This is a genomic window from Sphingomonas sp. Ant20 (genome assembly GCF_000783375.1).
Taxonomy (GTDB): domain Bacteria; phylum Pseudomonadota; class Alphaproteobacteria; order Sphingomonadales; family Sphingomonadaceae; genus Sphingomonas; species Sphingomonas aerolata.
This window is the reverse complement of record NZ_JRVI01000008.1, coordinates 115343-160343: the sequence shown is the minus strand read 5'-3', so window position 1 is coordinate 160343 and position 45001 is coordinate 115343. Positions and strand designations below refer to the sequence as shown.

The window sequence follows — 45001 nt, the reverse complement described above, 5'->3', positions numbered from 1 at the left end:
CGCGGTCGACCGCGCGCTCGGCCGCGTCGGGACCGAACAGGCGGGCGGCGTCCGTCGCTACGGCTTTCCACGATCGGACCTTAACGTGACGCTTGACGCGTTGCCGTGAAGCCCGCCTTGGCGCTGGGCTCCTGGGCGGCGTTCCAGCCGATGGGTGATCAGGTGATGGTCATGGGCGACCTGGTTCTCACTCATGCGGAAGTGAACCCGGTGATGAGCCGACTGTTGGCGAGCGGGTTCACGATCACGGCGCTCCACAACCACCTGCTCCGTTCCGCGCCGGCGACGATGTATATGCACATCGGCGGCCATGGCGACCCGGTGAAGCTCGCGACCGCGCTTCGCGAAGCGCTCGCCGCCAGCCGAACCCCTCTCGCGGCCCCGTCCAGGGACTCGCAGCCACCTTCGGCCGGCGCGGGCTCGTCATCACCGATCGCGCTCGACACCGCGGCGCTCGACCAGGTGATGGGGATCAAGGGCAAGCCGAACGGCGGTGTATATCAGTTCAGCTTTCCGCGCGCCGAGAAGCTGACCGACGGCGGGATGCCCGCGCCCGCCTCGATGGGGACGGCGACCGCGATCAACTTCCAGCCGACCGGCTCCGGGCGGGCGGCGATCACGGGTGATTTTGTGCTGACCGCGGCCGAGGTCGACCCGGTGCTCAAGGCGTTGCGCACCAACGGGATCGAGGTGACCGCGCTCCACAATCACATGCTTGATGACCAGCCGCGGCTGTTCTTTATGCACTTCTGGGCGATCGATGACGCGGCGAAGCTTGCGCGCGGACTCCGGGCGGCGCTGGACAAGACCAACGTCGCACGGCCCGGCGCGAGTTGAGCACATGCATGAACAAGAACGAAAATCAGGAGGTGGACCAATGCGAAAGTCAGTCGGCGCGGCTCTGACCGCGATCACGGTGGCGTGTCTTGCTGCGCCGTTGTCGGCGTCCCTCGCGCAGGCCGGGATCAGCACGAACCCTGCTCCTGTCGAAACCAGGGATTATCTCGGTGCCATGCACGCGCTGAGTAGGTACGAGGTCGATGCGAGCCGGCTCGTGCTGACCAGATCCCAATCCCCAAGCTTCACGCTTGTTTGCGCAAACGATGGTCGACCATCACACCCGTATGATGGCGGAGCACGCCAGCGTACTGAGCATGCCCGCCGCCACCGATTCCGGAAGCGCGCTGGTCGGGCCTCTGTCTCAGATGCTGGACACGCTAGAGAACACGCCCCGCGCCGAATTCGACGCGGCGTACAAGCGGGGACAGATCGCGGCGCACGAGGAAGCGTTGAAGGTCCATAACGCCTACGCGACGAAGGGTAGTAACGCGGCGGTGCGGGAGAAGGCTAAAGCGGGCGGGCTCGTGACCCGGAAGCACCTCGATAAAGCGCGGAAGCTGCCCGGAGCCTGAAACAGTTTCGGCCGGCACGCGAGCGCAACTATCCAGTTGGTGAGTCGCTCCGATCGAGAATGATCATATGACCGTCAGGCAGTTGTACGTAGCGATCTTTGCTCGAGCAGCTTCTCACCATCGGAGCGGATCTGACCATCGGGCGTGACATGCCGGTAGAGCGTCTGACGCGTGACGCCGAGCTCGACGCACAGCTCACCCACCTTAGTTTCCGGTTTCCCCATCGCGGCCTGGGCGAGCCGCAATTTGGCGGGCGTCATCTTGAACGGTCGCCCGCCATGTCTGCCGCGGGCGCGTGCCGAGGCAAGGCCCGCTTTGGTGCGTTCGACGATCAGTTCGCGCTCGAATTCGGCGAGTCCGGCGAAGATCGCGAAGATCAGCCGACCATTGGCGGTGGTGGTGTCGATCGACGCGCCTTCCCCCGCCAGCACTTTCAGGCCAACGCCGCGCTTGGTTAGATCGCCGACCGTATTGACTAGGTGGCGCAGGTCGCGCCCGAGCCGGTCGAGTTTCCAGATGACGAGCGTATCGCCTGAGCGGAGCGCCTTGAGCGCGCCCGCTAAACCGGGGCGATCGTCGCGCCGCCCCGAGGCCGTATCCTCGTAGATGTGGTCGGGATCGACCCCGGCGCCGATCAGCGCGTCGCGCTGCAGATCGTGGACCTGGCTGCCGTCCGTTTTCGAGACCCGTGCATAGCCGATGAGCGTTGTCACATATTCGTCCGTCTGCGTGACGGAGCTGCATTGCCCGTCGATCGATCGCCATGATGTCACATAACCCGTCTTGTGGTCTATGCTCCGTGACCAGGGCTGCTTGCCTGTTGCGTGACGAACAGGAAGCCGATGCCGTCCAGGACCATATTGTCGCCCGCGCAACGTAGCGCGATCTTCGATCCCCCTGCCGATCGGGCAACGATCGAACGGCTCTATACGCTCGGCCCCGATGACCTCGGACAGGTGGCGCGGCGCCGGCGCGGGCCGAACCGGCTCGGCTATGCGGTGCAGCTCTGCTACCTGTATCATCCGGGACGGAGCCTGCTGCCGGGTGAGGCGGTGCCTGCGGCTATGCTGTCGCTGCTCGCCGACCAGATCGGTTGCCGAACCGACGACTTCGCCGACTATTCTGCGCGCGCGACGACGCTGCGCGAGCATCGCGCCGAGATCGAAGCTCAACTTGGTCTGCGCGCCTTCGACCGGATCGACGTGCGATCGGTGCTGGCGCTGGGATCGGAGATCGCCACCTCGACCGATCGGGGCGAGGCAATCGTCGCCGGCATGGTCGATCGCCTGCGGCTCGACCGGATCGTGCTACCGGCGGCATCGACGCTGGAACGGCTCGCGCTCATCGTCCGGGCGCAGGCACGCAAGGCGGCGCATGCCGGGCTGATCCGCGACTGCTCGACCGACCAAATAGCGGCGCTCGAACGCCTGATCGTATCCGATGACAATGGTCGCACCCGGCTTGGTTGGATACGCGAGTGGCCGGAAGCACCATCGGCGTCGAACCTGAAAGGCATCGTCGAGCGGCTCGACACGGTGCGCGGCATCGGGATCGTAGCCGACCGGGCGCGACGCATCCATGCCGCCCGCTACGCCGTCATCGCACGGACGGCCGGCATCGTCACCGCGCAGCACCTGCGCCGCCTCGAACGTCCGCGCCGGCTCGCGATGCTGGTCGCCTCCATGATCGAGATGGAGGCGGCGTTGACCGATGCCGCCTTGGTCATGGTCGAGAAGATGGTGGGGGCGCTGTTTCGCCGCGCCGATCGCACACGCTCCGACCGGCTGCTCGGGCAGGCACGGATGCTGAAAGATACCGCCCGCTTCCATGCGCGGCTCGGTCGCCTGCTGATCGAAGCCCGTGCGACCGGACGCGACGCCTTCCACGCGATCGACGACCGGGTGGGCTGGGATCAGCTCGAACGCAGCATCCGCTTCGCCGAGGATCTCACCCGCTCAGCCGACGACGGTCTGGAGGAAGTGATCGAACGCTATCCCGCCCTGCGGCGGTTCGTCCCGACGTTCCTCGCTGCCTTTACTTTCCGCACCGCGAGGTCGGGCGATCCGCTACTCGGCGCGATCGAGGCGCTGCGAACGATGTACCGTGACGGCCGCTCGGTCCTGCCGAAGCGATTGCGACCAGCTTCATCAAGCCTCGCTGGCGCAAGGTCGTACAGCCAACCGAAGGGACGATCGATCGCCGCGCCTATGAGATCGCAGTGATTGTCCACCTGCGCGAACGGCTCGGCTCCGGCAGCATCTGGGTGGACGGCAGTCGCGCCTATCGCACGCTGGACGATTACCTGCTGCCGACCCCTGCGTTCGACACGATGCGAGCCGACGACACCCTGCGCCTAGCCGTACCGTCCGCTTTCGGCGAATGGTATGAGGAGCGCCGCACTCTGCTGACCCGGCGCATGACCGAGGTGGAACGCGCGGCTGCGACGGGTGAACTGATCGATGTGACGATCGAGCGCGGGCAGTTGCTGATTTCACCGATCCGACGAACGCCGTCCGACGATGCCGAGGCGCTGAAGGCCCGGCTCTACGCGATGCTGCCGCGTGTGCGGATTACCGATCTGTTGGTCGAGGTCGCCGCATGGTCGGGTTTCGCCGACCGTTTCGTCCATGCACGCAGCGGCGATCCGGCCTCCGACCAGTCCGCTCTGATGGGTGCTGTCCTCGCTGATGCGACCAATCTCGGGCTGGGCAGGATGGCGGAAAGCTCGCGCGGGTTGACGCTGTCCCGCCTGCGCTGGACGGCGGAATGGCATGTCCGCGATGAAACCTATCTGTCGGCGCTGGCGGCGATCGTCGACTGCCATACCGCGCATCCGCTCGCCCAGGTCTGGGGACCGGGGGACACATCGTCGTCGGACGGGCAGTTCTTCCGCGCCGGCGGTCAGGGCGAGGCCCGCGCCGATCGCAACGCCCGTTATGGCACTGATCCCGGCGTGCTGTTCTACACCCATGTCACCGACCGCTTCACGCCGTTCCACACCAAGGTCATCGCCGCTAATGCCGGCGAAGCCGCGCATGTCCTCGACGGCCTGCTCGACCATGAAAGCGAGTTGGTAATTCGCGAACATGCGACCGATACCGCCGGAGCGGTCGATCATGTCTTCGGCCTGTGCCACTTGCTCGGCTTCCGCTTCGCACCGCGTATTCGCGACCTCAACGAACGCCGCCTGTATAGCCTGTCGTCGCTCGATCCCTGGCCGACGCTGCGTCAACTTGTCGCCGGCCCGGTCAACGTCCGCGCGATCGAAGAGGATTGGGACGAGACGCTTCGCCTCGCCGCCTCGATCCGCGCCGGCACCGTCAGCGCCTCGGTCATGCTGCGCAAGCTGGCGGGTTTTCCGCGTCAAAATCCGGTTGCCCGTGCGCTGCGCGAAATCGGGCGGATCGAGCGTACCTTGTTCATGCTCGACTGGTTCGACGATCCCGAGCAGCGGCGTCGTACCGGCAGCATCCTCAACAAGGGTGAGGCCCGCAACGCGCTCGCCCGCGCCATCTTCTTCAACCGCCTCGGCGAGTTGCGCGACCGCACATTCGAGAACCAGCGCCATCGTGCCTCCGGCCTTACCCTGCTAACCGCGGCCGTCACGCTCTGGAACACCGTCTATCTCGACCGCGCCGTCCGGCATTTGCGCGCCAGCGGTGTCGAGGTGCTGGACGAACTGCTTGCCCATGTCGCGCCACTGGGTTGGGAGCACATCGGCCTCACCGGCGACTATCTGTGGAGCGAGATGGACAAGCCCCGCGAGCGGTTCAGGCCGCTCCGCCTCCATCAGAACAGTCGGGATGCTTAGACCCGATGACTGCGGGAACCTTTGCGGCTCAAATCTGAGATGTTGACGGTGGAGTAGTCAGCAACGGAGGCGAGTCATGTCGAATGTGGCGAAGTATATCGGGCTGGATGTGCACAAGGCGACCATCGCGGTCGCGGTTGCGGAAGGCGGGCCCGGAGGCGAGGTCCGCTTCGTCGGTACCGTAGCCAACGATGACGATGAGGTCAGGAAGCTGGTCAAACGACTGGCAACACCAGGCGCGACGCTGAGCTTCTGCTACGAGGCAGGGCCTTGCGGCTACGGGTTGCAACGGTTGCTGATCAAGCTCGGGCAGCCGTGTATCGTGATCGCACCGTCGATGATGCCGAGACGGCCCGGCGACCATGTGAAGACGGACCGGCGAGACGCGATGACGTTGGCGCGCCTGTTGCGGGCGGGGGAACTGACGGCGATCTGGGTGCCGGATGAGGCACATGAGGCGGTGCGCGATCTAATCCGCGCGCGACGCAGTGCCCAGGAAGATGCGACTGCAGCCAAACAGACTGTCCGTAGCTTCCTCCTTCGGCATGATCGTCGTTTTGAAGGACGGTCTGCATGGACGAAAATGTATTGGCGCTGGCTATCGGAACAGCGCTTTGATTATCCGCATCAACAACTGGCGTTTGAGGAGCTTCAGAAGCGGGTGCTGGAAGCGCAGGCCCGCGTCGTCCGTCTCGAGTCCGCGCTCGGCGAGGCGGTAGCGTCGTGGCATTTCGCCCCATTGGTGCGCGGACTTCAGGCCTTGCGCGGCATCAAACTGGTCAGCGCTGCCACGCTGGTGGCCGAGGTCGGCGACCTTACCCGCTTTGATAATCCCAAGCAGCTGATGGCATATGTCGGCCTCGTGCCCTCCGAGCACTCCAGTGGCGCGCGTACCCATCGCGGTCGCATCACCCGTGCTGGGAATGCGCAGGCACGCACCACGCTCGTCGAGGCAGGCTGGTCGTACCGGCTGCCGGCGCGCGAGGAGCGGCGCTACCGGGAACGCGTCGCCGATCTGCCGGAGGAGGTTCAAGCTATCGGCTGGAAAGCCCAGGTGCGACTGTGTCAGCGTTTCCGTCGATTGTCGGCGACAGGTAAGCCGCAACCGAAGGTGACGACCGCGATCGCGCGCGACTGGTCGCTATGCCTGGGATATCGCACGCCGGATGGCGCCTGCGATGGCCAACTAATTTCGCCTGTGGCGACATAAGAGGAGGCGCCAGCGCATCAGCTGCATAGCCTTGGCCGGCGTGCCGCGGGCACCCGACTGTGATGGGCAATCCACGGTGTACGGTGGGGCAGGTTCGTCCGATGCCCGAGCTTAGACGGAGGATAGGCCCAGCGACGGATACGGGTAGTGCGGTGACCAATCCGCGGATGAGAGCTTGATCAATCGTCGTCGATCAGGAGTCCGCGGCACACCCGCCAAGGTTCAAACAGTCGCTGGCGTTGACGTCAGCGGAGGAGTAAACTCGGCCAACATCTCAGATGGCAGTCATGAGAGCGTACGTTTTCGAACATCCTCTCACCGGTCCCCTAGCTTCCTCCTTCGGCATGATCGTCGTTTTGAAGGACGGTCTGCATGGACGAAAATGTATTGGCGCTGGCTATCGGAACAGCGCTTTGATTATCCGCATCAACAACTGGCGTTTGAGGAGCTTCAGAAGCGGGTGCTGGAAGCGCAGGCCCGCGTCGTCCGTCTCGAGTCCGCGCTCGGCGAGGCGGTAGCGTCGTGGCATTTCGCCCCATTGGTGCGCGGACTTCAGCCTTGCGCGGCATCAAACTGGTCAGCGCTGCCACGCTGGTGGCCGAGGTCGGCGACCTTACCCGCTTTGATAATCCCAAGCAGCTGATGGCATATGTCGGCCTCGTGCCCTCCGAGCACTCCAGTGGCGCGCGTACCCATCGCGGTCGCATCACCCGTGCTGGGAATGCGCAGGCACGCACCACGCTCGTCGAGGCAGGCTGGTCGTACCGGCTGCCGGCGCGCGAGGAGCGGCGCTACCGGGAACGCGTCGCCGATCTGCCGGAGGAGGTTCAAGCTATCGGCTGGAAGCCAGGTGCGACTGTGTCAGCGTTTCCGTCGATTGTCGGCGACAGGTAAGCCGCAACCGAAGGTGACGACCGCGATCGCGCGCGAACTGGTCGGCTATGCCTGGGATATCGCACGCCGGATGGCGCCTGCGATGGCCAACTAATTTCGCCTGTGGCGACAATAAGAGGAGGCGCCAGCGCATCAGCTGCATAGCCTTGGCCGGCGTGCCGCGGGCACCCGACTGTGATGGGCAATCCACGGTGTACGGTGGGGCAGGTTCGTCCGATGCCCGAGCTTAGACGGAGGATAGGCCCAGCGACGGATACGGGTAGTGCGGTGACCAATCCGCGGATGAGAGCTTGATCAATCGTCGTCGATCAGGAGTCCGCGGCACACCCGCCAAGGTTCAAACAGTCGCTGGCGTTGACGTCAGCGGAGGAGTAAACTCGGCCAACATCTCAGATGGCAGTCATGAGAGCGTACGATTTTGACCAACCTCTCACCGGACCCCTGGAAGCGATACAGCCGTGTAATCGTAGAGAGGAATCTTCCGCATCTTTTCCCGTTTACGCGCGAGTTTTTCGGGAACCGGTACATCCGTTAATTTGACATTGCTCCGACTTAGAGCGGTACAAAGCTGCGTCATCATAATCTGCTCATCGAGCAGATTGCCAAGCATGACGGACGCGATTTCATTGTTGCTCATCCCCTCCTCTCGCATACCGTGTAAAACGACCGGCCGGAGTGGCACTAGTGAAGATCTGATAGCCAGTTTAGAGAGTTTTCGCCCCTCGGCATTTGCTTCGGCCAGCATCTCGCGCGATGCTGGAGTATTGTAGCCCGTATGACTGTTATAGACCTGCTGGTTATATGGAACGTAAGAGCCGCAAGCACTAACTTCCCACATTTTTGAACTCATCGACGTAATATATTGCTATAACAAGAACACCGTTAGAGTCTGGAGCTGGTGGCTCGGCTCCCTCAAAATCACGCAATACCTCGTCCGAAGACATTTCGACGTAAAGGCCAATCCGCCTCGACGAAACATCTTTGGTAGCGGCTAGCCGCTGTTCGGGGCGGGGGTGGAAACGGTGCCTCAATCAATGTGACGGGGTAAGGAAGCTTAATGAGGTCAGCGTGTTGTTGATTGAAGTTCGTAAGATCGAGCAACTCACCACGATCCGGAAGGATAAATTTTGCCGCGCTGACTAAATGGTCGAGTGTCCAAGCGACTAGAGGCTCGTCAATCTTGAAGTGATCTAACTGCTTTTGAATGTCTTCAATTGCATGGGTTGCGTAATTTAGCCGGTCAGTCATGGCTCTATCCAATTAGCTCCGCCCGCCGGATCGCCAAATCGATCCGAGGACGAGAAGGGAGCTTAGGCTCACGCCGCGTCTAAGCGCCTCTGCGGGCAGCCGGTCTTTGACGAACCACACATAGGCGATCAATGCGGGGATGCCGACCACAAGGGCAATGATGTCATACCAAGCCATGATGCTACGTCCTCCGTCTTTCGTATATATAGTGACGCTCTGTTGTTGCCCCCTAAAGGCCTGACAGAGCCTCGCAGGTTTTCGCGATGAACTCGCGTGGGGATCGATAGCGCAAAGCACGGTGCGGATGCACCTCGTTATAATGGGCGAACCAGCCGGGCAGTTGGTCGATGACGCTCTGCGCATTCGGCTTGGGGTTCACGCGGACATAATCGCGCTTGAAGATGCGAGCAAACGCCTCAGCCATGCCATTCGATTGAGGACTGCTGACCGGGGTCGTGCGCCGGATCAACCCGATGTCTCGGGCGAAGGCGCGTGTGTTGCGAGCGGTGTAGCAGCTGCCGTTGTCGGTAAGCCACCGTCCATCCCGTGGCAACGAGGTCGAGCGCAACAGCAGTTTTTTGGGCCTGCGGCCCGGGACACGGCCTCGCGGAGCAGCTCGTTCTCCATGGCCTTCTTGCCAAGCAGCCGGTGTAGTTCGCGCACCTGCGCCTCGAGCGCACGGTACTCGGACGCCGGCACTACTTCCTCGCCAGCTGCCGCGGCGGTCAGCGCACCCTGCGCCATCAGGCGCCGCCAGATGAAGATCTGATTGCCACCAATGCCGTGCCGGCGGGCGACGAGCGACACGCTCATCCCCGGCAGATACGTCTCCTCGACGATCCGGACCTTTTCCTCCGGTGTCCACCGCCTCCGGCGCTGAACACCGGAGAGGACCTCGCCACCATTGTAACGCCTATCCCCACTAGCGGGTAGACGTGGACGTCGAGTGACTACCGGGTTGTTGCAAAGCTCCTGACTTTCTGCGGACGGGTATGTCAGCGCTGATGCGACGCTGGGGTGGAGTGACTTGGTGGACCCCAGTCTGCTTTCGGGCGGCGGGGCATAACAACCGCGATCAATGCCACCGGCTGGCCTACCTTACGAGCGCCACGCCAATGCGAAGGCGAGTTGTGCGGCGGTTATAGTCGAGCAGATTTTCACCATAGCCGATAAAGGTCTGGCCGAAGAGGTAGAAGTCTGGAGCACCCCTGAGAATGCGGCGCAGTGGGTAGGACAGGTCCGCTGCGATCGATCCCTTACCGCTGCCGAAGTTGAAACGGCTCGACGTGGATAGGCGCAGCCCGTCCCCCTCGCCGATCTCCGCGAACAGTCCGGTATTGCCACGATAACGACGAATATCCGGGTTGCCTGACAGATCGCCGACGTAGAACCATGCCCGCGGTGCTACCGTCAGTCGAGTGTCGCCGCCCAGCGAGAACGCTGCCATTGGTGCCACGTAGAATGTATTGACGCTGCGCGATTGGTCGCCTTCGCGTCCATTCGATTCGTGCCGCAGGCCAGCCTGCGCGCTTACCGTCGTCTTGTCCGACAACGCTTTGGCAGGCGTAATGTAGAACACCTCAGGCTGGAAATCGATGTTGCGGAAAGGTGAGGAATCAGCACTCAGATCCCAGAACATCCGTTGGGTGTAGGCAAAGTAAAACCCGTCTTCCGACGCTCGGCCGCCCTCACGTGCCTGGCTGCCGAACAACTGATACTTGAAGCTGATTTGTATGCGCGCTTCGCTGTTAGTGCCAGGGCCGTAGGCGGCGTAAATTGGCTCGTATGCGCTCAGGTTCTCGAGGAAGGCGTTGCCTATGGCGCGGTCAGTAGGCGGCGGGGTTGCCGGATCTGCAGCGGCAACCTGGGCACCGGTCTGCTGCGTCGGAGCCGATGGCGCAGGGGGGGCTGCGGCGAACGTGACCATCTGTCCGCCCCAAGCGGGCACCGAAAGCAAAGCATCGTTCTGAGCCTTTTCGCCCTTAAATTGGTAGCGCGCAATGGCGAAGCTTCCCGGGGGGATGGAAACTATCGCAGAGGTTGCCTTATCGCGCCGCAATGTGACTGCCCGCTCGGCACCTGAAGCACCGTGCGTCACAATCTGTGCTTCCACTGTCTCGGGCAAGGTTGCCTCGGTTACCTTCGAGCCGGTGTTGAGCAGGCGGACGTCAAGCTGTACTTCGCCATCCGAGTCAGTTTTGACATGACCGATCAATGTCTCGACCGCGCTCTGAGCCGTCGCAACAGCGGGCAGTCCAGTGGCTAAAATAGCCGCCGGAATAAACGTCAGCAATCTTTGCATACGAGCAACTGCTCTCCAGTGTGAACCAGAGCCCCGATAGGAGGGACAAGCTTCGCTGTATACGCGGCCAGCCCTCGCTCGGAAGATCAGGGTCAGCTTCTGCGGGCAGCGTCACGGTACCTATCGGCGCCATGCCGGTGCGCATCCAGCTTGCGAAACGGAAAAGCGGAAGCAATCAGGCCGGTCCTCTTAAGGTACATCCAAGCTCAACCTGCCGGAGTTGGTAAATGGGAGTGGCGGGCAGAGCGCGGGGGCTGGTTGCGCAAGTGAGCACGCGGTACATATGGCCATGCTCAGAACCCTTGCCGCCGCCTTCATCATGCTTCCGTCCGCTGCCCTCGCTGCGGACCTGGCGCTTGCGCCTGGCAAATGGGACGTCACGTCCACTACGGTAGAAATGTCCGTGCCAGGGGTGCCTGGCTTCATAGCGCGCATCATGACGGGTAAGTCGAAAACGGAGCACAAACGCCTATCGGCGGGGCAGGGGGTGGAGGCGCTCATCGCGCCCGATCCGAAGGCGCGGTGCCGTGTCGACGTCCAGCACGTTGCCGATGGCAAATACGAGCAGGTGCTTACCTGTCCGCAGAAGCGTGGCGAGCCCGTGCACGTCACTCGGTCGGGCACCTATGACAAGACGGGCTTCGTGGGTCGGGCAACGGTGACCGGGACAACATCCAAGGGGCCGATGCGCATCGTGCTCAGCCAGCGCGCCGTCCGCGTCGGCGGCTAACCACGTCACAGGCTGAAGCACATGCTGGAAATCGAACAGGTATCGCATACCTATTCGGACGGGACTCCCGCGCTTGATGGGGTGACGTTGTCCATTGACCGCGGGCGGGCTGTTGGGAATGCTTGGCCTCAATGGGGCGGGTAAATTGTCACTGATGCGGGTCGCGGCCATTCTGCAATCTCCATCTAGGGGGCGGTTGCACTTCGACGGGATAGACATGTTTACGTAGCCTCGGATGCTGCGGCGTCGGCTGGGCAGGATCGTGTCCCACCGCGTGATGTAGCTTCAGCGGCATAGCCGCTTTGATCTCCGGGCGGGCCGGGTCGATCACGCCGCCATGGACAACAACGTGACCGTGATATCATCGCTCAATTGTGTCACGCTTTCCAGCGTCGTGTAGCGGCCTCGCTGGACTGCCCACTCGTCGTTTTGTTCGAGCAACAAGGCGCCAACGAGGCGTGTGATGGCATCCTCGTTGGGGAAGATGCCGACGACATTGGTGCGCCGCTTGATCTCGCCGTTGAGGCGTTCGAGCGGATTGGTCGAATGCAGCTTGGTGCGATGCTGCGGCGGGAACGACATGTAGCGAGCACGTCCTCCTCTGCCGTATCCATCAGCTTCGCGAGTTTAGGCACGCTGGGTCTCAGTTGGTCGGCGACCTTGCGCCACTGCCACTTGGCCGCCTCGGGGGTCTCCTGAGCATAGGCCGTGGCGATGAAAGCCGAGACGACGCGGCGACCGTTTTTGCCGGCATGGGCTGTGGCGTTGCGCGCGAAGTGGACGCGGCACCGTTGCCACGTTGCGCTGAACACTCGCGATACGGCTGCTTTGATGCCCTCATGGGCATCCGAGATGATGAGCTTCATGCCGCGTAAGCCCCGCCGCGCGAGGCTGCGCAGGAAGTCCGTCCAAAGCGTCTCGGCCTCTGACGCATCGATCGCCATGCCGAGCACCTCGCGCCGGCCGTCGCCGTTCACGCCGACCGCGATGGTGACCGCGACCGAGAGGATCCGACCGGCTTGGCGGACCTTCAGCTACGTCGCGTCGACTCACACGTATGGCCAGTCGCCTTCGATAGGGCCCCTGTTCTCTAATTGCGGGCAAGTGGGATTCTCAACAATCGCGCTTGAGCGGTTCAACGTTCCTGCCGGTGTCACGGTTCTCTTCGAGGTAGACCATGAAGGCCGCCTCATCATGCTGTCAGACGTCGTGGGTCCCAAGGTGCATTTCGGGGTCTTGCCCCAACAGAGGCCACGGGATCACCACGAGCTTCGTCCCGGCAGGGACATCTTTCCGCCGCGGGCGGAACTGGTCGTGGGGGAGAAGGCTCAGCCAGCTACGGCTTCCTCCTTGCCCCACCGAAAATCGGTGCCGGTGACAAGCATCTTGTGCATCATCACACCCATTTTTCGGGCCACCGCGGCACGAGCGCGGTTCATGCCGATGCGCCGCGCTAGTTTTACGCCCCACGCCTTCAGCCCGGTCCAGCGTTTGACGCGCGTCATGAGCACGTTGGCCGCCTCGAACAAGTAGGAGCGCACGAGGGTATCACCCGTGCGCGAGATCGAGCCGGTCACGTCCTTTTCTCCCGATTGGTAGCGCCTGGGCGTAAGACCGAGATATGCGCCGACGCTCTTGGATTTTGCAAAGCGTCCCGGCTCATCCACCATCGATGCGAAGGCGAGCGCAACGATTGGCCCTACGCCGGGAACGGTCATCAGGCGCCGCGTCGTCTCGTCGCGTGCCGCTCGGCGCCGCAACAGCCCATCGTATGCCCGGATCTGTTCGGTGATGGCGCGCCAGGCGGCGATCAGCGGCGCGACCATCGCTGCGAGGCCGGTCTGTGCTCCGATCGCTTCCTCGGCAGCGCTAGCGAACGTCTGCCGGTGCCCGACCGCGACAAATACGCCAACGTTCTTGAGCAAGCCGCGGATCGTCGTCGTCAGATGAATCCGCGTGCTGACGAGTTGCGCTCGAGCTCCGAGCACGCCACGCACCAGATGACTGTCGAGCGATTCACCTTCACCTCTCGATACCAGCCTGTTCGTACGAGCTGGGCCAACCCGAGCGCGTCATTCTCATCAGTCTTGTTCACCTGGACGCTCAGCCCCGCTTTGGCATGGCGCGCGTCCAGACAGATCAGCGGAAGCCCGAGGTCTTTCAATGCATGCCAGAGCCAGGTCGAGAGCGGCCCGTTTCGAAACCAATCCGCTTGGCGTCGGGGGCACGCGATAAGATCACATCGGCAATGGCCGTCGGATCGGTCTTCACCTTTCCGCGCCACATCTGTCGACCTTCCTCGTCGACTACGCTGACGGCGGTATCCTTTTGCGAAACATCGAGGCCAACAAACTGCGTCACGGCTATGCTCCTCCATTGGTAAGACGATGGCCGAGTTCTGCCTGTCAGATCACCGATGGCAACGGCCGGCCCGCAATTATGGCAGGTGCATTATTCGGACACAGACTCACGGTAGATCGAGATCAACTTTTTTTATCGGCCAGAGACCTAATCTCTGACCTCGTGGTGCGCACACGTCGTGCTACAAGCGGTCAGTAACCCTCCTACAGCCTTTCACACATGAAGAAGGGGCTGCTTGGCAAAACCAAGCGGCCCCTGGAAGATCAATTATTTAAAAGTTGGTCTTTACGCCTGCGTACAGGAAACGCCCTGTGTTGGAGAAGATGGCACCGCCATCGCTGGTACCAAGTAGGCCCAGCGGGGGGAGGCGATCAAACGCGTTATCAACACCGACATAGAAATTGAACTTTTCATCAACGTCATATCCAACGCGGAAATCATGATACCAGACATCCGGGTAGAAGCTTGGATCCGAGTAATCCGCATCGTATGCCGGGCCCTGCTTGCTGTCGTGAGTAGCTTCCCAGTCCGTAACGCTTTGCTTACCGATGTAGCGGACCTGATAGCCCAGGGTCAGACCACTCAACTTTACGTTAGCGGACGCATTGAAGCTATAGATCGGATCACCCAATTCGCCGCGAATCCGCTCTGGAAGATCCGGCGTGTCTAGATAGGGGAAATCGCTGCGGTTCTTCACGTAGTTACCAATAAACCGCAGCGAAGCCGAGTTCTTTTCGCTAAACTTGTATTGATAGTTTGCGTCCAAGTCGATGCCCTTGGCACGAAGCGCTGAGAAGTTTACTGACGATACAAGCAATGCAGGACTAGCAAAAAAGCCATTCGACTGACGTGGGTTAACCAAGCTGCAATACTGGTTGTCAAGTGAAGCGGAGTCGAAGCAACTGTCCACTGTCTGCTGGCCAGAAATTGACGAAATAACACTCTTGACTTTGATGTCATAGTAGTCGGCGGTAATGGTGAAGCCCGGAAAGAAGCGTGGTTGCAGAACAACACCGTATGTATAGCTGTCAGATTTCTCTTCACTCAGATTGGCGTTGCCTCCTGAGAGGATCGCCAGGTTTGAAGAGCGCGCAGCCGAATTCTCGAACGTAGTAGGGTCAAGACCTAGAGCGCGGCAATTTGCCTGCCGGTTCGCCCCGTTGCCCGGACCGTTGGTGCTATAATTGCGGTCACAGGGATCATTGATAAAGGCAAAGTTTTGTGAAGGCGAAGAATACAGATCGCTAAGTGTTGGGGCACGCACCGCACGCGAGTAACTTGCACGCAATCTGATATCACGGATCGGGGCCCAGACGACGCCTGCATTGTAAGAGTATACGGTTCCCGTAGAACCCTTAAAATCTGAAACTCGCCCGGCACCGCTGAACGTGAGTTCCTCGATTGCAAAAACATCTTTGATCAAGGGGACATTGATTTCCCCAAAGGCCTCCTTCACTTCAAAGGCCGGCGGATTGAATGGGGCAATTGCGTTGAGGAAGGTTTGACCGGATGAAACCAACTCGTCGAACGACGAGCTAGCCGTCTCACGACGGTATTCGCCGCCAAGCGAGAAGCTTACAGGGCCACCGGGAAGCTCGAAAAGCTGGGACGAGTCGCCTTTGATGAAGCCGTTGACGACGTACTCCTCCGCCCTACCCTTATAGTTGGTATTCGTCATGAAGTAGCTGAGAGCTTGTGGCGTCAAAGTCGCATTGTTCGCCCCCAGCAAGCTGATGGGGATACAGTTCGCGTCGTCGTTCGTCGCTGATGTATCAGCATTGATACGGCAGACGGCCTGGCCCGCACCATTGCGCACGGCGTCAGCCGCGTTACGGAAACGCGCCTCGATGCGGTTGTTCTTCGACAGAAGCTTATTATCGAAGCGGCCATAGTTGAACGACACGTCGTAGTGCCAATCACCGTTGAAATCGCCTTCGACCCCGGCGACAATGCGATAAGTCTGCCGCGTGGCGAGCTCACCACGCGATCCAAAGTCGAGGTTGTTGCGCGACAATCTAAAGAATGACGGATTTGGATTTGCGGCGGACACTAAGGTCGATCGAATAAGTGCTGCATCGGCAGGATTTAGGAACGCGTTATCGAAGAAGATCGGAACGCCCGCGGAGTTGCTCGCGTAGGCTGGGTTCGTCGAGCTACCATTTTGAGCGAAGGTCGGCGAACTCTCCTGAACCGACTCCACTCGGACGTACTTCGCCTCAATGTATGGCTTGAATCCATCGGACACGTCGTAATGCGCCAGGACGTTTGCAGAATACCGCTGCAACCCCGGCTGCAACACACCATAGTTGCTCAGGGTGGAGCCGCCAGTTGCGCCTACGGCGTTGCCAGAACCGAACGGTCGGAAGTCGGTCGTACCGTAGTTCGCTTCTTCCAGCCGCCCGCCATCGTTAAACCGGAAGACGCGAGGAAAACCGTTCGCGCGGCAGGCCAGCGGATTTCGCGTCGCGACGGAACCGTTGGAAACGCATGATGTGGACGTAGCCGCGTTGTAGGGGATGAACGTGCCCCCTTCGCTTAGCCCGAGGCTGTAGACACCTCCGTTAAAGAACGTGCGATCAGGGACGTCGTCGTTGTTAACCGGCGACGAGCCGTTGAATTGTCGACGACCGGTGTACGCGCCTGTGAATCCGGGCCGATCAAGGTAGCTCAAAGTGTTCGTTTTTGCGTATTCAAGCGCGACTGCGACGTTGCCGCGACCGTCGGAGAAGTTTTTCCCGAACGTACCAGCGGCAAAATACGATCCGCGATCGCCGCGGTCAGTCACCCCGCCTTGCGCGCGGAGCGAGATGCCCTCGTAGTTACGCTTCAGAACGAAGTTCACGACGCCAGCAATCGCGTCCGAACCGTAGACTGCGGACGTGCCACCGGTCACGGTATCGACACGCTCCACCAGATCGACCGGAATAGTGTTTGTATCGACAGTAAAGTCGCCTTCCGACGAAGTGATATGGCGCTTGCCATTTACAAGAACGAGAGTTCGGCTTGTCCCTAGGCCGCGCAGATCCAGAACGTTAAGACCGGTGGTGCCGATAAAACGGGTCGAATTTGCCTGGCTGAAGGTGGAGCGCAGCGACGGAAGATCATTGAGTGCGTCGCCGATCGAAAGATTGCCGCGAGAAAGCAGCTGATCAGCGGAAAGCGACGTGATCGGGGAGGCCGATTCAAGCGCGGGTCGAGCGATACGGCTACCCGTGACCACAATGGTTTCGCCGGTACCGATATCATCGGCCGGAGTACCGTTGTTGTTGGTCTGAGTGACCGTTCCAACCTGCGTTGCGTCGCCTGTCGACGGCACATCCTGCGCCATTGACACAGACGGTATGACAACCCCGGCCGCGAGCGCGCTGGCAGCTAAAAGCCGTATTTTCATCATTGGAAACCCCCTGATCGTAGCTGCGCGACTAACGCGCTAGAGGACGATATCTGAAGCGTTGCGAGTTAATGACACAATCGTTAATCGGCGGTACATAAATCTACTACGTCCCTTTTTGCCGTAATGTTGCAAAAATGCTACATTTTCCTATTGGATAATTGGCTCAAATCTCGGATTGTGAAACTCTCACACGACCTGAGGGATTGAGAGCAGTTTCATGGAAGACCAAGTTTCTGCACAATCTTCTGCTCCGGATGTACGGCGGAGTGGTAATTCTGCCAAGATCATTGTGGCTTCTACGGATAGATCGTTCGTACAGAGCCTCGTGAATGGAGTTTCTCGTACTGGTATTTTATGCCATACCGCACCATCAATTAGTCAACTGATCTCCAGCATAGATGAACATCACTACGAATTTATAATAGCAGACGCATATTTGACTGATGGTAATGTGAACACTGCTCTTTCAACATTGGGAAAAGCCAATGGTTTTCCTTGCATTGCGGTGAGGCACGATTGCGGGGATGAGGTTGATCGGATTGTATCTTTGGAGATGGGTGCCGATATCTGCATCTCGACAGATTGTAACATACGTGAAATCATAGCAATTATCCGCGCGGCTATTCGACGGAAGGCAAAGTTAGAAAATATTATTTGTAATGATTCTCAGCCAAAGCATGAAACATCTCATCGATCTAGATTTAAGTTTTACGACTTTATATTAGACTACGGAAGCCGTGAGTTGGTGCACTTTAATAATGCTATACCGGTTACCAATAGTGAATACGCTATTCTATTTGAACTCTTACGAGATCCAGAGCAAGTAGTGCGTCGTGACAAGCTTAGAACGGCGCTAAGTATAAATGATTCGACAAATGATCGATCGATTGACGTTTTTATAAGCCGCCTCAGGAGGAAGCTTGGTGGTTTCGATCAGCGTAAAGTAATTAATACTGTGCGAGGTTTAGGGTATAGAATGGCTGCTAAAGTTTCGTGTTCTCAAGTGAATTAGTTTATATTACTCTCAAACTGCTTACTGCGGTTCGCCGAGTACGATCTGCAACGGCGCCGCTCACCGTTTTTAACCCCCCGTTCCGTTCGGCGTCGCCTACGCCGAATTGGCCTCCATACTTCGCCGATGGGCGGCCACGATGCGCGAAACGGTGGGTTCGCTAACGCCGTAAAGGCGGGCCATTTCGGCCCCTGATTTACGACCGGAGACAACGGACTCGGCAATCTCGCGACGCTGCTTGTCGGCAAGCTTGCGTCGACGCCCGCCAATCCGTCCCTCTGCACGGGCTTGGGCAAGGCCAGCGCTGGTGCGCTCGCGGATCATCGCCCGCTCGAACTCGGCGAAGCTGCCAACCATCTGCATCATCATGCGCCCCGCAGCTGTGGTGGTGTCGATCGCTTCGGTTAACGAACGGAAGCCCGCGCCTGCAATTTCGACCCGCTCCATGATGTGCAACATGTCCTTCAAGCTGCGCGACAATCGGTCCAGTTTCCAGACGACCACCACGTCGCCGTCCCGCAACTGCCCAATCATCTCCAGGAGCTTAGGCCGATCCCATCGACCACCGCTGGCGGTCTCCTCGAATACCCGCTTGCATCCTGCCGCATCGAGAGCGCGACGTTGTGCCGCATTCGATTGGTAATCGCCCTTCGACACGCGGGCATAGCCGATCAGATAGGGTTCGCGTGTCATCCTGCGTCTTTCACAAACGGCCGTATCCGGAGGCAGAAACAGGAGTGACGGGTTTACGCCGCCTTCCGCCTTTCACAATCCTCTTTCATTAAGTGAGCAAAAGGCAAGAGGTTTTGGAGGATCAAACATGCCCGCACGCATTCCAATGACCGAGCGGCAGCGCGCCGCACTGCTGGCGCTGCCCGATACCGAGACGATGGTGGGCGACATCATGGCCTCGACGCAGAAGACCTGGCCGCGATCGGTATCGCACGCACTCCAGCGACCCGGCTGAGCTATGCCCTGCAACTCTGCTGCCTGCGCTATCTGGACGGCATCTGCGCCGGCGAGCTGTTTCCTGCGATCATGCTTGACCATATCGCCGACCAGGTTGGCGTTGATTCGGGTGTCATCGCGGACTTCGCACGGCGCCGACCCGCTACGATCAGTTTGCCGCCATCAAGGCACGGTTTGGTTTTGCCGATCTAAGCCAGCCGGTTCGCACTTCGATGATGGCGTGGCTACACCTCGAAACTTTTCACTACATCACGCATTATGCCGGCATCGTTCCAAGGACACGTGGTTATGAAGTCGCTGGTACCTTTGTTATTTGCCCTTACGCCCCTCGCGGTACTGATAGGTGCCTGCCTCACGTGCCCATAATCGCCGGCATTTGATCGAGCCGCAGCACAATATCCTCGGCTGTCATCGCGTTCGCAACGTGCTGTTTGTAAGGGAAGATTGCGGCGAGAGGGTCGTAGTGGACAGTCGTGATCGCATCTGAGCTATGAGACTAGGCCACGTGGACAAAGGTTGACGCGCGTCTGATCGGTTGATTCAAGGCTGTCTTTTGGAGGCGGCATTGGGCGAGCGGATTGGGGTTTCGGATGATGAGTGGGCTCTGATAGGGCCCCTGCTGCCGTCGGAGCGAGGACGTGGCTGCCGACCCGCGGGAGACAACCGGCCCTATTTCGAAGGCATGGTGTGGATGGCGCGGACAGGCGCGCAATGGCGGCATTTGCCGGATGAATATGGCAAGTGGAACAGCGTGTTCCGGCGGTATCGTCGCTGGGTCGTGACGGGCGTGTTCGAGGCCATGCTGGAGACCCTGGCCGCTGTCGTCGAGCGGGATGTCAGCGCCGACATGATCGACAGCACCGTAGTCCGGGCGCACCACTGCGCCGTCGGGCTAAAAAAGGGATCAAGAATTCGAAGGGCTCGGCCGCTCGCGAGGCGGTTTCACAACCAAGCTGCACGCCCGCTGTGATGGTCAGGGGCGACCGCTATGTTTCGTCCTGACGCCGGGCCAGGCCCACGACGTGAAGGGCTTCGGGCCCTTGTTCGGGATGCTGGCTGACCGGATTGAGGCCCTGCTTGCCGATAAGGGCTATGACGCCGATGCCATCCGCCAGGAACTCGCCAAGGCGGATGTCGAGGCGGTCATTCCAACCAAAAGTAACCGCCGCATGCCGATCCCGCATGATCGCGAGAAATACCGTTGGCGCAATCTCGTCGAGCGCTTGTTCAGCAAGCTCAAGAACTGGCGCCGTGTCGCAACGCGTTATGACAAGACAGCAGAGTCATATCTCGGCTTCGTCGCGCTCGCATCAGTTACGCTGTGGCTGCCCTTTGTCCACGTGGCCTAGAATGATGTCACCCATCAGGTTGCCGCGCAGTTCAAGCTGACAGCCGGATCTTACAATCACGTCGCCCGAGACGTTGCCGCGTAGAACGGTATCTGTCTCGATGGTAAGAGGCCCTTCCATATTGCCTCGGAGCGTCTGCATAATGGGGACCTCGCGCTCGTGTGCTACCCATATGTAGCACCACTCTGCCTCAAAGATGCAAGACGCGATTTGTTTCCCGGTTAACCGACTGACGTCTGAAGCGTCCCGGATTTCCTGGAGGCTCCCACTTGTGAGTAGGAGCATCGAGAATGAGCAAGACGACAAACAAGTTTTCGCCTGAGGTCCGCGAGCGGGCTGTTCGGATGGTGAGCGAGCACCGGGCGGATCACCGTTCGGAATGGGATGCGCTGGTGTCGATCGCGGGCAAGATCGGCTGCACGGCGGAGACGCTGCGGCGTTGGTGCCGCGACGATGCTGGCCGGCGTGCGGGGCCAGCAGCGCTGGCAGATGATGACCGTGCCAGATTGAAGCTGCTCGAGCGAGAAGTGAAGGAGCTCCGCCGGGCCAACGAGATCCTCAGGAAGGCGTCGGCATATTTTGCGATGGCGGAGCTCGACCGCCCCGGGCGATGAAGATGGCGTTCATCGACGCGCATCGGGAGGAGTTGGGAATCGAGCCGATCTGCCAGGAACTGGCGGTCGCCCCCTCCTCGTATCATCAACATGCGGCCCGGCGGGCAGATCCGGGCAAACGTTCCGCTCGCGCCCGGCATGACGACGAGCTGAAAGAGCATATCCGGCGTGTCCACGAGGACAGCTTTGGCCTGTACGGTTCGCGCAAGGTATGGCGGCAGCTGCTGCGCGATGGCGTCACCATCGCAAAATGCACGGTCGAGCGGCTGATGAAGGTGATGGGGCTGGCCGGTGTCCGGCGTGGCAAATCCTGCGTCACCACGGTTTCGGATCGCAAGGTCGTATGCCCGCTCGACAAGGTCAATCGGGAATTCAAGGTCCAGCGTCCGAATGCCTTGTGGGTCGTGGACTTTACCTACGTCCACACCTGGGCGGGGTTCGTCTACGTGGCGTTCGTCATCGATGCTTTCGCCCGCCGGATCGTCGGCTGGAAAGTCAGCAGCAGTGCTACCGCCGGCTTCGTGCTGGATGCGCTCGAGCAGGCCATCCATGCCCGTCGTCCTACCGCCGACGATCGTCTCATCCACCACTCGGACAGAGGCTCGCAATACCTCGCCATGAGCTACACCCAGCGCCTGGCGGAGGCAAAGCTGGTGCCGTCGGTCGGCAGCGTCGGAGATTCGTACGACAATGCCCTCGCCGAGACGATCAACGGCCTGTTCAAGGCTGAGGTCATCTGGCGCCAGCGCTCCTGGCCAAGCCTCGCCGCTGTCGAAATGGCGACGTTGCGGTGGGTGGACTGGTTCAACAACCAACGCCTCTTCGGCCCGATCGGCTACGTCACGCCCAGCGAGGCCGAAGCTGAATACTATGCCGCGCAATTGGAAACCGCTATCGCGGCATGACTCAAACCAAACTGCCTCCGGGAAATCCGGGACGCTTCAAAGGGTGTGAAATGGAAAACCGTCAGAGCCTCAATCCAGTTAACTCGCGGTGTCCGTGAGCTGCCCCCTGTTTTTTAGCCCAATTTGAGCGAGAGTTTTTCGGCCTTGAGAAGCCTTTGGGCAAGGAGCTGGAAATGAAGAAATCTAGGTACACAGACGAGCAGATTGCCTTCGCGCTGAAGCAGGCGGAGACCGGCACACCGGTGGCCGAAGTCATCCGGCGGATGGGGATTTCGGAGCAGACGTTCTATCGCTGGAAGAAGGTGTACGGCGGGCTCGGCGTTGGCGAGCTGAGGCGTTTGAAGCAGCTCGAGGATGAGAACCGGCAGCTGAAACAGCTGGTCGCCGACCTGAGCCTGGACAAGCACATCCTGCAGGATGTCCTGTCAAAAAAGCTCTGACGCCTGGACGACGACGCGAACTCGTCGCGTACGTCCAGGCGTCCCATGCCGTGAGTGAGCGGCGCAGTTGCTCGGCGCTGGGCGTCGAGCGCTCGTCGGTGCGCTACATCTCGCACAAGCCGGACCAGACACCGCTGGTGATGCGCATCCGTGATCTGGCGGCAACGCGGACGCGCTATGGCTATTTCCGGATCTACATCCTGCTGCGTCGGGAAGGATGGGTCGTGAACCATAAACGCGTCTATCGGCTATATCGGAATGATGGACTGAGCCTTCGGCTCAAGAAGCCGAGGCGCAACGTCAGCGCTGCCAACCGCGAGCGGCAACCGGCGGCACTGGCGGCGAACGAGATGTGGTCGATGGATTTCGTCTCGGACGCTGTTCGACGGCCGGCGGTTACGGGCGCTGACCGTGGTCGACGCCTTTACCCGTGAAGCGCTGGCGATCGACGTCGACCAGGGGATCAAGGGCGAGCAGGTCGTCGAGGCAATGACACGGATCTCGTCGATCCGCGGCGCGCCCAAGACCATTCGCGTGGACAACGTCCTATGTTGGGAAGCAGCGGCGGGTTTCAGCCAGCAGATATCCATGCGCCGACAACCATCGGCGCGGCATGCATTCTGAGCCAGATGGCTCCCACCGTCAACGGGATCGCTCCCTGCCATAGCAAACACAGGATCCAGCGGCGCCGAGGCGGCCGTGGTCCTCACCATCCTTAAGACGAGATACGCACCCAGGTGGAAGGCCCGAACATTATCTACAGGGTCGCTCTCGCGCCCTCACGGCACATCAGAGAGGGGTCCTTCCACCTGGCATCCGACCGTTCGAGGAACGGCCGGTACTCTGTCCCCGTCTTGATGACGGCGTGAGCCACGCGCGCCATCTTGGCGGTGAGCGCCGTCATCGCCTTGCGGCGACGGTCGGCATCGTCCGCGTGCCCGGCGACATATCGTCCGAGCTTATCGCGGAAGCTATTGTCGCGCTGACGCGCGGCAACTTGAGCAGCCATCCAGAAAGTCCGGCGCAATCGTGCGTTGCCGTACTTGGACAGCTTTGTCCGGCCACGGAACGTGCCTGACTGACACGTCGCGAGATCGAGGCCGCAGAATTTCAGAAATTGGCGATGATGATTGAACCGGCGCAGATCACCGGCTTCCGCCAGGATGGTCAGCGCGTTGATCGGGCCGATGCCGGGAATCTTGCGCAGCAGCTGGTAATCGACATGCTCGGCCAGCCTGGCATGGGCAAGCCGCTCTATCTCGTCACGCTGCTGGATGAGACTGCGCCCCTGCGCAATGACCATACGGAACATGGTGATTGCTGCCGAATCCTCCGGGACTGGCAGAGCCACCGAAGCGCAGGCCGTTTCGTATATGTCATTGATAAGACGCGCTTTGGAAACCTTGCGGCCGATGAGAGGCCAGGCCACGGCCGAGAATGTCTCGGCGTCGAGCGCGGTGATGCTGGCAGGAGTGGGGAACCGCTCGATGAGCGCAAAAACCAGTCGGATCTGCTGTTGCCGGCGAAGCGGGCGATCTCAGGGAAGTAGAGCGGCAAATAGTGGGTGAGGATCCGATGCCAGGTTGCGTCTTGGCCTTGGAGATCGTTTCGTGGGTCTTCGACAGTTCCTGCAGGTCGTTGATCCCGGCCGCCAGCGGATCGACATAACGCTGCGTCGCCCCGATCCGCAGCATGTGCAGGATGACCTGCGCGTCCTTGGGGTCGTTCTTGTCCCAGCCATTGTGCAGCGCCTCGCGCGTTCTGGCGAGCGCGACCGACGAGATGAGGCGCAGCTCGAACCCTGCCGTCAGCAGCCGATGTGCCAGCGTGCGATGGTAATTACCCGTCGCCTCGAACCCGACGACGATGGGACGGCCGATGGCAGCGAGCTGTTCGGCGAAGTCGTCATAGTCCTTCTTGGTTGCCATGACGGACAGCCGCCGGCGCCGGCCGCCTTCCGGTCGCTCGATCAGGACTTCCTGCCGGTTCTTGGACATGTCGATGGCTACCAGCACGGCGCCAGCAGGCGTAGGGGTGAGCTTGGTCATGGTCGGTCGGCCTCCAAAGTGTTGTCTCGACAACTTCACTTTAGACACCCGCTGGCCGGCCATGGCTTGCCCTGATGAACCCTGCGGCCGCTACGCGGCCTTGTCTCCATCAGGGCCATAGCGGCTCCCGAACCGGCGCTTCCCAATGTGCTATGGGCCGGAGTTCATCTCGAAGGCGCTCGACCGTTGGGCGTACGAGAACGGCGTGACGCTGGACTTCAGTCGACCGGGTAAACCTACCGACAATGCCTTCGTGGAGTCGTTCAACGGTCGCCTGCGCGACGAGTGCCTGAACGCGCACTGGTTCCTGTCCATCGCCGACGCCCGAGCCAAGATCGAAGCTTGGCGACGGGACTATAACGAGAGCCGTCCTCACACATCGCTTGGCTGGATGACGCCGGTCGAATATGCTGCTGCAGCGGCCGCTAAGGCGGCCGAATGAACGCCCGAAACTCACCCTCAAGTTGGATGAGAAATCGGGGGACCCTCATCCGTCGTGAGGACGTTGACCGGCGTCGGCGGCATATTCTGCCCCGCCCACCGCGACCTCGAGTCACGTGCACTCCACGGTCATAGCTGGGAAGTGACGGCTTGGTTCGCCGGGCGGCCGAACGCGGCGCATCGGCAAGAGCAGCTCGCCGCAATCCTACGCCGTCTCGATCACACCGAGCTTGGCGTTGAGCTTTCGTGGGGTGAAGACATCGCTCAGCGCATAGCCGAGCGGTTCAATGATAGCATGTGCGTGCAGGTGGACGTGTCTCGCCCGCTCGAGCGTATCTACGCGCGGTGGGAACGCTGATGGCAACCGTTTATCACGGCACGCCGCTGACGCCCGCTCCCGCGCTAGACGCCGTTTCCGGCCGATCGTTCTGCGTCAGCTACTATCGGCCTGATAGTGTCGAGGCGGTCGAGGCGATGGCGCCGCATATCATGTATGACAACGGAGCCTTCAGCTTTTGGATGCAGGCCGTTCGGGCTGGTATCGATCCAATCGAGGCGGGCCGTTCGGACTGGAGCCCGTACTACAGTTGGCTGGCCGGCAGGCTCTATGAAGCGGGGCGCTGGGCGGTGATCCCCGATCGCCCAGCCGCACCGTCTCAGATCAACGACGGCTCATTGAACGACTGGCCATACGGTCGGTCGCGCGGCGCGCCGGTCTGGCACATGGACGGCCCGCTCGAACGCCTGGCCCGCCTATGCGAGCGGTACGATCGGGTATGCCTCGGCTGGATAGGCGACCCGAAGCGCGAGCCCGTCGGTTGTGATGCGTATCGTAGGCGCATGGACGAGGTCGCCGCGCTGATGGGCGACCACTGGCATCCTCTACACATGCTCCGCGGTGTCGCGGTTGGAGGGGATTACCCGTTCGCGAGCTGTGACAGCACCAGCCTTGCCCAGAATCACCACCGCTACCGGCTTCGTCTGTTTGCCGGCACGCCTGACGAGTGGTCGGGTGTGCGGGCGTATGCCGATAAACTTGAAAGGATGGCGGCATGAAGCCTGACTGGACACCCGAGGAAACAAATGTTGCGCGGTCGCTTCGGGATAGTGGCCTCACATATGCGGTAATCGGCAAGCGCGTGGGGCGATCAGCGCAGGGCGTCAAACGTCGGCTGCAGTACCCTGAAGAGATCGCCGCATGGTCATCGACACCCTCAATCCCCGATACAGGAGCGCGACAGCATGACCGGACCGACGATGTTGGAACTGGCGGACGCGGTCGAGAAAGCCTCGGGCCCTGACCGCGCGCTGGACGTCGAGGTGTTCCGCGCAATCGGCGCGCCGGTCCCGTTCCAGTTCGCGAGCGCAATGGTGGCGCTGACCTACGACGAGGCTTCACGCAACTATACCGCGCCGATCGGCGACATGCATGTCCGCTACGAGGTGCCCGCCTATACCGGATCGGTCGATGCGGCGATGGGGCTTACGCCTCCCGATCATACCGTCCAACGTTCCGACTGGGACCACGCCAGGCTGCGGGAGATGGGCCCCTGGCAAGCGATCGTGCTGCCGCTCGGCGCGCGCGGCGGGATGCAGAGTTACACCTTCAGCAACCGTTGCGACCATGCGGCATCGCTGCCCCTTGCGCTGACGGCCGCGTCGCTGCGCGCCCGTCACACCCTCAATCTGGAGAACGCCCGTGGCTGAGAATGTGGAAAATTGATGCACGCCATTTTTGGACACCTTCGCCGCCGCACGCCGTTAAAGCCCGAAGCATCACCCCACGCGCGCAGGCGGGGTGGCAGGTCGAAAGTTACTTCCGACGCGTCGTCCATTGGTCGCCACCGCCAAGGATGGGGTAGCAGTGTCATGGCGCGTTAACCAACGCGGCCCTATGTAGGTGCTTCTGCAATGGCAGTCATTTCGCATGGTGCGAATTGACAGGCCCGTACGTTAGCAGCAGGTAGCACATGTGATCACACGATCGCACATTAGGATGGTGAGAATCATGAAGTACCGGTCAAGCAATACCGGCAAATTCATTCTTGATGGGGCCGCAAGGATCGTTGGCGCGCCGAGCATGCAAAAGACGAAGAATAAGATTGCGTCCGGCTCAATCGCGTCCGATTGGACAGCGGTTGGCGGCGATCTGCGCCGTTCGATAAGTGGAAAGTCGGAGCGGCTCGTTGGCTGACCATGCCGATGTCGGCGCGGAAGAAGATGCTGGTGGGAATCAACCACTAGCACTACTTTGGCAGAATTGGTTCGTCGGCGGTCGCCAGCCGCTTATGACAGTGCGGGCACTGCGTGGGTGGCGGTCTTGCCAGCCGGTCAATGATCGCTTGTCTGATAGCAGGCAGGGTCGGTTGCGGGGGCGGTCCGCCGACTCTTTTTTTTTCCGCCCCGCTGCCTTGAGGCGGCGGGATTGCAGGAAGGCGTAGGCGAGCATCGTCATCAAGGCATGCCTGTGTAATCCTGGCCACGACCGACCCTCGAAATGGTCGAGCCCGAGTTCCTCTTTTTAGTTGCTGGTGGGCCTGTTCACAGACCCATCGCGCCTTGATGGTAGCGGCAAGCTGCCGCAGCGGCGTATCGGGCGGGAGATTGGATACATAGTATTTGCGCTCGCCACTCGAACGGCGTTCGCCGACCAGCCAGACCTCTTCACCAGGCATGGCCTGAACGCGGTTGTCGGCCATACGATGGCGATGTCCCTCGGCGATCCGAACACGCCGGGCGGCGAACAGGCAGGTGAGCCGCCCCTTGGTGCCGCGGCGCCATGCTACTTTTCGCCACGCCTCTCTGGCCAGTATGTCCGCAACCGGTACTGGTGGCTGGTCGGGGATATGGTATTTGCGCGGCCTTCCGCCGCGTGCTGCTGGGAAGGTCAGTTCGACATCGGCCGCGTAGACGGTTTGGCGGGACGACAGGCCAACCGCCCAAGACAGTCCTCGCTCGCTCAACGCCTGACGGAACGCCGCTCCTGAGCCGTACCCCGCATCGGCCAGCACGCATCCAAACCGGGCACCTGCGGCCATGACCCGGTCGATCTCCGCCATGGCGATGTCGGGTTTGCTCATCACCACTTGCCGCTCCGCCGGCACCCGAGCGCGTTTCATCCGCACCGGATCGTCTGTCCAGCTTTCAGGCAGGAACAAGCGGAGCCCAACCATCACCGGGACCTCGCGCGATGCCAGGGTCACCGAGACCAGCGACTGGCAGTTCGCCGTCTTGCCCTGCGACGATGCATATTGCGGTGCCACACCCACCGAATTGCGCCCCTTCTTCGGTAGGGCAGTGTCGTCGATGACGAGGTAGCCTTTCGCATCGCCAACAAGCCGGTCCGCCTCAGCCAGCAACCTGTTCTCGAACGGCGCGGTGTCCCATGTTCCGCTCGCGATGAAATGATGGAGCTGATCGTAGCCGACATCGTCCGTCCGCGCTGCCAGCGGCTGGATACTCTTGCGGTCGCCCGGGCCGATCAAGCCGGCAATGTACGCCGGACACATCCGCCGTTGCGCCGGGTGCGTCAGTTCCGCGAGAAACGGCGCCAGCCACGTCTCCAGATCCTCTCGCCAGCTATCGCTCGACATCATCGCGCACCGTCCCGGTCAGCCCTCATGCCACCGGAATCAACGACGATTCCACCCGGTTCCTTCAACCTGCCAAAGTAGTGCTAGTTCCTCGGGAAGAAACGATCGAACGCGTAGAGGCGATCCTGCAGCCTTTGCCTCCTGTCGAGCGGCAGGAGGTGATTGAGCAGGTTATGTTCCATCAAGGGCCGCTGCCGCCCGCTGAGCTTCTCAGGCAATATGACGAGGTCGTGCCCGGCCTCGCGCGTGAGATCGCTGATGGGGCGAGCGAAGAGCGCGCTTTTCGCCATCGGATGACCGAGAAGACGGGCACACAAGAGTTCACACTGAACATTCTCGGCTTGGCTGCGATGCTTATTGCGCTGCTAATGATGCTTGCGATCGTCGCTTACATGGTGGCCATGGGTCAGGCTGTCGCCGGCGCGGCATTGGGCGGCGCCATCATCGTGGGCGTGATCGTTGCCCTGTCGAATTACCGTAAGGCCGAAGCCACGAAGCTACCCGCCCCCGCCGAAACCGCTAAGAAAGCCGATTGACGGCTAGGCCCCGAACTCCGGCCCTTCCCCATCAGGATAGAACGCGTGGGGATCGTAAACCGGTCGCTGCGCCGGCCGCGCCTGCCGCGGAGGCGGGCGTTTCGGCATATCGGGGACCGGGTCGGGCAGGGTAGGGACACCGCCTCCAAACCGTATCCGGATGTAAGCACCGCTCCCGTGCATCGCCTGGAAGACGGCGATCGTCTCGCCTTCCTTCATCCGCTTGCCGTTCAGCGGCGCGCGCTCGGCGCTGACATAGCCCAGCTGAGTGCCACGCTCGCTGAAGATGGCAACGGCGTTTTCGTCGTATGGGTTGGTAGGCTCGAGGCGCAGCTCGACCACGTCGCCGGGCGCACATAGCATGCACTCCATGCGTCGGTTGCTCTTGCTCTTGTCCTCGTTCGGAAAGTCGATGCCGACAATGGAGGTGGTTAGTTCGTCCATGCGACGAGTTTGCTCGAATCGAGGGGACGGCGCTAGACCACCGCGAGAGGTGGCAATCCATGACCCGAGTTGAATGCGCCGCGCGCGCTTTGTGCAGGTTCAACAAGATTCCGGAGGATACGAAGTTCGAGGGGCGACCGATGTGGGAAAGCTACATCGACGAGGCAACGGCGGTGCTCGCAGCGCTCGACACAGCTAAAGACGTGACAGATGGGTGATGCGATTGCCCCCACGGACTTCGAGAACAAGTGGTCCCTCGGCCTAAGCGTTTTGGTAAATGATGCTGACTGATGGGCCTGGCCCGTTGGCACGCTTATATCGAAGCGTAAATTTTTGTGCTGAGCGATCATCAGTGCAGCGCGCGTGCCATGCCCCGTCACAGGACGCGTATTAGGATTGCCAGGTGGGACCGTCACCACCGGCCTCTTCCGAACGGAATGCCATCAAAATTATCATATGTTGTGAACGAGGCATCTAATCGAAGGTGGTCGATCCATAATAATATATTCTCTTATTAATAACGTAGGAGGCTACAAATGGCTGACACGCCGCGCATCAACCCGTTCACTGCGATTGCCGTCGAGGGCGCAGTTTTAGTGGAAGCCGGTGGATACGCTATGGCGCTGACACCCGAAGCAGCCTTAGCCTCCGCGATGGATCTGCTGGCCGCGTCCGCTTATGCCAAGCGGCAGGCTGCTGTGCGTGGGATCAGTTAGTCGGCCAAGTTATGCCTGGGATAGCTGAAAATACGCGCATTCCGACAAACCTAAGCGCTGACAAAAAGTAACATAGATTGATCTTAACCCTGATTGTCGAAGGATGGCTTGGCCTCTGACGGTCTACTTTGTAACAAAACCACCCATGAATACGCCCTTTGGACACGACGCAGAAGTTTTGCGTTCCGCGATTGCATGGGCGCTGCATGTCGCCGATGCATCTAACAATCCGCTAGTGGCCTCTTTTTTGGCCGATGCACTGCATCATGCCGAAGACGGTGCCTATGGATCTTGCGCCGCCACTGGGGCGAATTCACTAGGTTGGAACGCGGGTGCGTTGTCTCCCGAGCGTTGAATTAAATCGGGAATTCGGGGTTTAGCGTGCGCTTCAGGTATCATCTTGAGCAGTGCCGCACGCATTGCTTTGACGGCGTCCCGTTTCCCAACGCTTTTGCCGCGGGCCTCAGTGATCGCGTCGCGTTCGTCAGCCCCAAGCGCTCGCCCTAGCAGTCGCTCATAGTACGGGACGAACTTGCTGGGCGTCATATCGCCAACATAGGTCAAACCGCACTCCAAGACCAATGTTAAGCGCCGAACTCGGGGCCTCTGTGGTCTGGGTAGAACGCGTGGGGTCGTAAATCAGTCGCTGGGCCGGCCGCGCCTGGCGGGGAGGTGAGTGTTTCGGAACATCGGAGTCGGGGTCGGGAAGGGTGGGCACCCGCCTCCGAGCCTTATCCGGATGTAGACGCCGCATTTGTACATCGCCTGAAAGACGGCGATTGTTTCGCCTTCCTTCATTTATCCCCAAATCAGGTGAGCACTTCCGGCGCCGGCGACGCTTTACCGCGCGGCCATGGCATCGAGCGGCCATCGCGCGTGAATCTTAAGGCTTCGTTAGGCATCATTTCGTATGGTCGCGGGCCGGGTAAGCGGACGCTTAGGCCACCGATCTGCTCGAATGATAAGATAGGTTGAGGATAAAAGATGTCTATCTCGTTCTACATCGTGGCGGATAAGCCAGAAAATGAACGAGAGCGTGAGGTGGCAATAGAAAAAAGCAGGCTTATTGCGACCCAAATGTCGAGAAATTTAGACCTATACTACAACAAATTCGAGATCGGTTAGGTGCGGCCTCTGCGGCGATTACAATAATCTATCAATACTCGTCATATGTTTTGTCGGCAGTAGGTTTTGAGGCTGGCATATATGAGAGGTCAACGTCCTTCTGCGCGCATGCAATACTGTATCCGGATGAGTTGACAATCGTCCCGGACGCCGGCGCAGACGAGCGTTTCGCAGGTAATCCGTTAGTAAATACCAGCCAGGGAATCCAATTTTATATTGGTGCGCCTCTTCGAGACAAAAACGGCACCGTGCTTGGGGCGTTGTGCGCGTTTGACGAAAAGCCCCGTCAGGTTATCACGGACGAGGACAGATCTAGAATCATCGAGCTAAAGAAAGAAGCAGAGGATATTATCAAAGACATAAGCAGAGAAAATGAGGCTAATGGCGATCGGACATACCATTACTCCATGCAAAATAGTTGACCATAACAGCCTCCTGTACGTGAGGATGCATTATACCTAGGCTCGCTTTTATATGAACATGTATCGTACAATCGCGACTGATATTTCTCCCGCGCTTCTCGATCGCCGTTACTCGTCCCGGCGTCCCGTCAACATAGGAGCGCTCATAATGACGCCTCTGGGCGATATGATACCGGCGACCGTCACAGACGTCTCCTCTGGCGGATTCCGGGTGAAGGCAGACTACGGGGTAACCATCGGCCGATCTCTCGTTCTCGTCATTCTAGGGCTGCGAGATACGCTGGGTGGGTTGCTTGGTCATATCTCGGCGAATTTGGACTTGAGGGCGCTCAGGCAATTTCCGAGGATGCTATCGAGCATATCGTTGCTCTTGGCGCTAAACCGGACCCGACATAACTCTCGCAAGCCCCACTTGCTGAAGATGGTAACGGCATTCTCGTCGTAGGGGGTGATCGGCTCGAGGCGCAGCTTGACCGCGTCGCCAGGCGCGCAGAGCATGCACTCCATACGCCGGTTGCTCTTACTCTTGTCCTAGTCTGGGAAGTAGATGCCGACAATGGAGGTGTACAGTTCGTCCATGGCGTTGATGTAACGTTTTGCGCGGCGTGTCGTAAGGTCTATCCTATCCAGGCCTACCGACGACTCGACGTTAACGGAGCTGAAATGAACGATCCTAGGACATGGTTTCAGCCAAAGGTTGTTGGCATAGGATGGACGCCGCGAACGTGGGAGGGATGGGCACTCATTGCGGCAGTGATTGCTGTTGGAGCACTCGTCGGAAGACTGGACCCTTAAAGCAGCTCATTGCGCTGTGCAGATAGTTTGCTCGGATCGGCCGCTGACGCGTAGCCTTGCTCGATGATGAGTGATCGAGAAGTGTGGCTGAAGGCGTGGGACGTCGTGCGGACGCATGGCGCGCTGGAGTCTGCGCCTATTGTCGCCACGCTGCTGGATATAATGGGCGATGATCCCCACCACTCCGATTGGGCGCGCGTCGCTGCGGCTGTCGATGCGATCAACGAAGGGCCGTTGCAGTAGTGTGGCGTAACGAACGCCTTTGATTGGTTATATGGTAGGCGGTCTGTTTAAGACTGCGTACAACGCTATGTAAAAGGCAGTGAAACCACTTGGCCTTGCTCATCGGGCTTGCACTGATGAGATGCCGGTAAAAAATATGACGCGGTCGCGAACGCAAAAAAATGCCCCGACTCGGAAAGCCGGGGCATTTTTCAAATTCAGCCGTTGTAAGGTTCACCATTGTCCTAGTCACGGACTTGTTTACACCCTGCGGGATGTGTCAATGATGACAATGGTTATTCCCGAGCTGATGACAGCATTACCCGCGAATGGGCTTGCCGATTGGCCAGTAGCGCATTTGAACCCCCAAAGTTAAAAAGTGCTCGTCTTTCGACAAGGGGATTTATGCATTAGAACGGCTTTGTTGCACAAAGATAATTAAGCACAAATATGGTTTTACTGACGAGATCTATGCAACGCGGATGGTGGTCGGTGTTCCTATTTGTGAAAATCGATTGAGAACTGCGGCACGGAGTTTGAGCTCGGTAATCTGACGATCAAAGGTGCGCGATGCGACGCGCTCGCCGAGCAGCTTGAAGCAGTGCATCTTCGTCTCGACCAGGCTGCGGCGATGGTAGCCGCTCCACTTCTTCCAGATTGTTCGACCGAGCCTTTTCATCGCGCGTAGCGTTTCGTTGCGAGCATCGGCGCCGGCCGCCGGCTTCTTCCATGGCTGGCCGCCCCGGCGTACGGGAATGACCGCGTCTGCGCCCCGGGCTGCGATCGCGGCCCGACACTTTCTGGTGTCGTAGGCGCCATCACCCCCGACGATCGTAATCCGTTCGTCCGTCGGGATTTGCGCCAGCAGATCCGGCAGTGTCGCGGCGTCGCCAATCGCATTGGTTGTGACCTCGATGGCCCGGATCTCCAGGGTTTCGGCGTCGATCCCAAGGTGAACCTTACGCCACTGGCGACGGTAGGAAGCGCCGTGCTTGCGCGTCTTCCATTCGCCTTCGCCCATCATCTTGATCCCGGTACTGTCGACCAGCAAATGCAGACCACCCGTACTGGCGCGACCATCAAGTGACACCGCCAATGTCTTCTGCCGACGGCATAGCGTCGTGTAATCCGGCACCGGCCAATCCAGCTTTGCCAGCTTCAGCAGGCTGGCAACCAGTCCCGTCACCTGCCGTAGCGGCAGTCCGAACACTATCTTCAGCGTCAGGCAAACCCTGATCGCGCTGTCCGAAAACCGCATCGGCCGACCTCGACGACCAATCGGGGGCTGCCAGCCAATCCATGCCCGGGTCAAACCAGACCTCCAGCGACCCGCGGCGCTTCAGCGCTGCGTTATACTCGCTCCAGTTCGTCGTGCGGTACTTCGGCATGGTCGGTTTTGGCATCCATCCCACCTACGCTTCCTGACCCTCACAGGGAATCCCAACGCCCTTTGTGCAACAAAGCCTATCGGAACTAACAGGCGATGGCGCGCGGGGTGCGCGGCAGGGTGTTTTTGGGGGGAAGCGATTTTGACGATCACGCTGTTCGGGATCAGGAATTGCGACACGATGAAGAAGGCGCGCGCGTGGCTCGATGCGCACGGTGTCGCCTATGTGTTTCATGACTACAAGACTGCCGGGATCGATGACGCACGGCTGCGCGACTGGATCGGCCGGGTCGGGTGGGAGCCGTTGCTCAACCGCGCCGGCACCACGTTCCGGAAACTGCCCGAGTCTGACCGCGTCGACCTGGACGCGGACAAGGCGGTCGCGCTGATGCTGGCACAGCCGTCGATGATCAAGCGTCCCGTGCTCGATACCGGTGCGACGCTGCTGGTCGGCTTCAGCGCCGAGCGGTATGAGGCGGCGGGGCTGGGGAACGCCTGAAGGAGACGAGCATGCCTGTCGCTACTTGGAACGGCCAAGAGATCGCCCGGTCCGACGATACCGTCGTCGTCGAGGGCAATCACTATTTCCCCGCGGACAGCGTCGATCCGGCGCTGCTCGAAGACAGCGCGACGCAGTCGAACTGCCCGTGGAAGGGTACCGCGCGCTACAAGACGCTGGTCGTCGACGGCAAGCGCAACGTCGATGCGGTCTGGTACTATCCCGATCCCAAATCCGCCGCGGCCGAGATCAAGGATCGCTATGCCTTCTGGAAGGGCGTGACGGTCGGCTGAGCCGCGGCCGTCGCCGGTGTCGGGCGGGCGCGACGGGACGGGCTGGGCGAGCGGCATCGGCTTCGCTAGACGCGCGCCCATGTCCACGACCTACACGCTCGACACCGCGACGAGTCGCGCCAACCCGACGCCCGCCCCGCTCAAGCGCCTCACGATCCCCGCGATCCGCCGGCAAAAGGGGCAGGTGCCGCTCGTCATGCTCACCGCCTATACGGTGCGCAATGCGCAGCTGCTCGATCCACACTGCGACATGCTGCTGGTCGGCGACAGCCTGGGGCAGGTGATCTACGGCCTGCCCTCGACCGTGCCGGTCACGCTCGAGATGATGGCGGCGCACGGCGCGGCGGTGGTGCGCGGCAGCTATCATGCGGTGGTCGTGATCGACATGCCGTTCGGCAGTTATGAGGCATCACCCGAAAAGGCGTTCGAAAGCGCCGCGTGGCTGCTGAAGCAGACCAGTGCGGCGGCGGTGAAGCTCGAGGGCGGCACCGCGATGGCGCCGACCGTACGGTTCCTGGTCGAGCGCGGGATTCCGGTGATGGGGCATGTCGGCCTCACCCCGCAGGCGGTCAACGTCCTGGGCGGCTATGGCGCGCGCGGCCGTACGCCCGAGGAGGCGGCGAAGATCGTCGCGGATGCCAAGGCGGTCGCTGAGGCGGGCGCATTCGCGCTGGTGATCGAGGGCGTGGTCGAGCCGATCGCGATCGAGATCACGCGCGCGGTCGCCTGTCCGACGATCGGCATCGGCGCATCGGTCGAGTGCGACGGCCAAGTGCTTGTTGCCGAGGACATGCTCGGCCTGTTCGACCGTACCGCCAAGTTCGTGAAGCGGTTCGAGGATCTCGCCGGCAAGATCTCGGGCGCGGCGGAGACCTATGCCGACGAGGTTCGCAGTCGTGCCTTTCCGGGACCCGACCAGAGCTATGCGCCGCGCGCCGGCACGGTGGATTGATCCGGCTTTTGTTTCGGACGCGTGGCGGCTAAGGTCCGCGCCATTCCACCATCCCCCGATATCCTTTCCTCCCTTTGTCTCCGGAGTCACCCTTGGCCCTGCCGCCGAAAACCGATGAAGCGTTCCTCCGCGAGGTCGACGAAGAACTGCGCCGCGATCAGCTCGCGGGTTTCTGGACGACCTGGGGCAAATGGGTGGCGCTCGGGGTGGTCGCAGCACTCGTCGCGCTGGCCGGATTCCTCTATTATCAGCACCGCACGGAAACCCAGGCGGGTGTCGAGGGCGAGCAGCTCCAGGCCGCTTATGACGCGCTGGCCGCGGACAAGGTCGCCGAGGCGAACACGACGCTGACCAAGCTCGCTGCGTCCGACCGTGCCGGGTACAGCGCGCTGGCGCGGTTCACGGAAGCGGATATCCTTCTCCAGAAAGAGGATATGAAGGGCGCCGCGGCCAAGCTGGCAGCGATCGCTGCGGACACGTCGGTCGCCAAGCCGTTCCGCGACCTTGCGCTGGTTCGGCAGACGTCGGCGGAATATGACACGCTCAAGCCGCAGGTCGTGGTCGAGCGGCTGCGTCCGCTTGCGGTCACGGGCAACCCTTGGCTCGGCAGCGCAGGCGAGATGGTCGCGGTCGCCTATGTCCGGATGAACCAGACCAAGCAGGCGGGGACGCTTTTCGGCCAGATCGCGGCCGATCCCGGCGTGCCCGAGACGATTCGTCAACGCGCTGTTCAGATGGCCGGTGTACTGGGCGTCGACGCCGTTGCCAGCACCGGGACGGCCGGGACCGCCGCCGCTGCTGCATCAAACGAGGATACCAACGCGCAATGACGAAGTCTTATCGGGTGACGGTCGCGGTGGCTGCGCTCATGGCCTTGAGCGGCTGCGGCATTTTCAAGGGTGGCGTCAAGAAGACCCCGACGGTCGGAAACCGGGTATCGATCCTGACCTCCGAAAACGGGGTCGAGACCGACGCGACGATCGCCGATGTCCAGGTCCTCCTGCCGGCCCCCTCGGTCAACGACGCCTGGGCACAGCCGGGCGGCAATCCCGCCAAGTCGATGGGCCAGCTTGCGCTCGCCGCGCAGCCAACCAAGGCTTGGCAGGCGTCGATCGACGGTGGCTCCAACCGCGAACGCATGGCCGCGCCGCCCGTCGTTGGCGAGAACAAGCTGTTCGTGATGGACGTGCACGGCGTCGCGCATGCCTTCAAGGCGGACACCGGCGCAGCCCTGTGGACGACGCCGATCACCGAGGGCAAGATCAACCAGTCCGCGCGTTTCGGCGGTGGCGTGAGCTATGACGACGGCAAGGTCTATGCGACCGACGGCGTCGGCGACGTGGTCGCGATGAACGCGTCGGATGGCGCGATCCTGTGGCGGGCCAAGCCCGGCGGCCCGCTGCGCGGCTCGCCGACCGTGTCGAACGGTGCGGTCTATGTCCTGACGCAGGACAACCAGATCTTCTCGCTCAACCAGGGTGACGGCAAGGTCCAGTGGGTCCAGTCGGGCACGCTCGAGACGCAGGGCGTGTTCGGCGTCGCGGCACCGGCGGTCAGCCAGGGCACCGTCGTCTCGGGCTTCTCGAGCGGCGAGCTCAGCGCCTATCGCTACGAGAATGGCCGTATCCTGTGGCAGGACGCCTTGTCGCGCACGTCGATCACCACATCGGTGTCGAGCCTGTCGGATATCGACGCCGCCCCGGTCATCGATGGCGGCCGTGTCTATGCGGTCGGGCAGGGCGGGCGCATGGTCGCACTCGAACTTTCGACCGGCCAGCGTCTTTGGGAACAGAATTTTGCGGGCATCTCGACCCCCTGGATCGCGGGCGAATGGCTGTTCGTGGTCACCGACGATGCGCGGCTGGTCTGCCTGTCGCGGTCGAACGGCAAGGCACGCTGGATCGCGCAGCTGCAGCGGTTCGATAACGAGAAGAAGAAGAAGGGGCCGGTGACCTGGTATGGCCCGATCCTGGCGGGCGGTCGCCTGATCCTGACCAATTCGCGCGGTGAGATCGTTTCGGTCAATCCGGGCGATGGCGCGGTCGGCAGCACGATCGAGACCAAGACGACCTTCACGCTGCCGCCGATCGTCGCAAACTCGACGCTCTACACGCTCGACCAGAAGGGCAAGATCACCGCCTATCGGTGAGCCATCACCCCTCTCCCGGCGGGAGAGGGGTAACAGGTGACGACGGAGCGTTCCCGCGCTAAGGGCACGGCATGTCCAAACTCCCTGTGGTCGCAATCGTCGGCCGCCCCAATGTCGGCAAGTCGACCCTGTTCAACCGCCTCGTCGGCAAGAAGCTCGCGCTGGTCGACGACCGGCCCGGCGTCACGCGCGATCGCCGCGAGGGCGATGCGTCGCTGATCGGGCTCGATTTCCGCATCATCGATACCGCCGGATACGAGGATCACGACGCGCAGACGCTGCCCGGGCGGATGCGTCAGCAGACCGAGGCTGCGGTCGGCCAGGCCGATGTCGCATTGTTCCTGTTCGACGCACGCGCAGGCATCGTGCCGCTCGACGAGGAGATCGCCCGCTGGCTGCGCACCGCCGACGTGCCGGTCGTGCTCGTCGCCAACAAGGCCGAGGGCCGCGCGGGCAATGACGGCGTGCTCGAGTCGCTGGCGCTCGGCTTCGGCGATCCTGTCGAACTGTCCGCCGAGCATGGCGAGGGCATGGGCGACCTGTTCGAGGCATTGCTCCCGCTGCTCGAAGGCAAGGACGAGGTTCCGGAGGAACAGCCCGACAATGAATATGAGGGGCCGCTGAAGCTCGCGATCGTCGGACGTCCAAACGCGGGCAAGTCGACGCTGGTCAACCGCATCCTCGGCGAAGACCGGATGATCACCGGTCCCGAGGCCGGCATCACGCGCGACTCGATCAGCGTGGATTACGACTGGCATCCGACCGGCGGCGAATCGCGCAAGGTGCGGCTGATCGATACGGCGGGCATGCGCAAGCGTGCCAAGGTCCAGGACAAGCTCGAGAAGATGTCGGTCGAGGACGCGCTGCACGCGGTCGACTTCGCCGAGGTCGTCGTGCTGCTGCTCGACGCGACGCTGGGGCTCGAGGCGCAGGACCTGCGGATCGCCGACAAGGTGCTGCAGGAGGGTCGTGCGCTCGTCATCGCGTTGAACAAATGGGATATCGCGGAAAGCGCGTCGTCGCTGTTCAACGGCGTCAAGCGCGCGCTCGAGGACGGCCTCAGCCAGGTCAAGGGCGTCACCGTGATGACCGTGTCAGGCGCGACCGGAAAGGGCATCGACCAGCTTCTCCAGGCGTGTTTCGACACGCGCGACGCCTGGTCGAAGCGCGTCGGCACCGGCGAGCTCAACCGCTGGTTCGAACGCGCGATCGAGGCGACGCCGCCACCGGCCCCGGGCGGCAAGCGGATCAAGATGCGCTATGTCACGCAGGTCAAGACGCGTCCGCCGAGCTTCGTGATCTTCGGCACGCGCGTCGACCAGCTGCCGGCGAGCTATGAGCGCTATCTGGTCAATTCGATGCGCAAGGATCTGGGCTTCGGCGCGGTGCCGGTCCGGCTGATGTTCCGCGCGCCGAAGAACCCGTACGACGATAATCGCGGCGGCGGCGGCGGCTACTAAACGGTGGCGTCCGGGGTGGTCCGGATCGACGCGCGGGGCATGCGGTGCCCCTGGCCCGCGATGCGGCTGGCCAGAACGCTGCGTCAGGCGGGCGAGGGATCAGGCTCGGACGGGATGTCGGCCAGTGTTCGGATCGAGGTCCGCGCCGATGATCCGCGTGCGCCTGCCGAGCTGGCGGCGGTCGCCGCGGCGGCGGGCGCGGACATGGCGATCATTTCCGATCCAGTCGCGCCAATATTTGTCGTGACACGCGGGTCCGACAGCAACAATGTCTTTACGGAATAGCGATAGGCTGACCGTCGACGTCATGGCGGGCCGGCCAAACGGGAGTAGGCGTCAGTGTCATTCGAAGGAAACACCCTGGTCGACTGGCCGGCGTTTCAACAGGCCCGCAGCGAGCTTGGCGGCGGGTTCATCCGCATCCTCGGCTATTTCCGCGAAGACGGGGTGAAGTCGGTCGCCGCGATCGAGGCGGCGATGCGCGCCGGTAGCGCGGCGGCGCTGATCATTCCAGCCCACACCCTTAAGGGCGAGGCGCGCCAGTTCGGCGCCGAGCCGCTGGCCGATCTCGCCGAGACGATCGAAACGATCGCACGCGACTGTGTCGAGCTTCACGATACCCCGGATGCCGCGCTCGAGCATGTCGCACGGTTGCGGCCGCTGTTCGGCGAGACCCTGACGCTGCTCGAGCGCGAGGCCAATCCGCTGGTCCCTCGCCGTCCCGCCGCGGGCGGGTTCGGGCGGCGTGCCGTCCCATCGGGGTTCGGCGCCGAATAAGCACACTGCCGGCGCGCGTTGCCGGTCGCCGCGGACGACGACCGGCAGACGGGTTCAGCCCTTCAGATAGGGTGCTGCGCCGGCCTTGGGCGAATCATGCTCGGAGATCGAGTTGAGCTGGATGTAGTTGTGGATGCCCATCCGCGCGATCATCTCGAACTGGCGTTCGATCGTGTCGACATGCTCTTCCTCGCTGGCGAGGATGCGCGCGAACAGGTCGCGGCTGATATAGTCCTTCACCTCTTCGCAATAGGCGATCGCGCTCTTCAGCTGGATAGTCGCCTCGACCTCAAGCGCGAGGTCCGACTTCAGAACCTCCTCGACGGTCTCGCCGATGCGCAGGCGGCCGAGCAGCTGGAAATTGGGCAGGCCATCGAGAAACAGGATGCGCTCCGACAACCAGTCGGCATGCTTCATCTCGTCGATCGACTCCATGCGCTCATACTGGGCGAGCTTGTAGACGCCCCAATGCTCGAGCATCCGATAATGGAGCCAATATTGGTTGACCGCGGTCAACTCGTTCTTGAGCGCCTCGTTCAGGAAATCAATTACCGTGGGATCGCCGCGCATTGCCATAACTCCGTCACCTCTGAGCGGCATGTAGCGGTTTTACGTTCGTGGCGGCAAGGGCGACGGGATCGCGCCGTGTGGCGCCGCGCCAGGTCAGGCTGCGGCGCGTTCCTCGTTGATGATCGCCCGGGCGACCGACGTGCACTGACCGCATTTCGGCTGACGACCCAGCGAACGGAACGCCTGGCAGGGCGTCGTGCACCCGCCCCGCGCGCAGCTGCGGACGTCGGATTCTCGAATGGCATTGCAGACGCAGACGACCATGGAAGCTCCCTCGTGAGAGCTCCAATTAGCGATAATGCGAAACAGTCGCAAGCGCTTTTGCGTGTGATTCGCAACTAACGCTGCATGGCGGGTCAGGCCAGCGCGGCGTCTGCCCCCATCAGCGTTGGGAAGAAGCCCTCATGCGCGGCGCGCAGCGTGTCGAGTGCGATCACGTCGTCGCGGTCGGGGCGTTCGAAGATCAGGCGCTTGCCGCCGGTGCGGCCGAGCGGTTCGGCCTCGACATCGGCCGCATGCGCGGCGCCGAGGAAGTCGAGCAGCGCGTGATCCTCGACGGTGACGATATAGACGCCTGGTCTTCCGCGAAGAACGCACGCGCGCAGTCGAAGGGCTGCTTGCGGTCGATCATCGCGCCGATGCCGCCTGCGAGCGCCATTTCGGCCAGGGTCACGGCGATGCCGCCGTCCGAGACGTCATGGACCGCCGACAGCTGGCCCTCGGCGATCGCGTTGCGGATGAGGTCGCCGACGCGGCGCTCCGCTGCCAGATCGACCGCAGGCGGGGGGCCTTCCTCGCGGCCATGGCATTCGCGCAGCCACAGCGACTGGCCGAGATGGCCGTGCCGCGTGCCGACCGCGAGGATGATGTCGCCCGAGCCCTTGAAGGCGATCGTCGCATTCTTCTGCCAGTCGGCGAGCAGGCCGATTGCGCCGATCGCGGGCGTCGGCAGGATCGCCGAGCCGCCGCCGGTCGCCTTGGATTCATTGTACAGCGATACGTTGCCCGAGACGATCGGGAAGTCGAGCGCGATGCACGCGTCGCTCATCCCCTCGAGGCAGCCGACGATCTGGCCCATGATCTCAGGCCGCTGCGGGTTGGCGAAGTTGAGGCAGTTGGTGACTGCCAACGGCAGCGCGCCGACCGCGGTGAGGTTGCGCCACGCCTCGGCGACCGCCTGCTTGCCGCCCTCGACGGGATCGGCAAAGCAATAGCGCGGCGTGCAGTCGGTGGTCATCGCCAGCGCCTTCTGCGTGCCGTGGACGCGGACGACGGCAGCGTCGCCACCGGGGCGCTGGACGGTGTCGGCGCCGACCATGTGGTCATACTGCTCCCAGATCCAGCGGCGCGAGGCGATGTCGGGCGAGCCCATCAGCGTCACCAGATCGGCGGCGATGTCGTTGCTGTGCGGCACGTTTTCGAGCGGCGCGGGCTTGGGTGTCGGCACGTGCGGGCGATCGTAGAGCGGTGCCTCGTCGGCCAGCGGCCCGAGCGGAATGTCGCAAACCGTCTCGCCCTTGAACGTCAGCACCATGCGGCCGGTGTCGGTGACGCGGCCGATCACCGCGAAATCGAGCTCCCATTTCTTGAAGATCGCCTCGGCCTCGGCCTCGCGGCCGGGCTTCAGAACCATGAGCATCCGCTCCTGGCTTTCGCTCAGCATCATCTCGTACGGCGTCATGCCGGTCTCGCGCTGCGGCACGTCGTCCATGACGAGTTCGATACCGACCCCGCCCTTCGACGCCATCTCGACCGATGAGGAGGTGAGGCCGGCGGCGCCCATGTCCTGGATCGCGACGATGACGTCGGTCGCCATGAGTTCGAGGCAGGCCTCGATCAGCAGCTTTTCGGTGAAGGGATCGCCGACCTGGACGGTCGGGCGCTTGGCGTCCGAATCCTCGCCGAAGTCCGCGCTCGCCATCGTCGCGCCGTGGATGCCGTCGCGACCGGTCTTAGAGCCGACATAGACGATCGGATTGCCGATGCCGCTGGCGGCCGAATAGAAGATCTTGTCCTGATCGGCGATCCCGACGGTCATCGCGTTGACCAGGATGTTGCCGTCATACGCCGCGTGGAAGTTCACCTCGCCGCCGACCGTCGGCACGCCGACGCAATTGCCATAGCCGCCGATGCCGTGAACGACGCCCGAGATCAGGTGGCGCATCTTTGGGTGATCGGGCCGGCCGAAGCGCAGCGCGTTCATGTTGGCGATCGGCCGCGCGCCCATCGTGAAGACGTCGCGCAGGATGCCGCCGACGCCGGTCGCCGCGCCTGATAGGGTTCGATGTAGGACGGGTGGTTGTGGCTCTCCATCTTGAAGATCGCCGCCTGGTTGTCGCCGATATCGACGACGCCGGCATTCTCGCCAGGGCCGCAGATGACGCGCTCGCCCTTGGTGGGCAGCTTCATCAGGTGGATCTTGCTCGACTTGTAGCTGCAATGCTCGGACCACATCACCGAGAAGATGCCAAGCTCGACGAGATTGGGCTCGCGGCCGATCGCGTGGAGCACGCGCTCATATTCTTCGGGGGACAGGCCGTGGTCGGCGACGATCTGCGGTGTGATCTCGGTCATGGGGCGGGCTTTAGCGGGGTGGGGGGCGACTTGCCAGCGGCGATCCTGCTCGAAGCGCGAGGGACTGGCGACGTGCAATTGCCATGTCATGAAACGGCGTCAGACTTCCCGTCGATACCGCCCGGTATATGGCAGGGCGGTCGTCATTCGGGGGGTGTAAATGAAGATCGCGTCGATACTGGCGATTGCGGCGCTGGGGAGCACGGCGACGCAACTGCCCGCGCAGGCCCCGACGAGTTTCTGCGAGCGGCTTGCTCCCAAACTCAACATGAAACAGGCCGGATCGAAGCCCGCGCGGGCCACCGAATGGCGCGTCAATACGATGGGTCTCGGATCGCATCTGTTCGGCGGGTCGTCGATGGTGTCGTTCATGGTCCGGCCGTCGGGCGAGCAGACCCAGGCGGCCTATGACAAGGCGACGAAGGCCTGCAGCCAGTCGCCCAAGGGTATCCTGTGCCGGATTGAGGGGCCGGCCGAGCTGACGGTGCAGACCAAGGGTGGCGAAGCGAAGGGCGATGCGGCCGCAGGTGAAAGCGCCGAGGTGGAGTTGCGGAAGGCTGCGATCCTCTGCCGCGACCTGTAGTCGTCATCCCACTTTGCGTCGTCATCCTGACGGACGTCAGGATCTAGGGTAACGAGGTACGCGCCTTGCGGCTCTGGATCCTGACTTTCGTCAGGATGACGGGAGGAGGGCGATTGCGCCCCCTCCCGTGCGTATCACCCGTAGGGCGGCTGCGTGTAACCCTTCGGGCTGAGCGTGAAGATGTCGCAGCCGGTCTCGGTGATGCCGATCGAGTGCTCGAACTGCGCCGACAGCGAACGGTCGCGCGTGACCGCCGTCCAGCCGTCGTCGAGCAGCTTCACGTCGGGGCGGCCGATGTTGATCATCGGTTCGATCGTGAAGATCATGCCGGGGCGCAGTTCGGGGCCGGTGCCGGGCTTGCCGACATGGACGACTTCGGGGGCGTCATGGAAGAGGCGGCCGACGCCGTGGCCGCAGAAATCGCGGACCACGCCGTAGCGGTGCTTCTCGGCATGACGCTGGATTGCATGCGCGACGTCGCCCATGCGGTTGCCGGGCTTGGCCTGTTCGATGCCGAGCATAAGGCATTCATAGGTCACCTCGACGAGGCGCCGCGCCTTGATCGGCACGTCGCCGATCAGGTACATCCGGCTCGTGTCGCCGTGCCAGCCGTCGAGCAAGGGCGTGACGTCGACATTGACGATATCGCCCGACTTCAGCGCCTTCTCACTCGGGATGCCGTGGCAGACGACATGGTTGATCGAGATGCAGACGCTGTGCGTATAGCCGCGATAGCCGAGCGTCGCCGGCACCGCGCCGGCGGC

Annotated in this window: 36 protein-coding genes, 12 pseudogenes and 1 other annotated feature (1 of these 49 only partly in view); of the genes and pseudogenes, 29 read left to right on the top strand and 19 right to left on the bottom strand. The window is 61.6% G+C overall.

The window, feature by feature from the left end; translation table 11 throughout:
- The first annotated feature begins 105 nt into the window (after positions 1–105).
- Both NI18_RS02680 and NI18_RS02675 read left to right on the top strand, forming a co-directional pair.
- Positions 106–837: a DUF1259 domain-containing protein gene (locus tag NI18_RS02680; RefSeq protein ID WP_306286197.1), complete on the top strand. Its 732-nt coding sequence runs from the start codon at positions 106–108 to the stop codon at positions 835–837.
- A 251-nt stretch (positions 838–1088) separates the two neighbouring features.
- Positions 1089–1412 (top strand): DUF4142 domain-containing protein, encoded by a 324-nt coding sequence (locus NI18_RS02675; RefSeq protein WP_157840475.1) that lies wholly within the window; start codon positions 1089–1091, stop codon positions 1410–1412.
- Positions 1413–1486: 74 nt separating this feature from the next.
- Here NI18_RS02675 and NI18_RS02670 read toward each other — a convergent pair whose 3' ends face one another.
- Positions 1487–2125, bottom strand: a complete 639-nt coding sequence (locus NI18_RS02670) for a recombinase family protein (protein WP_037527897.1) — start codon at positions 2123–2125, stop codon at positions 1487–1489.
- Between the two features lie 129 nt (positions 2126–2254).
- Between NI18_RS02670 and NI18_RS27760 the strand changes: the two are divergent.
- The 3 genes and pseudogenes from NI18_RS27760 (at position 2255) to NI18_RS26330 (ending at position 7327) form a co-directional block, all read left to right on the top strand.
- Positions 2255–5223 (top strand): annotated as a pseudogene (locus NI18_RS27760) (Tn3 family transposase).
- 76 nt (positions 5224–5299) lie between these two features.
- Positions 5300–6413: pseudogene (locus NI18_RS02660) on the top strand (IS110 family transposase).
- A 542-nt stretch (positions 6414–6955) separates the two neighbouring features.
- Positions 6956–7327 carry an IS110 family transposase gene (locus NI18_RS26330; RefSeq protein WP_306286195.1) on the top strand — a complete coding sequence of 124 codons (372 nt, stop codon included), beginning with the start codon at positions 6956–6958 and terminating at the stop codon, positions 7325–7327.
- Between the two features lie 430 nt (positions 7328–7757).
- Here the strand turns inward: NI18_RS26330 and NI18_RS02650 are convergent, their stop codons facing one another.
- The 4 genes and pseudogenes from NI18_RS02650 to NI18_RS02635 all read right to left on the bottom strand — a co-directional run bounded on the left by NI18_RS02650 (position 7758) and on the right by NI18_RS02635 (position 10877).
- Positions 7758–7964, bottom strand: coding sequence for a hypothetical protein (locus NI18_RS02650; protein WP_128082045.1), 207 nt, complete (start codon positions 7962–7964; stop codon positions 7758–7760).
- 281 nt (positions 7965–8245) lie between these two features.
- Positions 8246–8575 (bottom strand): hypothetical protein, encoded by a 330-nt coding sequence (locus NI18_RS24070; RefSeq protein WP_128082044.1) that lies wholly within the window; start codon positions 8573–8575, stop codon positions 8246–8248.
- 229 nt (positions 8576–8804) lie between these two features.
- A pseudogene (locus NI18_RS22915) lies at positions 8805–9415 on the bottom strand (integrase core domain-containing protein).
- Between the two features lie 253 nt (positions 9416–9668).
- A complete protein-coding gene (locus NI18_RS02635; protein WP_037527817.1) occupies positions 9669–10877 on the bottom strand; it encodes a phospholipase A in 1209 nt (402 codons plus the stop codon).
- A gap of 283 nt (positions 10878–11160) precedes the next feature.
- Here NI18_RS02635 and NI18_RS02630 point away from each other — a divergent pair, with 283 nt between their 5' ends.
- Positions 11161–11607 (top strand): DUF3617 family protein, encoded by a 447-nt coding sequence (locus NI18_RS02630; protein WP_037527815.1) that lies wholly within the window; start codon positions 11161–11163, stop codon positions 11605–11607.
- Between the two features lie 327 nt (positions 11608–11934).
- Here NI18_RS02630 and NI18_RS02625 read toward each other — a convergent pair.
- The 4 genes and pseudogenes from NI18_RS02625 to NI18_RS02615 all read right to left on the bottom strand — a co-directional run.
- Positions 11935–12686, bottom strand: a pseudogene (locus NI18_RS02625) (IS256 family transposase); the annotation flags it as partial.
- Positions 12687–12935: 249 nt separating this feature from the next.
- Positions 12936–13604 carry an IS110 family transposase gene (locus NI18_RS25465; protein ID WP_198526926.1) on the bottom strand — a complete coding sequence of 223 codons (669 nt, stop codon included), beginning with the start codon at positions 13602–13604 and terminating at the stop codon, positions 12936–12938.
- A 163-nt stretch (positions 13605–13767) separates the two neighbouring features.
- The gene (locus NI18_RS25460; protein WP_198526925.1) at positions 13768–13968 is read right to left on the bottom strand and encodes a hypothetical protein; all 201 of its coding nucleotides are present in this window, start codon (positions 13966–13968) and stop codon (positions 13768–13770) included.
- A 271-nt stretch (positions 13969–14239) separates the two neighbouring features.
- Complete coding sequence (locus NI18_RS02615; protein ID WP_052148939.1) at positions 14240–17362, bottom strand: TonB-dependent receptor; 3123 nt, start codon at positions 17360–17362, stop codon at positions 14240–14242.
- A 217-nt stretch (positions 17363–17579) separates the two neighbouring features.
- Between NI18_RS02615 and NI18_RS22905 the strand changes: the two genes are divergently transcribed.
- A complete protein-coding gene (locus NI18_RS22905; protein WP_084214977.1) occupies positions 17580–18374 on the top strand; it encodes a winged helix-turn-helix domain-containing protein in 795 nt (264 codons plus the stop codon).
- A 96-nt stretch (positions 18375–18470) separates the two neighbouring features.
- Here the strand turns inward: NI18_RS22905 and NI18_RS02610 are convergent, their stop codons facing one another.
- Entirely contained in the window at positions 18471–19067 is a 597-nt protein-coding gene (locus tag NI18_RS02610; protein ID WP_037527812.1) for a recombinase family protein, read from the bottom strand.
- A gap of 145 nt (positions 19068–19212) precedes the next feature.
- Between NI18_RS02610 and NI18_RS27755 the strand changes: the two are divergent.
- The 4 genes and pseudogenes from NI18_RS27755 to NI18_RS22895 form a co-directional block, all read left to right on the top strand.
- A pseudogene (locus NI18_RS27755) lies at positions 19213–19570 on the top strand (DUF4158 domain-containing protein); the annotation flags it as partial.
- A gap of 350 nt (positions 19571–19920) precedes the next feature.
- Positions 19921–20692 (top strand): IS5 family transposase gene (locus tag NI18_RS24065; RefSeq protein ID WP_306286201.1). Its coding sequence is split into 2 segments (ribosomal slippage): positions 19921–20253 and positions 20255–20692, totalling 771 coding nucleotides; the frame shifts between segments, so codons are not numbered across the junction.
- 290 nt (positions 20693–20982) lie between these two features.
- A protein-coding gene (locus NI18_RS02585) for an IS3 family transposase (RefSeq protein ID WP_128082025.1) occupies positions 20983–22211 on the top strand; the annotation gives its coding sequence in 2 pieces (ribosomal slippage) (positions 20983–21271 and positions 21271–22211; 1230 coding nt in all).
- Positions 21264–21380 (top strand) — a sequence feature (AL1L pseudoknot). It overlaps the preceding gene by 117 nt.
- Positions 22212–22384: 173 nt before the next feature.
- A pseudogene (locus NI18_RS22895) lies at positions 22385–23194 on the top strand (IS3 family transposase); the annotation flags it as partial.
- 246 nt (positions 23195–23440) lie between these two features.
- On the opposite strand, the pseudogene NI18_RS02570 reads toward NI18_RS22895, so the two are convergent.
- Positions 23441–24699: pseudogene (locus NI18_RS02570) on the bottom strand (IS110 family transposase).
- Positions 24700–24853: 154 nt separating this feature from the next.
- On the opposite strand from NI18_RS02570, the pseudogene NI18_RS02565 reads away from it, so the two are divergent.
- The 4 genes and pseudogenes from NI18_RS02565 to NI18_RS02550 form a co-directional block, all read left to right on the top strand.
- Positions 24854–25141, top strand: a pseudogene (locus NI18_RS02565) (integrase core domain-containing protein); the annotation flags it as partial.
- A 63-nt stretch (positions 25142–25204) separates the two neighbouring features.
- A complete protein-coding gene (locus tag NI18_RS02560) occupies positions 25205–25498 on the top strand; it encodes a hypothetical protein (protein ID WP_128082042.1) in 294 nt (97 codons plus the stop codon).
- Positions 25486–26196, top strand: a complete 711-nt coding sequence (locus tag NI18_RS02555) for a hypothetical protein (protein ID WP_128082041.1) — start codon at positions 25486–25488, stop codon at positions 26194–26196. The genes NI18_RS02560 and NI18_RS02555 overlap by 13 nt, the downstream gene beginning before the upstream one ends.
- A 186-nt stretch (positions 26197–26382) precedes the next feature.
- Positions 26383–26847 carry a hypothetical protein gene (locus tag NI18_RS02550; RefSeq protein ID WP_037527802.1) on the top strand — a complete coding sequence of 155 codons (465 nt, stop codon included), beginning with the start codon at positions 26383–26385 and terminating at the stop codon, positions 26845–26847.
- 682 nt (positions 26848–27529) lie between these two features.
- Here the strand turns inward: NI18_RS02550 and NI18_RS02540 are convergent.
- Positions 27530–28736: pseudogene (locus NI18_RS02540) on the bottom strand (IS701 family transposase); the annotation flags it as partial.
- Between the two features lie 155 nt (positions 28737–28891).
- Between NI18_RS02540 and NI18_RS22890 the strand changes: the two are divergent.
- Positions 28892–29269: a DUF2335 domain-containing protein gene (locus NI18_RS22890; RefSeq protein ID WP_128082040.1), complete on the top strand. Its 378-nt coding sequence runs from the start codon at positions 28892–28894 to the stop codon at positions 29267–29269.
- Between the two features lie 3 nt (positions 29270–29272).
- Here NI18_RS22890 and NI18_RS02525 read toward each other — a convergent pair whose 3' ends face one another.
- Positions 29273–29713 (bottom strand): HIRAN domain-containing protein, encoded by a 441-nt coding sequence (locus NI18_RS02525; protein ID WP_037527791.1) that lies wholly within the window; start codon positions 29711–29713, stop codon positions 29273–29275.
- Positions 29714–29772: 59 nt separating this feature from the next.
- On the opposite strand from NI18_RS02525, the gene NI18_RS24915 reads away from it, so the two are divergent.
- The 3 genes from NI18_RS24915 to NI18_RS22885 all read left to right on the top strand — a co-directional run bounded on the left by NI18_RS24915 (position 29773) and on the right by NI18_RS22885 (position 31976).
- Positions 29773–29931, top strand: a complete 159-nt coding sequence (locus tag NI18_RS24915; RefSeq protein WP_157840474.1) for a hypothetical protein — start codon at positions 29773–29775, stop codon at positions 29929–29931.
- A 318-nt stretch (positions 29932–30249) separates the two neighbouring features.
- Positions 30250–30429, top strand: coding sequence for a hypothetical protein (locus NI18_RS02520; RefSeq protein WP_037527790.1), 180 nt, complete (start codon positions 30250–30252; stop codon positions 30427–30429).
- Between the two features lie 1097 nt (positions 30430–31526).
- On the top strand, positions 31527–31976 hold the full coding sequence (locus tag NI18_RS22885; RefSeq protein WP_084214971.1) for a GAF domain-containing protein: 450 nt from the start codon (positions 31527–31529) through the stop codon (positions 31974–31976).
- A gap of 297 nt (positions 31977–32273) precedes the next feature.
- Here NI18_RS22885 and NI18_RS02515 read toward each other — a convergent pair whose 3' ends face one another.
- Positions 32274–32483, bottom strand: a complete 210-nt coding sequence (locus NI18_RS02515) for a hypothetical protein (RefSeq protein ID WP_037527788.1) — start codon at positions 32481–32483, stop codon at positions 32274–32276.
- Between the two features lie 351 nt (positions 32484–32834).
- Between NI18_RS02515 and NI18_RS24910 the strand changes: the two genes are divergently transcribed.
- On the top strand, positions 32835–33014 hold the full coding sequence (locus tag NI18_RS24910; RefSeq protein WP_037527786.1) for a hypothetical protein: 180 nt from the start codon (positions 32835–32837) through the stop codon (positions 33012–33014).
- A gap of 448 nt (positions 33015–33462) precedes the next feature.
- Here NI18_RS24910 and NI18_RS02505 read toward each other — a convergent pair.
- Positions 33463–34396, bottom strand: a pseudogene (locus NI18_RS02505) (IS5 family transposase).
- Positions 34397–34522: 126 nt separating this feature from the next.
- On the opposite strand from NI18_RS02505, the gene NI18_RS02500 reads away from it, so the two are divergent.
- The 8 genes from NI18_RS02500 (at position 34523) to NI18_RS02465 (ending at position 40510) form a co-directional block, all read left to right on the top strand.
- Positions 34523–34879 carry an ArsC family reductase gene (locus NI18_RS02500; protein ID WP_037527784.1) on the top strand — a complete coding sequence of 119 codons (357 nt, stop codon included), beginning with the start codon at positions 34523–34525 and terminating at the stop codon, positions 34877–34879.
- Positions 34880–34890: 11 nt separating this feature from the next.
- The gene (locus tag NI18_RS02495; protein WP_031441739.1) at positions 34891–35172 is read left to right on the top strand and encodes a DUF427 domain-containing protein; all 282 of its coding nucleotides are present in this window, start codon (positions 34891–34893) and stop codon (positions 35170–35172) included.
- Positions 35173–35251: 79 nt separating this feature from the next.
- The gene (panB, locus tag NI18_RS02490) at positions 35252–36124 is read left to right on the top strand and encodes a 3-methyl-2-oxobutanoate hydroxymethyltransferase (protein WP_037527782.1); all 873 of its coding nucleotides are present in this window, start codon (positions 35252–35254) and stop codon (positions 36122–36124) included.
- Positions 36125–36216: 92 nt separating this feature from the next.
- Positions 36217–36954, top strand: a complete 738-nt coding sequence (locus tag NI18_RS02485; RefSeq protein WP_031441741.1) for a tetratricopeptide repeat protein — start codon at positions 36217–36219, stop codon at positions 36952–36954.
- Positions 36951–38273: a PQQ-binding-like beta-propeller repeat protein gene (locus tag NI18_RS02480; protein ID WP_031441742.1), complete on the top strand. Its 1323-nt coding sequence runs from the start codon at positions 36951–36953 to the stop codon at positions 38271–38273. The genes NI18_RS02485 and NI18_RS02480 overlap by 4 nt, the downstream gene beginning before the upstream one ends.
- A 71-nt stretch (positions 38274–38344) precedes the next feature.
- On the top strand, positions 38345–39733 hold the full coding sequence (der, locus tag NI18_RS02475) for a ribosome biogenesis GTPase Der (RefSeq protein ID WP_031395626.1): 1389 nt from the start codon (positions 38345–38347) through the stop codon (positions 39731–39733).
- 3 nt (positions 39734–39736) lie between these two features.
- Complete coding sequence (locus NI18_RS02470; protein WP_338110767.1) at positions 39737–40018, top strand: sulfurtransferase TusA family protein; 282 nt, start codon at positions 39737–39739, stop codon at positions 40016–40018.
- Between the two features lie 54 nt (positions 40019–40072).
- On the top strand, positions 40073–40510 hold the full coding sequence (locus tag NI18_RS02465) for an Hpt domain-containing protein (protein ID WP_031441744.1): 438 nt from the start codon (positions 40073–40075) through the stop codon (positions 40508–40510).
- Positions 40511–40564: 54 nt separating this feature from the next.
- On the opposite strand, the gene bfr is transcribed toward NI18_RS02465, so the two are convergent.
- From bfr to purL, 3 genes and pseudogenes are all read right to left on the bottom strand, one after another.
- Positions 40565–41080, bottom strand: a complete 516-nt coding sequence (gene bfr / locus NI18_RS02460; RefSeq protein WP_042467738.1) for a bacterioferritin — start codon at positions 41078–41080, stop codon at positions 40565–40567.
- Positions 41081–41173: 93 nt separating this feature from the next.
- Complete coding sequence (locus NI18_RS26315) at positions 41174–41344, bottom strand: (2Fe-2S)-binding protein (RefSeq protein ID WP_037527780.1); 171 nt, start codon at positions 41342–41344, stop codon at positions 41174–41176.
- Positions 41345–41436: 92 nt separating this feature from the next.
- A pseudogene (gene purL / locus NI18_RS02450) lies at positions 41437–43654 on the bottom strand (phosphoribosylformylglycinamidine synthase subunit PurL).
- A gap of 160 nt (positions 43655–43814) precedes the next feature.
- Here purL and NI18_RS21985 point away from each other — a divergent pair.
- A complete protein-coding gene (locus NI18_RS21985; protein WP_052148937.1) occupies positions 43815–44237 on the top strand; it encodes a hypothetical protein in 423 nt (140 codons plus the stop codon).
- Between the two features lie 134 nt (positions 44238–44371).
- On the opposite strand, the pseudogene map reads toward NI18_RS21985, so the two are convergent.
- Positions 44372–45001, bottom strand: a pseudogene (gene map / locus NI18_RS02440) (type I methionyl aminopeptidase); it runs 197 nt beyond the window's last position.

What these genes read in the sequence shown, in the direction of transcription:
- NI18_RS02610 (WP_037527812.1), bottom strand. Translation starts at nt 19,067, where the DNA reads ATGACACGCGAACCCTATCTGATCGGCTATGCCCGCGTGTCGAAGGGC.
- NI18_RS24070 (WP_128082044.1), bottom strand. Translation starts at nt 8,575, where the DNA reads ATGACTGACCGGCTAAATTACGCAACCCATGCAATTGAAGACATTCAA.
- NI18_RS02650 (WP_128082045.1), bottom strand. Translation starts at nt 7,964, where the DNA reads ATGAGCAACAATGAAATCGCGTCCGTCATGCTTGGCAATCTGCTCGAT.
- NI18_RS02515 (WP_037527788.1), bottom strand. Translation starts at nt 32,483, where the DNA reads ATGGAGTGCATGCTCTGCGCGCCTGGCGACGCGGTCAAGCTGCGCCTC.
- NI18_RS02480 (WP_031441742.1), top strand. Translation starts at nt 36,951, where the DNA reads ATGACGAAGTCTTATCGGGTGACGGTCGCGGTGGCTGCGCTCATGGCC.
- NI18_RS21985 (WP_052148937.1), top strand. Translation starts at nt 43,815, where the DNA reads ATGAAGATCGCGTCGATACTGGCGATTGCGGCGCTGGGGAGCACGGCG.
- NI18_RS24915 (WP_157840474.1), top strand. Translation starts at nt 29,773, where the DNA reads ATGACCCGAGTTGAATGCGCCGCGCGCGCTTTGTGCAGGTTCAACAAG.
- NI18_RS02550 (WP_037527802.1), top strand. Translation starts at nt 26,383, where the DNA reads ATGACCGGACCGACGATGTTGGAACTGGCGGACGCGGTCGAGAAAGCC.
- bfr (WP_042467738.1), bottom strand. Translation starts at nt 41,080, where the DNA reads ATGCGCGGCGATCCCACGGTAATTGATTTCCTGAACGAGGCGCTCAAG.
- NI18_RS02520 (WP_037527790.1), top strand. Translation starts at nt 30,250, where the DNA reads ATGGCTGACACGCCGCGCATCAACCCGTTCACTGCGATTGCCGTCGAG.
- NI18_RS02495 (WP_031441739.1), top strand. Translation starts at nt 34,891, where the DNA reads ATGCCTGTCGCTACTTGGAACGGCCAAGAGATCGCCCGGTCCGACGAT.
- NI18_RS26315 (WP_037527780.1), bottom strand. Translation starts at nt 41,344, where the DNA reads ATGGTCGTCTGCGTCTGCAATGCCATTCGAGAATCCGACGTCCGCAGC.
- NI18_RS02635 (WP_037527817.1), bottom strand. Translation starts at nt 10,877, where the DNA reads ATGCAAAGATTGCTGACGTTTATTCCGGCGGCTATTTTAGCCACTGGA.
- NI18_RS02615 (WP_052148939.1), bottom strand. Translation starts at nt 17,362, where the DNA reads ATGATGAAAATACGGCTTTTAGCTGCCAGCGCGCTCGCGGCCGGGGTT.
- NI18_RS24910 (WP_037527786.1), top strand. Translation starts at nt 32,835, where the DNA reads ATGATGAGTGATCGAGAAGTGTGGCTGAAGGCGTGGGACGTCGTGCGG.
- panB (WP_037527782.1), top strand. Translation starts at nt 35,252, where the DNA reads ATGTCCACGACCTACACGCTCGACACCGCGACGAGTCGCGCCAACCCG.
- NI18_RS02525 (WP_037527791.1), bottom strand. Translation starts at nt 29,713, where the DNA reads ATGGACGAACTAACCACCTCCATTGTCGGCATCGACTTTCCGAACGAG.
- NI18_RS22905 (WP_084214977.1), top strand. Translation starts at nt 17,580, where the DNA reads ATGGAAGACCAAGTTTCTGCACAATCTTCTGCTCCGGATGTACGGCGG.
- NI18_RS02630 (WP_037527815.1), top strand. Translation starts at nt 11,161, where the DNA reads ATGGCCATGCTCAGAACCCTTGCCGCCGCCTTCATCATGCTTCCGTCC.
- der (WP_031395626.1), top strand. Translation starts at nt 38,345, where the DNA reads ATGTCCAAACTCCCTGTGGTCGCAATCGTCGGCCGCCCCAATGTCGGC.